The organism is Citrobacter sp. Cb080 (assembly GCF_030334745.1).
Classification (GTDB): Bacteria; Pseudomonadota; Gammaproteobacteria; order Enterobacterales; family Enterobacteriaceae; genus Citrobacter; species Citrobacter braakii.
Window position 1 is genome coordinate 173,015 of record NZ_JAOWDG010000077.1, and the last position, 56,474, is coordinate 229,488.

At 51.0% G+C, this 56,474-nt stretch carries 56 protein-coding genes, 5 tRNA genes and 2 pseudogenes (2 of these 63 running past the window's edge); 32 read left to right on the plus strand and 31 right to left on the minus strand.

Annotation, left to right across the window (positions count from 1 at the left end):
- Positions 1 to 1,136, minus strand: partial view of a type I restriction-modification system subunit M gene (locus tag OGV38_RS16525; RefSeq protein ID WP_286474067.1) — the 5' portion only. It extends 412 nt beyond the left edge of the window; 1,136 of the gene's 1,548 nt are visible here — the first part of the coding sequence; its start codon is at positions 1,134 to 1,136; its stop codon lies off the left edge, out of view.
- Positions 1,137 to 1,337: 201 nt separating this feature from the next.
- On the opposite strand from OGV38_RS16525, the pseudogene OGV38_RS16530 reads away from it, so the two are divergent.
- Together OGV38_RS16530 and OGV38_RS16535 are read left to right on the plus strand one after the other, a co-directional pair.
- Positions 1,338 to 1,613: pseudogene (locus tag OGV38_RS16530) on the plus strand (integrase core domain-containing protein); the annotation flags it as partial.
- 674 nt (positions 1,614 to 2,287) lie between these two features.
- Positions 2,288 to 2,647: a hypothetical protein gene (locus OGV38_RS16535; RefSeq protein WP_004114822.1), complete on the plus strand. Its 360-nt coding sequence runs from the start codon at positions 2,288 to 2,290 to the stop codon at positions 2,645 to 2,647.
- Positions 2,648 to 2,677: 30 nt separating this feature from the next.
- On the opposite strand, the gene OGV38_RS16540 is transcribed toward OGV38_RS16535, so the two are convergent.
- From OGV38_RS16540 to OGV38_RS16560, 5 genes are all read right to left on the minus strand, one after another.
- Positions 2,678 to 3,112 (minus strand): hypothetical protein, encoded by a 435-nt coding sequence (locus OGV38_RS16540; RefSeq protein ID WP_004114820.1) that lies wholly within the window; start codon positions 3,110 to 3,112, stop codon positions 2,678 to 2,680.
- Between the two features lie 898 nt (positions 3,113 to 4,010).
- Positions 4,011 to 4,493, minus strand: a complete 483-nt coding sequence (locus tag OGV38_RS16545; protein WP_031275127.1) for a Mov34/MPN/PAD-1 family protein — start codon at positions 4,491 to 4,493, stop codon at positions 4,011 to 4,013.
- Positions 4,486 to 6,360 (minus strand): ThiF family adenylyltransferase, encoded by a 1,875-nt coding sequence (locus OGV38_RS16550; protein WP_004114814.1) that lies wholly within the window; start codon positions 6,358 to 6,360, stop codon positions 4,486 to 4,488. Before OGV38_RS16550 ends, OGV38_RS16545 begins: the two co-directional genes overlap by 8 nt.
- Positions 6,353 to 7,507 (minus strand): anti-phage 6A-MBL system MBL-fold protein, encoded by a 1,155-nt coding sequence (mblB, locus tag OGV38_RS16555; protein WP_286474072.1) that lies wholly within the window; start codon positions 7,505 to 7,507, stop codon positions 6,353 to 6,355. Before mblB ends, OGV38_RS16550 begins: the two co-directional genes overlap by 8 nt.
- Before the next feature lie 16 nt (positions 7,508 to 7,523).
- On the minus strand, positions 7,524 to 7,898 hold the full coding sequence (locus OGV38_RS16560; RefSeq protein ID WP_123912595.1) for a hypothetical protein: 375 nt from the start codon (positions 7,896 to 7,898) through the stop codon (positions 7,524 to 7,526).
- Between the two features lie 151 nt (positions 7,899 to 8,049).
- On the opposite strand from OGV38_RS16560, the gene OGV38_RS24985 reads away from it, so the two are divergent.
- Positions 8,050 to 8,199: a YqaE/Pmp3 family membrane protein gene (locus OGV38_RS24985; RefSeq protein WP_353622395.1), complete on the plus strand. Its 150-nt coding sequence runs from the start codon at positions 8,050 to 8,052 to the stop codon at positions 8,197 to 8,199.
- A 133-nt stretch (positions 8,200 to 8,332) separates the two neighbouring features.
- On the opposite strand, the gene OGV38_RS16565 is transcribed toward OGV38_RS24985, so the two are convergent.
- Positions 8,333 to 8,845 carry a YqeJ family protein gene (locus OGV38_RS16565; RefSeq protein ID WP_016154204.1) on the minus strand — a complete coding sequence of 171 codons (513 nt, stop codon included), beginning with the start codon at positions 8,843 to 8,845 and terminating at the stop codon, positions 8,333 to 8,335.
- Positions 8,845 to 9,600 carry a winged helix-turn-helix domain-containing protein gene (locus OGV38_RS16570; protein ID WP_286474075.1) on the minus strand — a complete coding sequence of 252 codons (756 nt, stop codon included), beginning with the start codon at positions 9,598 to 9,600 and terminating at the stop codon, positions 8,845 to 8,847. The genes OGV38_RS16565 and OGV38_RS16570 overlap by 1 nt, the downstream gene beginning before the upstream one ends.
- Positions 9,601 to 10,087: 487 nt before the next feature.
- On the opposite strand from OGV38_RS16570, the gene OGV38_RS16575 reads away from it, so the two are divergent.
- Both OGV38_RS16575 and OGV38_RS16580 read left to right on the plus strand, forming a co-directional pair.
- Positions 10,088 to 10,690 carry a helix-turn-helix domain-containing protein gene (locus tag OGV38_RS16575; protein WP_016154202.1) on the plus strand — a complete coding sequence of 201 codons (603 nt, stop codon included), beginning with the start codon at positions 10,088 to 10,090 and terminating at the stop codon, positions 10,688 to 10,690.
- Positions 10,691 to 10,918: 228 nt separating this feature from the next.
- Complete coding sequence (locus OGV38_RS16580; RefSeq protein WP_019077553.1) at positions 10,919 to 11,716, plus strand: EAL domain-containing protein; 798 nt, start codon at positions 10,919 to 10,921, stop codon at positions 11,714 to 11,716.
- Positions 11,717 to 11,824: 108 nt separating this feature from the next.
- Here the strand turns inward: OGV38_RS16580 and sitD are convergent, their stop codons facing one another.
- From sitD to OGV38_RS16600, 4 genes are read right to left on the minus strand one after another with little or no spacing between them, the layout of a single operon-like run.
- Positions 11,825 to 12,676 (minus strand): iron/manganese ABC transporter permease subunit SitD, encoded by an 852-nt coding sequence (gene sitD, locus OGV38_RS16585; RefSeq protein WP_016154200.1) that lies wholly within the window; start codon positions 12,674 to 12,676, stop codon positions 11,825 to 11,827.
- Positions 12,673 to 13,530, minus strand: coding sequence for an iron/manganese ABC transporter permease subunit SitC (gene sitC / locus OGV38_RS16590; protein ID WP_016154199.1), 858 nt, complete (start codon positions 13,528 to 13,530; stop codon positions 12,673 to 12,675). Before sitC ends, sitD begins: the two co-directional genes overlap by 4 nt.
- A gap of 2 nt (positions 13,531 to 13,532) precedes the next feature.
- The gene (gene sitB, locus OGV38_RS16595; protein ID WP_286474078.1) at positions 13,533 to 14,348 is read right to left on the minus strand and encodes an iron/manganese ABC transporter ATP-binding protein SitB; all 816 of its coding nucleotides are present in this window, start codon (positions 14,346 to 14,348) and stop codon (positions 13,533 to 13,535) included.
- Positions 14,345 to 15,262 (minus strand): metal ABC transporter substrate-binding protein, encoded by a 918-nt coding sequence (locus OGV38_RS16600; protein WP_019077550.1) that lies wholly within the window; start codon positions 15,260 to 15,262, stop codon positions 14,345 to 14,347. Before OGV38_RS16600 ends, sitB begins: the two co-directional genes overlap by 4 nt.
- 188 nt (positions 15,263 to 15,450) lie before the next feature.
- On the opposite strand from OGV38_RS16600, the gene OGV38_RS16605 reads away from it, so the two are divergent.
- On the plus strand, positions 15,451 to 15,795 hold the full coding sequence (locus tag OGV38_RS16605) for a nitrous oxide-stimulated promoter family protein (protein ID WP_003825888.1): 345 nt from the start codon (positions 15,451 to 15,453) through the stop codon (positions 15,793 to 15,795).
- 106 nt (positions 15,796 to 15,901) lie between these two features.
- On the opposite strand, the gene flhA is transcribed toward OGV38_RS16605, so the two are convergent.
- The 6 genes from flhA to hypA all read right to left on the minus strand — a co-directional run bounded on the left by flhA (position 15,902) and on the right by hypA (position 21,875).
- Positions 15,902 to 17,980, minus strand: coding sequence for a formate hydrogenlyase transcriptional activator FlhA (flhA, locus tag OGV38_RS16610; protein ID WP_047357866.1), 2,079 nt, complete (start codon positions 17,978 to 17,980; stop codon positions 15,902 to 15,904).
- A gap of 206 nt (positions 17,981 to 18,186) precedes the next feature.
- Positions 18,187 to 19,197, minus strand: coding sequence for a hydrogenase maturation carbamoyl dehydratase HypE (gene hypE, locus OGV38_RS16615; protein WP_286474081.1), 1,011 nt, complete (start codon positions 19,195 to 19,197; stop codon positions 18,187 to 18,189).
- Positions 19,194 to 20,315, minus strand: coding sequence for a hydrogenase formation protein HypD (gene hypD / locus OGV38_RS16620; protein ID WP_016154193.1), 1,122 nt, complete (start codon positions 20,313 to 20,315; stop codon positions 19,194 to 19,196). The genes hypE and hypD overlap by 4 nt, the downstream gene beginning before the upstream one ends.
- A complete protein-coding gene (gene hypC, locus OGV38_RS16625) occupies positions 20,315 to 20,587 on the minus strand; it encodes a hydrogenase 3 maturation protein HypC (RefSeq protein ID WP_003037411.1) in 273 nt (90 codons plus the stop codon). Before hypC ends, hypD begins: the two co-directional genes overlap by 1 nt.
- The gene (hypB, locus tag OGV38_RS16630; RefSeq protein ID WP_016154192.1) at positions 20,578 to 21,450 is read right to left on the minus strand and encodes a hydrogenase nickel incorporation protein HypB; all 873 of its coding nucleotides are present in this window, start codon (positions 21,448 to 21,450) and stop codon (positions 20,578 to 20,580) included. Before hypB ends, hypC begins: the two co-directional genes overlap by 10 nt.
- A gap of 53 nt (positions 21,451 to 21,503) precedes the next feature.
- Positions 21,504 to 21,875 carry a hydrogenase maturation nickel metallochaperone HypA gene (gene hypA / locus OGV38_RS16635; protein WP_019077546.1) on the minus strand — a complete coding sequence of 124 codons (372 nt, stop codon included), beginning with the start codon at positions 21,873 to 21,875 and terminating at the stop codon, positions 21,504 to 21,506.
- 198 nt (positions 21,876 to 22,073) lie between these two features.
- On the opposite strand from hypA, the gene hycA reads away from it, so the two are divergent.
- The 9 genes from hycA to hycI all read left to right on the plus strand — a co-directional run bounded on the left by hycA (position 22,074) and on the right by hycI (position 29,950).
- Positions 22,074 to 22,532, plus strand: coding sequence for a formate hydrogenlyase regulator HycA (gene hycA, locus OGV38_RS16640; protein WP_016154190.1), 459 nt, complete (start codon positions 22,074 to 22,076; stop codon positions 22,530 to 22,532).
- A gap of 141 nt (positions 22,533 to 22,673) precedes the next feature.
- Entirely contained in the window at positions 22,674 to 23,285 is a 612-nt protein-coding gene (gene hycB, locus OGV38_RS16645) for a formate hydrogenlyase subunit HycB (RefSeq protein WP_016154189.1), read from the plus strand.
- Positions 23,282 to 25,108: a formate hydrogenlyase subunit 3 gene (gene hycC, locus OGV38_RS16650; RefSeq protein ID WP_286474085.1), complete on the plus strand. Its 1,827-nt coding sequence runs from the start codon at positions 23,282 to 23,284 to the stop codon at positions 25,106 to 25,108. Before hycB ends, hycC begins: the two co-directional genes overlap by 4 nt.
- Before the next feature lie 2 nt (positions 25,109 to 25,110).
- Complete coding sequence (locus OGV38_RS16655; protein ID WP_269517927.1) at positions 25,111 to 26,034, plus strand: respiratory chain complex I subunit 1 family protein; 924 nt, start codon at positions 25,111 to 25,113, stop codon at positions 26,032 to 26,034.
- 17 nt (positions 26,035 to 26,051) lie between these two features.
- On the plus strand, positions 26,052 to 27,761 hold the full coding sequence (hycE, locus tag OGV38_RS16660; RefSeq protein WP_016154186.1) for a formate hydrogenlyase subunit HycE: 1,710 nt from the start codon (positions 26,052 to 26,054) through the stop codon (positions 27,759 to 27,761).
- A gap of 9 nt (positions 27,762 to 27,770) precedes the next feature.
- On the plus strand, positions 27,771 to 28,313 hold the full coding sequence (gene hycF, locus OGV38_RS16665; RefSeq protein ID WP_016154185.1) for a formate hydrogenlyase subunit HycF: 543 nt from the start codon (positions 27,771 to 27,773) through the stop codon (positions 28,311 to 28,313).
- Complete coding sequence (gene hycG, locus OGV38_RS16670) at positions 28,313 to 29,080, plus strand: formate hydrogenlyase subunit HycG (RefSeq protein ID WP_003037388.1); 768 nt, start codon at positions 28,313 to 28,315, stop codon at positions 29,078 to 29,080. The genes hycF and hycG overlap by 1 nt, the downstream gene beginning before the upstream one ends.
- On the plus strand, positions 29,077 to 29,487 hold the full coding sequence (locus OGV38_RS16675; RefSeq protein WP_003037385.1) for a formate hydrogenlyase maturation HycH family protein: 411 nt from the start codon (positions 29,077 to 29,079) through the stop codon (positions 29,485 to 29,487). The genes hycG and OGV38_RS16675 overlap by 4 nt, the downstream gene beginning before the upstream one ends.
- Positions 29,480 to 29,950 carry a hydrogenase maturation peptidase HycI gene (gene hycI, locus OGV38_RS16680; RefSeq protein WP_016154183.1) on the plus strand — a complete coding sequence of 157 codons (471 nt, stop codon included), beginning with the start codon at positions 29,480 to 29,482 and terminating at the stop codon, positions 29,948 to 29,950. Before OGV38_RS16675 ends, hycI begins: the two co-directional genes overlap by 8 nt.
- 74 nt (positions 29,951 to 30,024) lie before the next feature.
- Here hycI and OGV38_RS16685 read toward each other — a convergent pair whose 3' ends face one another.
- A complete protein-coding gene (locus OGV38_RS16685; RefSeq protein WP_016154182.1) occupies positions 30,025 to 30,264 on the minus strand; it encodes a SymE family type I addiction module toxin in 240 nt (79 codons plus the stop codon).
- A 272-nt stretch (positions 30,265 to 30,536) separates the two neighbouring features.
- On the opposite strand from OGV38_RS16685, the gene OGV38_RS16690 reads away from it, so the two are divergent.
- The gene (locus OGV38_RS16690; protein WP_016157319.1) at positions 30,537 to 31,001 is read left to right on the plus strand and encodes an OB-fold putative lipoprotein; all 465 of its coding nucleotides are present in this window, start codon (positions 30,537 to 30,539) and stop codon (positions 30,999 to 31,001) included.
- Positions 31,002 to 31,084: 83 nt separating this feature from the next.
- Here the strand turns inward: OGV38_RS16690 and OGV38_RS16695 are convergent, their stop codons facing one another.
- Complete coding sequence (locus OGV38_RS16695; RefSeq protein ID WP_019077542.1) at positions 31,085 to 32,509, minus strand: 6-phospho-beta-glucosidase; 1,425 nt, start codon at positions 32,507 to 32,509, stop codon at positions 31,085 to 31,087.
- A gap of 22 nt (positions 32,510 to 32,531) precedes the next feature.
- Positions 32,532 to 33,986 carry a PTS cellobiose/arbutin/salicin transporter subunit IIBC gene (gene ascF, locus OGV38_RS16700; RefSeq protein WP_286474091.1) on the minus strand — a complete coding sequence of 485 codons (1,455 nt, stop codon included), beginning with the start codon at positions 33,984 to 33,986 and terminating at the stop codon, positions 32,532 to 32,534.
- A 264-nt stretch (positions 33,987 to 34,250) separates the two neighbouring features.
- On the opposite strand from ascF, the gene OGV38_RS16705 reads away from it, so the two are divergent.
- From OGV38_RS16705 to hypF, 3 genes and pseudogenes are all read left to right on the plus strand, one after another.
- Entirely contained in the window at positions 34,251 to 35,264 is a 1,014-nt protein-coding gene (locus OGV38_RS16705; protein ID WP_269517920.1) for a LacI family DNA-binding transcriptional regulator, read from the plus strand.
- Positions 35,265 to 35,409: 145 nt separating this feature from the next.
- Positions 35,410 to 35,955 (plus strand): electron transport protein HydN, encoded by a 546-nt coding sequence (hydN, locus tag OGV38_RS16710; RefSeq protein WP_003037366.1) that lies wholly within the window; start codon positions 35,410 to 35,412, stop codon positions 35,953 to 35,955.
- Positions 35,956 to 36,049: 94 nt separating this feature from the next.
- Positions 36,050 to 38,289, plus strand: a pseudogene (hypF, locus tag OGV38_RS16715) (carbamoyltransferase HypF).
- 109 nt (positions 38,290 to 38,398) lie between these two features.
- Here the strand turns inward: hypF and norW are convergent.
- Both norW and norV read right to left on the minus strand, forming a co-directional pair.
- A complete protein-coding gene (norW, locus tag OGV38_RS16720; RefSeq protein WP_155574316.1) occupies positions 38,399 to 39,532 on the minus strand; it encodes an NADH:flavorubredoxin reductase NorW in 1,134 nt (377 codons plus the stop codon).
- Positions 39,529 to 40,977 (minus strand): anaerobic nitric oxide reductase flavorubredoxin, encoded by a 1,449-nt coding sequence (gene norV, locus OGV38_RS16725; protein ID WP_016154175.1) that lies wholly within the window; start codon positions 40,975 to 40,977, stop codon positions 39,529 to 39,531. Before norV ends, norW begins: the two co-directional genes overlap by 4 nt.
- A gap of 190 nt (positions 40,978 to 41,167) precedes the next feature.
- Between norV and norR the strand changes: the two genes are divergently transcribed.
- Positions 41,168 to 42,685: a nitric oxide reductase transcriptional regulator NorR gene (gene norR, locus OGV38_RS16730; RefSeq protein WP_153646964.1), complete on the plus strand. Its 1,518-nt coding sequence runs from the start codon at positions 41,168 to 41,170 to the stop codon at positions 42,683 to 42,685.
- Here the strand turns inward: norR and gutQ are convergent.
- The 7 genes from gutQ to srlA form a co-directional block, all read right to left on the minus strand.
- Positions 42,682 to 43,647 (minus strand): arabinose-5-phosphate isomerase GutQ, encoded by a 966-nt coding sequence (gene gutQ / locus OGV38_RS16735; protein WP_016157311.1) that lies wholly within the window; start codon positions 43,645 to 43,647, stop codon positions 42,682 to 42,684. The genes norR and gutQ overlap by 4 nt on opposite strands.
- Positions 43,640 to 44,413 (minus strand): glucitol operon DNA-binding transcriptional repressor SrlR, encoded by a 774-nt coding sequence (gene srlR / locus OGV38_RS16740; protein ID WP_286474094.1) that lies wholly within the window; start codon positions 44,411 to 44,413, stop codon positions 43,640 to 43,642. The genes gutQ and srlR overlap by 8 nt, the downstream gene beginning before the upstream one ends.
- A gap of 70 nt (positions 44,414 to 44,483) precedes the next feature.
- Positions 44,484 to 44,843, minus strand: coding sequence for a transcriptional regulator GutM (gene gutM, locus OGV38_RS16745; RefSeq protein ID WP_286474097.1), 360 nt, complete (start codon positions 44,841 to 44,843; stop codon positions 44,484 to 44,486).
- A gap of 97 nt (positions 44,844 to 44,940) precedes the next feature.
- A complete protein-coding gene (gene srlD / locus OGV38_RS16750) occupies positions 44,941 to 45,720 on the minus strand; it encodes a sorbitol-6-phosphate dehydrogenase (RefSeq protein WP_003037345.1) in 780 nt (259 codons plus the stop codon).
- A gap of 17 nt (positions 45,721 to 45,737) precedes the next feature.
- Positions 45,738 to 46,100, minus strand: coding sequence for a PTS glucitol/sorbitol transporter subunit IIA (gene srlB / locus OGV38_RS16755; protein ID WP_286474100.1), 363 nt, complete (start codon positions 46,098 to 46,100; stop codon positions 45,738 to 45,740).
- 13 nt (positions 46,101 to 46,113) lie between these two features.
- Positions 46,114 to 47,085: a PTS glucitol/sorbitol transporter subunit IIB gene (gene srlE / locus OGV38_RS16760; protein ID WP_016157309.1), complete on the minus strand. Its 972-nt coding sequence runs from the start codon at positions 47,083 to 47,085 to the stop codon at positions 46,114 to 46,116.
- Positions 47,082 to 47,645, minus strand: coding sequence for a PTS glucitol/sorbitol transporter subunit IIC (srlA, locus tag OGV38_RS16765; RefSeq protein ID WP_016154169.1), 564 nt, complete (start codon positions 47,643 to 47,645; stop codon positions 47,082 to 47,084). Before srlA ends, srlE begins: the two co-directional genes overlap by 4 nt.
- A 264-nt stretch (positions 47,646 to 47,909) precedes the next feature.
- On the opposite strand from srlA, the gene mltB reads away from it, so the two are divergent.
- From mltB to csrA, 6 genes are all read left to right on the plus strand, one after another.
- Entirely contained in the window at positions 47,910 to 48,989 is a 1,080-nt protein-coding gene (mltB, locus tag OGV38_RS16770) for a lytic murein transglycosylase B (RefSeq protein ID WP_032947148.1), read from the plus strand.
- Positions 48,990 to 49,180: 191 nt separating this feature from the next.
- Positions 49,181 to 49,678, plus strand: a complete 498-nt coding sequence (pncC, locus tag OGV38_RS16775) for a nicotinamide-nucleotide amidase (RefSeq protein ID WP_016154167.1) — start codon at positions 49,181 to 49,183, stop codon at positions 49,676 to 49,678.
- A gap of 92 nt (positions 49,679 to 49,770) precedes the next feature.
- Complete coding sequence (recA, locus tag OGV38_RS16780; protein WP_016154166.1) at positions 49,771 to 50,835, plus strand: recombinase RecA; 1,065 nt, start codon at positions 49,771 to 49,773, stop codon at positions 50,833 to 50,835.
- Positions 50,836 to 50,904: 69 nt separating this feature from the next.
- The gene (gene recX / locus OGV38_RS16785) at positions 50,905 to 51,405 is read left to right on the plus strand and encodes a recombination regulator RecX (RefSeq protein WP_016154165.1); all 501 of its coding nucleotides are present in this window, start codon (positions 50,905 to 50,907) and stop codon (positions 51,403 to 51,405) included.
- 128 nt (positions 51,406 to 51,533) lie between these two features.
- The gene (gene alaS / locus OGV38_RS16790) at positions 51,534 to 54,161 is read left to right on the plus strand and encodes an alanine--tRNA ligase (protein ID WP_075847546.1); all 2,628 of its coding nucleotides are present in this window, start codon (positions 51,534 to 51,536) and stop codon (positions 54,159 to 54,161) included.
- Positions 54,162 to 54,399: 238 nt separating this feature from the next.
- The gene (gene csrA, locus OGV38_RS16795) at positions 54,400 to 54,585 is read left to right on the plus strand and encodes a carbon storage regulator CsrA (protein ID WP_000906486.1); all 186 of its coding nucleotides are present in this window, start codon (positions 54,400 to 54,402) and stop codon (positions 54,583 to 54,585) included.
- Between the two features lie 44 nt (positions 54,586 to 54,629).
- On the opposite strand, the gene OGV38_RS16800 is transcribed toward csrA, so the two are convergent.
- Positions 54,630 to 54,767, minus strand: coding sequence for a hypothetical protein (locus OGV38_RS16800; RefSeq protein WP_286474105.1), 138 nt, complete (start codon positions 54,765 to 54,767; stop codon positions 54,630 to 54,632).
- Positions 54,768 to 54,926: 159 nt separating this feature from the next.
- Between OGV38_RS16800 and OGV38_RS16805 the strand changes: the two genes are divergently transcribed.
- From OGV38_RS16805 to yqaB, 6 genes are all read left to right on the plus strand, one after another.
- Positions 54,927 to 55,019 (plus strand) — tRNA-Ser (locus OGV38_RS16805).
- A 3-nt stretch (positions 55,020 to 55,022) separates the two neighbouring features.
- A tRNA-Arg gene (locus OGV38_RS16810) sits at positions 55,023 to 55,099 on the plus strand.
- Positions 55,100 to 55,191: 92 nt separating this feature from the next.
- Positions 55,192 to 55,268 (plus strand) — tRNA-Arg (locus OGV38_RS16815).
- A gap of 192 nt (positions 55,269 to 55,460) precedes the next feature.
- Positions 55,461 to 55,537: transfer RNA gene (locus OGV38_RS16820), tRNA-Arg, on the plus strand.
- 193 nt (positions 55,538 to 55,730) lie between these two features.
- A tRNA-Arg gene (locus OGV38_RS16825) sits at positions 55,731 to 55,807 on the plus strand.
- A 250-nt stretch (positions 55,808 to 56,057) separates the two neighbouring features.
- A protein-coding gene (gene yqaB / locus OGV38_RS16830) for a fructose-1-phosphate/6-phosphogluconate phosphatase (RefSeq protein WP_047358813.1) crosses the window boundary here: on the plus strand, positions 56,058 to 56,474 show its 5' portion. It continues 150 nt past the right edge of the window; 417 of the gene's 567 nt are visible here — the first part of the coding sequence; it begins with the start codon at positions 56,058 to 56,060; its stop codon lies off the right edge, out of view.

Consider the following 56,474-nt stretch of genomic DNA (forward strand, 5'->3'; position numbering starts at 1 on the left):
GCTGGGATCTGAGTATTCAGGAACAGCTTTGCAGGTAAGTTAACGATACAGTCAATCACATTGGCATCTTTAACCAGCGCTGCACGGATATCACCTTCACCAGAATTTTTCGAAGTCAAAGCCCCTTTTGCCAGTACTACCCCTGCCTGACCTTTTGGCGAAAGGTGGTACAGGAAATGTTGCATCCAGGCAAAGTTAGCATTACCAGCAGGTGGGATACCGTATTGCCAACGGGCATCACCACGAAGCTGCTCACCGGACCAGTCGGAAACGTTAAACGGTGGGTTAGCAATGATATAATCAGATTTTAAATCTTTATGGGCATCATTCAGGGATGAGCCTTCACTGTTCCACCTGACGTGTTCAGAGTTTATGCCACGAATAGCAAGGTTCATCTTTGCCAGGCGCCATGTTGTTTGGTTGGATTCCTGACCATAGATAGAAATATCGTCGATATTACCCTGATGAGCTTGAACAAATTTTTCCGACTGGACGAACATACCCCCAGAGCCACAGCAGGGGTCAAAAACTCGGCCTTTGTAAGGTTCCAGCATGTTAACCAGTAGGCTTACGATGGATTTTGGCGTATAGAACTGACCGCCCTGTTTGCCTTCTGCCAGTGCAAATTCACCAAGGAAGTATTCGAATACGTGGCCTAATACATCAGCAGAACGAGCTTTGGCATCTCCCAGTGCAATGTTGCCAATCAGATCTATCAGTTCACCCAGCACAGTGGCGTCGAGGTTCTGGCGAGCGTAGACTTTCGGCAGCACACCTTTTAGCTGTGGGTTACCCGCTTCGATAAACTCCATAGCATCATCAACCAGCTTACCGATTTCGGGTAGCTTGGCCTTAGATATTAGATAGTTCCAGCGTGCAAGCTCAGGGACAAAGAAAATGTTGTAAGCGGTGTACTCGTCTTTATCTTCCGGGTCAGCGCCTGCGAACTCGCCTTCACCAGCCTTCAGCAACTCATAATGAGATTCAAAAGAATCAGAAATATACTTAAGGAAAATGAGGCCCAGCACGACATGCTTGTACTCGGCTGCATCAATGTTCTTACGTAGCTTGTCAGCCGCTTTCCACAGGATGACCTCTAACGGGTCTGTTTTGATTTCTTTAGGTTTTCTGGCCATTAGCGTAACTTTGTGAAGGGGGAAGATGGCTCTATTTTGCCTTAAAGTTCCGCTTGTTACGAGCTTATACAGCGATTAATTATTATCTGGTTTTAGTGTGTTCGTGTAGCTCAGCAAGTGCAATGACTCATGAATAAATGCTTTGTAGCGGGATTGTAGATGTCAGGTCATTGCCGTCAATGGAGCCACTATCATTGGCATAATTGCTGCACAGCCGATGCCACGCGCACATTCGCCAGTTCACTGGGGTTCATCGTGTGTACTACACCAGTACGCAGTCCGGAAAGTAACGGTATGGCAGAATCGCTTGTAAAGACGTTCAAGCGGGATTACGTGTATGTAAATGATCTGCCGGATGCAGTCTCAGTGATGGAAAAATGGCATAATGGATAGAGGATTATAATAATCTGCATCCACACAAGAGGTTGAACTGAATCGCCACGAGAATATCGTGATGCCATATTAGCAGTTAATTAGCCGTGTCCGTTTTAGCAGGGGCAACTCCAGTATTCAAAAAAGCTTTCTTAGTGCATATGCATGAGGTGAATAGATGTACAGGATATGACAAGCCATAGTTATAATTTTTAATATTTAAAATTCTCCGTTACAGCAAGACATTCCTTGCACATTAAATTCCATCTAAGGTTGAATTTTTAATTTAATAAGGTCGTAATTAAAATGATGTGTGTGGGGTTGTTTGTAAAATTATTTTTTTATTTTTGATAATGATAGTTAAGGGGGGAGGGGCTATTCAAAAATATAGATATTCAAGGTTGGTAGCGGTTTGGTTTCTTTTCTAACCGAAGGGCAGAAAAGCAAGGGGAACTCGAAGAAGCAAGCGCAGCGGCTTCGCAGAGTTAGCCCTTGCTTCATTTCGCTATAATAATAAAAAATCGCAGTGCCTGATATTTTATATAAAGATATACAGCTTAACTTGCATTTATTTTAAAGCTTCTCTTGCAGCACAGAAGATGCTATAAATTTCCGCTTCGGTTGAATAGATGACACTGTATGGTGCTTATAATTAAAAAATTATTCACTCAAGCAATTCTTTTTATAATAAATATTATTTATTTCACAAAAATGCTTGACATTCTTTCTTAAAGTGATTAATTGTAATGTTGTATAAATTTAAAACAAGAGGTTAAATAATGACTGAATATAATACGGCCTTCAATGAAGTAGACTTGCTTATGAATGAGATGCTTGAAAAATTAAATATATCATTAAATGAAACGAATTTATATCCAACTGATGATATGTTTCGGATAATTGTGCAAGAGATTGATGTTGAAAATTTAAAAATACTATCTTTTATTTATAACGAAGGATCTCAAGAGGTTATAGACAATATGACTCCCGTAATAAAAGAATTCATGTACTGGTGGGGAGATAATTTAGATTATGGTACTATTAATATCCAATCTCTAATTGCAAAAAAAGAAGAAAAAATAATTTCTTCAATCATATTAGAAAATTCAGATAAAGCTAAAAAAATAAAAAGAATTTGATGGTTAATTGCAATCCTGACAATCATGCTCTCATGACCATTTTTTAGAGGGATGAGGGGCTGTTGCATTCACTTCATAGGAATACCTACTCATAGAGGCTGTCTGGCACGAGCGAAGCTCTTTGATCTGTTTCTTGACTGCGAAGATCTCTGTTTTAGCTAACTCACTATTGCTACTTTTTGCATCAAGATGGCTTATAAGGCGGTTCAGCTTTTGGGATATGTTAGACTGTGATTTCCAAGCTTCAACATTGATAGCAGGAACGACAGGAGGAAGCCTATCAAGAGAAGTTAAACGAAGCCATTCGCCTTTGCTTTTGTCACCTCTGTTTTTATTGAGAATAGCCAATTCTTCTTTATTAAATCGAACACTGACACAATGTATTCGCAAAGATTGAGCAGGGGGGATATGATTATTGACTGGTTTAAAATCATTTGTATAGGATAAGGTTATTGTATTACTCATAGAAACTCCTTTTCATATGTGTATTCGCTTTATGGTGAGCAATCCTTGCACACCCATAATACAGTTATAATAGAAATGCAATTTATGTCAATTAGTTAGATAAGACTTTGACTTTCTTTCTTTTTCAACCGAAGGGCGAAAAACAAGGAGACTAAACGAAGCTCCGCTTCGTTTAGTCATACCTTGCATCTATATAGATGCTATTGACATACTCATATAATGTTGTATCAATGGATTATTGTTAAAATAGATGAGGCCTGATTATGATTAATAATAAAAAAATACTATATCTGTTGGCTTTTATGTTCCTGTTATCATTCATATACACTTTTTTCGTTAATGAACTATTAGCTAACAGCAATAGTCTTGGTGAAACATTTATAATTTTACTACCTATATATTATATTATTGTATTCCCTTTTGTTTTCTTTCCTGTAAAAAAGTGTAGCAACTGAAAATATTAACTACACTTTTAAGAATTGAAATATGATTAGTTTATGAATCTACTGACGAAAGCCGAAATTATTTTTGCGAACGACAATGCTGCAATTATTACGAGAAGTGCATAGCCTAACCCGCTTTGAAGGAATATAGGAAAAAGGTCATTTTGGACACCAGGTAAAGAATCAACGCATAAACTTATCGCAGCCGAAGCTGTCGCAAATGAAAATAGCCACTCAGCTTGTACTTCGTATCTTTTATAAAATACAGAAAAACCTAATGACAAAATTGCAGGGGGAATTAAGAGTATATATTTAGATAAGCTTTCATTAGAGTGATACTTATGATTAATTATTACCCCAAGAACAACGAAGCCAGCAAAAATAAATAACAGTATTAATATGATTAACCACCGTGGATATGATTTACTTGTGCTATTCATATAATTACAACCTTTTTATTTGTTTGGTTTTTGATATGTGAATTTATATAACATCTTCCCATCTGCTGCTGATAAATAACAGTGTGAAATATTTTCTTTGTTTGGGATTATTAGCATGAGAAAAAAAGGTCTTGTATGACCTGATTTGATAAATAAGTCTTGGATACTGCGGATATCTGTTCCTGATGGGCTTGCCATTCCTTCGTTATGTGTATGCCAATCACCTAAGTAGTGGAAACCCTGCTTGAATAACGATATGATATCTTCTTTGGCTTTTTTCTCATCTAACTTGAAATAATTTCTTTTCCTCAAGTCAGTAGAGCCTGGTGTAGTTATTTTATTGATTTCAATCTCAGAATCATTGAGATTATTGGAAAATAGCATACCTCCTGATTCTTTACTAAAACAGTGGGTTTGACGATGAGAAAATAATTCATCTACTATGCTTTGGCTGATGCATATTTTGAAATCTAATTCGGCACAATGAAATTTATGCATCACTTTTTTCCCAATTAGAATTTTCAAAAATCAAAGGTATAATACAATCACCCTTTCCTGGGTTTCCGAATTGTGCAATCCATTTATCATTCCAGTTACCACCAAGTTCTAAAAGCTCTGCTTCTCTTCCTATGTAACTATATGCAAAAGATTTATTTGAAAAACGATCCATGATTAGATCTATTACAGTTCTTGCCGTTAGAGCATGTAAATTAGTCAAAGGGATAGCTCCGTATGGTTGGAACTCTCCGGCACATGCTGCTATTCTTTTACGAGTATTTTCTTTCCAGTAAGTAGCAGGATATTTTAATGCACCTATATTTTTGCCTTCTGTAATATGCCAGCTATTAAAAGCATTAGAATCCACTTGGTTGACTATTACATGCCCCGCCATTGCATGAGCTTCAACAAATGCAAAGACAATAGCACCGAGAATGTCTTCCGACTGTCTTTTAATTAACTGCTGTTCAGTATTCCAATGTGCAGTGCAGCTTACTATAATATCGGCTTCTGCAATTTTTTTGTTATTCTTGGAATCTTCTGTCCAATCTTCATTAAAAGCTTCTATATAGACATTTGGAAACTCTTCCCGTAGCCTTGAGGCAAGAGCTAATGCTTTATTTTTATAAACAGAATCAAATCCTAATAGATGACGAGAGGAGTTTTCACTCTTCATTAAATCATCATCCCAAAGCATCATTTTTCTAATGCCTGATTGAAGTAACAGTCTTGATACCGAAGATCCTACTGAACCACATCCGACGATAGCTACTTTATGTTCAGAGATTTTCTTGTAAGTTTTGTTATGCTCACGACCCGTTAACCAAGAATCGTCAGAACGGTCTACTATAAGATTTTCTGTTTTAGTTTGGCCTATTCTATTTTTTAAAATCTTTCCATCAATGTAATTTCTATAACCATCTAATAAAGCTGTATTTCTGAATCGACCCCGACTAATACCTCTGGTATCAAAGCGGTCAGTGGCAAGATCACTAACTCCCTTAGGAATCTGTATTCCTATAATATTCATCCCAGAAGGCGTTGGGAATGAAACTAGAATTATGGGCTTGACATTGAACATATTAGCACAAGATCTTAAGATCAATTCAATAGTGCTTTCTGGATCTTCCTGTTGCTGATTTATGAGTTCAAAAAAATCCCTTGCAGTTTTGGGATACTGACTCGGATACCAGGCTTCATTGAAGAATATCAATGGAATTGAAACTACTTTAGAGAGTTGCTGTTGCCTTATTCGTTTATCTTTTGAATTACTTCCATCCGATTCTAATGGCAATATTTTTTGGTTTTCCAACCAGTTAATTAATTCTTTTTGTGTGTCAGAATATATTACTCCAAATTTCCGGGTCCGATAACCGAAAACCAACCTTGTGTTTTTATTTGTTAGATCACACTGGCTTATAAGTCGATCTATTTTATTACATTGATAAATCCAATAGTTCTGGAACTCATCAATAAAATCCTCATTTAAATCACCATTTATTCCTTTTCTTAGCATTAGTATAGCATCGTTTAGTAAATCGACTGCATAGGTCATATCATTATGATCGATGATATAACTGTCAGGCCAAACACATAACTTGCCATTTTTTTCCAAGTGTGGGAGTTGGCAAACATCAATTTTTGGTGAGGAAATAAACACATCTGGGATGTCAAATTGACTAAGAGTTTTGTATCTTAGTTGCAATACAATAGGTTCATTACTAAATTCTAAATCAGTTACTAATTCCCAAGCACAAACATATTTACCGTTGAATTTTGATAATTCATTCGTAGAAAGCTTCCTTGCACCATAAGGTGCAAGGATAGTGCTCAACTGATCTATCTTTTTATTAAGACAATCAGGCATAACCACCACCACCTTGTCTATTTACAGCGGCACTTGATGATTCGGCCATACCTAATGCAGATGCAGCAATTTTCTTAATACCGTTATCGGAAACTTCAATCTCTAACGGAATATTCTCTCCATTCTTTTTATGGTCTGACACACATAAAAACTGACCTTGCACATCATCTACTATTTTTTCATATTCTTCTTTGGCTCGGTATGCTGGAGGATCTTTTTCGTCATTTTCAATTGTTTTAGAGCTTGAAATTATAAATGCTTTTTCTTTTGCTCTATTAAAAACTTCCATAGCTTTCTCGGAAGTTTTAGCATCATCTCCTTTTTTGCTTAAACTATCATGAGATAGACTATGCCAAGAACAGTGATGTGGTGCTTGTAAAATGTCATAATCTAACCATGACATAGAATATTTATTGGTTAAACGATCTCTAACACCTTCCCAACAAACGACTTCTGCATCACCACCACTTAAAAAGTGTGCAGTTTTATTGTCACCTTTAATTTCAAAATTTATTATTACGCTGGAATGATTTTTACCTAATTTATCTTCCAACTCATCAAGATCTTTCTTGGGTGAAGGACCCAATAAATGAGCTTCAAAATATGAAGAATAACTTTGATTAATCCAGCGGGTTGTTTGGTCTAATTCTAATAGGATACCTGGTATGTCGTCTGTTTTCCCATCTTCGTCTTTTCCTAAGACCAGAACTTGGTTTCCAACTCCATCCAAATAATTTTTTTCTTTATAAAGATTAACTCTTCTCTTAACTTCTTTATTCAAAGCTATTGCATCATCGCATAACGGATGATTTTGTGCATGGTGTCGCCTGAATACAATTGGACTTGACCAAATCTCATTTATAAAAATTTTATCGTTCTTCTCACTCCAATCTTCTGGTTTTCCTAAATGAAAGTGGTCAGCCACCCCATCACAATGATCTGAATCAGGGTGAGTCCAAATAAAAAGATGGACAAACAAACGACCTTCGTTATTTCGAGGAAGCTTTTCTCTGAGTTGGGTGCGAACATCAGGATGTTCTTCACCATCCCTGATGCGACAATCTATTAAAATATTTTTATCATCTTCCGTTTGGATGAGGGTCATATCCCCATTCCCAACGGGAAAGAAGCATATCTTTGCAGACATATCATATCCTTTTTAATTATTTCTGATCGGAATTATCACCCGATCTTGCTGTGCGAGATTTTTCAATCCCAAAAATAGCCATACCAACATCTTCAATTTTGCCAACGAACTTATCGACATTCAACCCTGCAAAGAAGGCAAATGCCATATATCCGTAGTCACCACCACTGCCATTTTGTGATGCATCTAACACTATTAATCCAGCTTTAAGGAATAGATAAGCCACTACACCGCAGATGCCACTAACGATAGGTCTTAATACATACCAAACATGCCAACGGTCATCCCAACAATTCCTAACACATTTGTTTAGATATACTCCACGAATGCAGTAAAGAGTTCCACCAAGAACACCTATCAATCCACAACGAATCATGAGCTTCTTACTCATGATCCATTCAGGGAATACATCGCCCTTTACTAATCCTGCATACACAAGCACAACAAGTAAGAGTAATGTGAAGAGATAACCGATTATCCTTTTCATATGTAGCCTATAAGTAACTTTTGAAGAGGGTTTTTATATTTATTCATTTTAGATCATGACATTAGATTGTCTAGAGAAGTACTGCTGCATCATCGGCGTGTGGTTCGTGAAGTCCGTATCAAGTGACTCTTTCATATCGTTTTTGCTCTTTTTAATCTTTTGGGTACCTGGGTCGTCTCATGCGAGCCCCTGGAAACTCACATAAACCCACAAATTTGTCATTCGAAAGCCGCCTGAAGGGCAGTAACGACGAGCTTTGGCTCGGTCAGAATGGCCTATCTTATCACCGACAACGACTGAGATTCATCCGTAGGTTTTACCGCCAGAACGCTTATTGATTATTCATTTTCCGGCAACGCATAATTCTGGCAGTACAGATAGGGGATCCCCTCTTTGGTAATCAAATACGTCTCTCTATTCAGCGCAAAAAAATCGACGTTGGATACGCTGGTGTTGGTCAGGAAGAAGTCGGGGAGGAGTTCCTGAATGAGACTGGCGGGTGCTGTTTCGCGATTGGAGATTTGGATTTTCTGCGAAATCCAAACCGGGCTTGAGCCGTAGCTGGATTGTGTAAAAAGTACCATACGTTGCACGGTCTGCTCATTATTTTCGGCATCTTTGATAATGCCATCAATATTCACAATACCTTTGCTGCCGCCGGTTTTGATATCAATGATCCCTCGGAATGAGCTTGTATTGCGTACAATCTCGATGGCAGACCGACAGGTCAGATTATGTAACTGACCATTGTTTTTACTGTACCGGTAGACGGCGGTAACAATTAGCGCAGCAAAACAAAGCAACAGGATAATACCTGTCTGGATGCGGGGCGTTCGGGAATAAAAATTCATTAGCTATCATACCGTGGGTAATAAACCGACTGACAGGCGTTTTCCTGCCTGTTTTTCATCGGTGAGCGACATACAAGCACGGATAATTTTTTGGATTCAGGGTAGGTGGTGATATAGATAAATTTATGGCTCTGACACAGCCCAGGATTTTTGTTGATAAATGCCGTATGTCGGGAGAAATTACTGGCATCATTATTAAAATAATACTGACAGTCAGTAGGAGCTTTGTCTGCGGTGATATAGCCGGAGAAATAGTTATCACTGGTTTGCCACGGATACATTATAAGCACACAAATTATCAGGGTAATGGTGAGTATTACCATTTCAACAGTGGTTATCAAAGGTTGGCGCGCTGTGTCATCTGACCGTTCTTCTATGGCGACATCCGGCACTAAGGGTTCTGCTGTAAAAGATACGCTCTCCTTCGGAGTTTCAATCACCTGAATATTGAACTCTTCCTGGATGATCAGCCCTTTGCGGGGGATCGTGGTGATAAGCGGTTGCTCCAGTTCCAGCTGCAGCAAACTTTTGCGCAAAGAGAGAATGCTTTGATAAAAGGCGTTGAAGCTCACCTGGCGGTGATTTTTACCCCAGCCGAATTCCAGTAGTTCGTTTTGGGAAACCACTTGCCCACGATGTTGAATAAGTAATAAAAGACATAATGACGCCGAGTGTTTGAGTTTTATCCGCTGATTGGGTTGATCTATCCGCGCCAGCGATTGTGTAGCTGGCGTAAATATTATTATTTTTTTCAATCAGATAACTGACATTGCCAGTCTCAGACATGATGTTTCTACTCTTGCTGGTGCGCCAGGCGGTTGGCGAGTCATGATACCACTTAGCCCATAAAGACCACCAGTATGGACCCGACCCTGCAGCGAGAACCGCGAAGTGTTTCAATTTCGTATCATAATATAACAACAAGGATAACTTTTTAATGAAAATAAACCATATATAAATCAATGTATTGTGTCTTTTTGGCTACGTTGCAAAGAACAGAAAGATGAAATAACAACGACAAAGATGATTGCCATTAATTCTTTATGGACAGCGTCATATACTGCCTGGCGCCACCACGCGAAAACAGCATGAGTCTGAACGCGTCAACAGCACCAGGGAATGCCGGTGGTAGATGTAGATGGGAATAAATGTCAGCTTGTTGGTGAGCTGACATTTATTTTTCGTGTTGAGTAAAAATCCACCCTCGTTTTGACAAAGCCATAATTTGCGGTAGAGATTCCCATGTTCCAGAAAGATATTGAAAATGCTGTAGTGCTTGTTGGTGATGAAATGAAAAAGTCAGATAATGCCTGGCTGTCCTTACGCAAAAAACGCCAGCGTATTGATCTGAAGAGTGATGGAAATATCTTGTTTCTGGAGAAAGGGGCCGTCTCTGTTCATCGTGTGGAAAATGATTTAGTGATGGTAAGTATATCTGCACCGGCCATCCTCGGCTTGCCACAAATGCGTACGGAAGTTGCCGGACACTATTTACGTTGTGATACCGATTGTGAAATGTGGGCAATGAGTGCACCCAATGCCGAACTTTTGTTCACTGCAAAGAATCTTTGGAAACATGCATTTGATATTTTAACGCTACATCTGCAACGCTATTTTCAACGAGAAAAATTGCAATCGCATCGCACTATCCGTGAATTGATTATTGAACACCTGAAATATATTTGGTCGATGGAGCCTGAGATGCGTGAAAACACATCTGTGTATACATTCATTCTCGCTCGAAATCATATCTCACGCAGTGCTATCCACAAAGTATTGCAGGAGTTAGTGAGTGACGGAAAAATAATTATGAAGCGAGGGAAACTCTCTTTTTTTGTATGTTAAAGTTAACATTAAAAGCATCTGACGTGTTTTTTTGCACTCAGCTGGAATGATAATGAAAAAACTGGGTTTGTGATTTTTGTTGATTATCAGTATGTTGGTTTTTGTCTTTTTCTTCACCGCTGATGCCAGCTACGCGGAATGTCCATTTTTATCTATAAATTAGTATTTATTTATTAATTTGATATGAATATGATGTTCCCTCCAATAATAACAAAAGTCATATCGCCAATGACCAACGGCAGGCCGGAAAACCTTGAGGCACAGCATAGCCGACTGTTTGGCAACCCTACTACCGATACAACGGATGTTCGCGCTGCACTGCAAAACGCGTTGGATCACAATACCTTTGTCCTGCTGGCCCAGCCTATCGTCAGTACTCGTGGTGATGAATCCTATCATGAGATATTGATCCGCATGCTCAATGAGCACGGGGAATTTCTTTCCCCTGACCATTTTCTGTCGGTTGCACGCGACACAGGGTTAGCACCCGATATCGATCTTTGGGTTATTGAGAACACCCTGAAGTACATGCGCTACCATCCGCTGAGTTGTTTTTCCATTAACCTGGCGCCAGTGACGCTATGTCGTTCAGGTATCGTTGCAAAGATAACTGCGTTGTTGCAGGAATATGTGGTGATTCCGCAACGGATTATTTTTGAGATAACCGAGGCTGATACCCTGTCAGATAAAGAACACACGGCGGATACACTACGCTTACTACGTCAATTGGGATGTCGGATCGCGATTGATGACTTCGGTGCCGGGTTTGCAAGCTATGAACGCCTGATGAACATTGAAGCAGATATTTTGAAGATTGATGGGTCTTTCGTTCGTGGGATTATAAAATGTGAGGTTAGTCGCTATATCATCGAATCTTTCTGCCGGGTTGCGGCAATGAAAGGTATGCAGGTTGTCGCCGAGTTTGTTGAAAGTGCCGAAATCCAGATGCACCTGGAACACATGAATGTCGGGTGGTTACAGGGATACCACATTGGCAAGCCACAACCGTTGTTCACGTTAGAGTAATCTATAATCCGTTTATTTAAACGTATCATCACGATGCTGTAATCTGCCGATAATATAACCTCCTGGCGGAGGCTATATTAATATCAAGAACATTAGCTGACCAATAATTTACGGATCCTGCAGCTGAAGCTGATTCTCTAAACGCCTATCGCGCAGGGTTGCATAAATAAAGGTAATCACAAACAGCAGGGAAAATAGTACGACGATGGTGGGAGCCGGCGCGCTGTCGATGAAAAATGACAGGTACACGCCCATAAATGAGGTAATGACCGACATCGCCACCGCCAGCCATAAGGCGTGGGAAAATTTCCGCGTCATTAAAATCGCGATGGCGCCAGGTGCAATCAGTAATGAAATTGACAAAATAATCCCTACCGATTTTAGCGTGGCGACAATCGTCAGGGCGATCATGCACAACAGGCCGTAATGCAGCAGTGCGGTGTTAAGCCCACTGGCCTTTGCCTGATGTGGGTCGAACGCATGCAGCAGCAAATCTTTCCATTTTAGTCCGATGATAAGCGCGATCCCCAGAGTAATAACCGCGGTTTGCATGATATCGCTTAAAGATACGCCCAGCATGTCGCCGAACAGAATATGATCGAGATGGACTTCTGACTGGATAGAGACGTACAGCACCAGACCCGCACCAAACATCCCGGAGAAAACAATACCCATGATGGTGTCGCGCTTAATGCGGCTGTTATCGTCGAGGTATCCGGTCGCCACCGCGCAGAACAGACCGGCGATAAACGCGCCAATTGCCAGCGGAATGCCCGCAATCCACGCCAGTACAATCCCTGGGAAAACGGCATGACTCATGGCATCGCCCATCAACGCCCAGCCTTTGAGTACTAAAAATACCGACAGCAGCGCGCAAGGCACTGCGACGATGGTAGAGATGACCAGCGCATTAACCATAAAGCTAAACTGAAAAGGTTCCAGCAGCGTTGTTAAGATCATACTTGCTCCTTGTTCACCAGACGGGCGCGGCGGCGATTCGCCAGCAGACCGTGTTTTGGTGCGAAGACAAATGCCAGCAGGAACAGCAGCGTTTGCAGAACGACGATAATTCCGCCGGTTGCACCGTCCAGCCAGTAGCTTAGCCAGGCACCGAAAAAGCTGGTCAGGCTGCCGAGCGCCACGGCGATGGTGAGCAGGCGAGGAAAACGATCGGTCAGCAGCCAGGCCGTCGCACCGGGCGTAACCACCAGGCAAATCACCAGAAAGGCGCCGACGGTTTGCAGTGCGGCGATCGTGGAAACGGAGAGCAACGTAAAAAACAACAGCTTCAGCCGACCCGGATTCAGACCGATAGACCGCGCGTGGTTTTCATCAAAAAAGACCACCATCAGATCTTTCCACTTCAAAAACAGAATGGTCAGCGAAACCACGCCGATGATCGCCAGTTGCAGAATATCTTCCGGCGCAATCGCCAGGATGTTACCCAGAATAATGGTCTGGATGTTCACCGACATCGGATTAAGCGACACCATAAATAACCCGATACCGAAAAAGGACGAAAAAATCAGCCCGATAATGGCATCTTCCTTCAGGCGTGAACGCTGATTGAGAAACAGCATGCTGCCCGCCGCCAGTCCACCGGAAAGAAATGCGCCCAGCGCAAAGGGAAGCCCTAACATATAGGCTCCGGCTACGCCTGGAACGATCGAGTGCGACAGCGCATCGCCAATCAGCGACCAGCCTTTGAGCATCAGATAGCAGGAGAGAAATGCGCACAGGCCGCCGACCATCGCCGAAACCCACATGGCGTTGAGCATGTACTGGTAGCCAAACGGCTCCGTCAGCCAGTTCATGATTACTCCCCCTCGCTTGCCGCGCGTCGCGAAATAAACGGACGTTCATCATCGGTAATCACGTGTTGTTCACCGCCTCTCAGCGCGACGTGACGCAGAACGCCGCTGAATGCCAGCTCGAGATTCTCGTGGGTAAAGGTGGTTTCGGTTGGCCCACTTGCCAGCACCGTGCCCTTAATCATCACCGTGTAATCGCAAAATTCGGTGACGGATCCCAGATTATGGGTAGAGACCAGCATGGTCCGGCCTTCATCACGCAGTTCACGCAGCAGATCGATGATCCGGGCCTCGGTTTTCACATCCACGCCGGTGAAGGGTTCATCCAGTAAAATAACCTGCCCGTCCTGTGCGATGGCTCTTGCCAGAAAAACGCGTTTTTTCTGCCCGCCGGACAGTTCACCTATCTGGCGATGGCGATAGTCCAGCATATCTACCCGCGCCAGCGCCGCATCCACGCAGTCGTGGTCGATTTGTTTTGGTCGACGCAGCCACCCCATATGGCCAAAGCGGCCCATCATCACTACATCTTCCACCAGTACCGGAAACGACCAGTCCACCTCTTCTGACTGGGGGACATAGGCGATAAGATTCTGTTTGAGCGCCTTATTAACCGGTTGTTGCAGAATAGATATTTCCCCTTTCGCCAACCGGACAAAACCCATCAGCGCTTTAAAAAGCGTTGATTTTCCCGAACCGTTTACGCCGACCAGAGCGGCAATTGAGCCGCCCGGAACCTGAAAAGTGGCATCCCGCAGCGCGGTGTGGCCGTTGCGATACGTCACCGTAACCTGATTCACGGTAATCGCAGATTGACTCATTTTTGGCTCCTTAACCCGTCGTTGATGCCGCTGACGATGGTTTCTGTCGTCACGCGCAGTAAATCCAGATAGGTCGGTACCGGACCATCGGCAGCGCTGAGCGAATCGACATACAGCACGCCGCCGTAATACGCGCCAGACTCGCGGGCGACCTGACGCGCAGGTTTGTCGGACACGGTGCTTTCGCTAAATACGGTAGGGATTTGATGTTTTCTGATCGCATCGATCACTTTGCGTACCTGCTTGGGCGTGCCTTGCTGATCGGCATTGATCGGCCACAGATACAGCTCTTTCAGGCCGTTATCACGCGCGAGGTAAGAGAATGCGCCTTCGCTGGTGACCAGCCAGCGTTTATCAGCAGGGAGCTTCGCCAGTTCTGCATGCAGTGGCGCCAGAGTCTGCTGGATTTTCGCTTTATAATTCTCCGCATTTTTCTGGTAGGTTGCGGCATGGTCGGGATCGTATTTCATCAGCGCATCGCGAATGTTATCCACGTAGATAAGCGCGTTCTCCGCTGACATCCAGGCATGCGGATTCGGTTTGCCGTTGTATGGCCCTTCGCTGATACCCATTGGCTGCACGCCATTTGAGACCATGACCTCCGGTACGCCGGACAAATTTTGGTAGAAGCGGGCAAACCATAGTTCGAGATTAAGGCCGTTGGAGAGAATAAGCTGTGCGCCTTGCGCCCGTTTAATATCTCCCGGAGTGGGTTGATATTCGTGAATTTCTGCCCCGGGTTTGGTGATGGAACTGACGTCCGCCGCGTCACCTGCCACGTTGCTTGCCATATCGGCAATCACCGTAAAGGTGGTTATCACTTTGAACTTTTCTTTCGCCCAGGCAGGTGACAGCGTAAGCGCCGTTAACACGCTGGCAAGGAGAAATGACTTTAGATGGGGCAGATGCGGCATAGTATCCCTCACAACAAAGTGGTTAATTTATCATCGAATATAGCCTTTGCTATGTTATATAGCACATGGCATAAACAAATGAAAATAATTCTTATTTGCGTAGGGTGCTAAGGAATGTATCACCGCCAGGTAATAGTCCTGCGCTTAGTTAAGGTGTATTATTTATGCAACTTAATTGTGGAGGCATCATGTCCGGCAAACGTATTGCACGTGAGAAAATGACGATCCAGAGAATGATCTCGCTGTATGAGAGCCAGTGTCCGCAGGCTTCAGATGAACCGGGGCATTACGATGCGTTGTTTGCCTATGCGCAAAAGCGCCTGGATAAGTGCGTATTTGGTGAGGAAAAACCGGCCTGCAAACAGTGTCCGGTGCACTGTTACCAGCCCGCTAAACGCGAAGAGATGAAGCAAATTATGCGTTGGGCTGGACCCAGAATGCTCTGGCGTCATCCGATCCTGACCGTGCGTCATCTGATTGATGACAAACGTCCGGTGCCGGAGTTACCCGAGAAATACCAGCGGAAGAAGTGATTTAGCAATTCTATGCCGGATGGCGGCTGCGCCTTATCCGGCCGACAAAGACAAACGCACCAGTGGCGTAGGCCCGATAAGCGTAGCGCTATCGGGCAATAATCCGTTAAACCAGTGCGTCCTTATCAATGCCCAGGCGCTTCATGCGCGAGAGTAACGTTGTGCGTTTCAACCCCAGTCTTTGTGCCGCGCCTTTAGGACCGGCGACAACGCCATTGGTTTCTTTCAGAACGCGCATTATCAGCTGGTATTCATCTTCGCCATCCTGCGCGACTTCGGTCGCCACCGGCGGCGTAGACGGCGCCATAGCGATTACATCCGGCAAGGACAGTTGCAGCACGTTGCCCCGGGTGAGCAGAACCGCGCGTTCTACGACGTTTTCCAGCTCGCGCACGTTACCCGGCCATTCCATGTTGCTCAGCGTACGCAGGGCTTCGGCGGGAATGCTGTCGATATTGCGCCCCATCCGGCGGGCAATTTTGAAGGTGAAGGCTTTCACCAGCAGCGGAATATCTTCCGGGCGCTCGCGCAGCGGCGGCAGATGGATCGGGAAGACGTTCAGTCGATAGTAGAGATCGTTACGAAACTCGCGATCGGCGACCATCTTTTTCAGATCGCGGTTAGTGGCAGCGATCAAGCGAACGTCGGTCTGGATCAGCTTATTGCTGCCCAGACGTTCAAACTCCTGCTCCTGCAGAACGCGCAGCAGCTTGGGCTGAAGCTCCAGCGGCATGTCGCCAACTTCATCGAGAAATAACGAACTTTTGTCCGCCAGTTCAAAGCGTCCAATCCGCTGCGTGCTGGCCCCGGTAAATGCGCCACGCTCATGGCCAAACAGATCGCTTTCCAGCAATCCGGCAGGCATTGCCGCGCAGTTCATTTTCACCATCCGACGGGCGTTACGTCCGCTCAGGTTGTGAATTGCTCGTGCAATCAGCTCCTTACCCGTCCCGGTTTCACCAAGAATCAGGACAGTGCTGTCGCTTTGCGCCACCATTTCGACCTGTTTGAGTACGCTGTACATCGCTTCGCTGCGGCCAATGATTTCTCCGAACTCACTTTCTACGTTGTTGAGTTGTTCAGTCAGCGCCAGGTTTTCATCGACCAGCCGCTCCTTCAGGCGGTGGATTTCCTGGTAGGCGAGAGCGTTATCCACGGCGATCGCCACACGTTCTGCGATTTGGCGCAGCAGTTTGAGATTGGCGGTGGTGAATACTTTCTCTTCACATTGCGCCAGCTTAAGTACGCCGAGCATATTATTGCCGGACATCAGCGGCAGCAGGCACAGAGTCTGTAGCTGGTTGCCCCAGGTTTCGAACAACATTCTTTCGTAAGGGGCCAGGGTATCGCGTTCGCTCAGGTTAATCAGCAGCATCTCTTTACTTTTGAAGACCCGTTCAGAGAGCGTGCCGGCTTCGTCCACTTCACTTTGTTCGTGTGCCGGATGATGTTCATCCAGATAGTGAGTGGAATAAATGCTGAGCTTGTTTTTGCGATCGCTGCGTAACACGATGCTGATGGCATCAATGTCGAAGTAGTGATGGATCTCTTTGGCGACTTCGCTGACCAGCTCATCAATATCCAGGCGGGAGAGCACAGCATTGGTGATGGCGACCAGGATGCGAAAGTTATCACGCTCACGGCACAGGAGATCGTAATCGACATTGTTGCTGACCCGGCTTTGAATTTGTTCAGCAACGACGCCGACTATTTGGGTGAAGGTCTGCAGCCGGTTGTACTCTTTTTCACTCCACGGTTGGTCTTCGTTACGGATAAATTCGCAACCGCCAAAGATTCGCCCATCTGCTGCCAGCGGTAGCAGGCAATAGTGACCAAATTTAGAATACAGTCCGCCAGAGGCCAGCTGTGGCCAGGTTTCGCTAAACTCATGATAGTTGCAGTGCAGCGCATCGGGGCGAGACAAAATACGGCGTACCGGGCCATGCGCCAGTACCGTTTCGTCTTCATAATCGATGGGGTTACCATTTTCACGCGTCGCAAAATAACGCGCACGCTGCGTTTGTGCCTGCCATAAGACAATAGCCGCGCAGTCGGCCAGCGCTGAACGCTTGACCAGTTGCGAAAGCGCCTCGCTGAGAGACGGCAGGTCGGGCTGCTGTAATAATGTACGAGTAATATCGAACAGGCCTTGCTGTCCGAGGTCACTCATCGGTGTATACGACATATTGCTTTTCCAGGAAAAGCACCGCAGAACGGTGCGAAAACGGTAAATGAATTATAGGTATAAGTCGTAAATTATTGCCGGACTGGTCCAGCTACACGAACCGTAGACCCGATCGGCAAAACGCCATCAGGTGATATTGCAGCGTTAAGGCCGGATGTCGACGCAAATGCGTCTTACCCGGCCTACAGCTTGCTGCCAACCGGCTGTTAGCATATACGAGGTAATGGTTCGGCGTGTGGTAAATCGAGAGTGCGTTTCACGCCGTAGAGTCCGGCAAGACGCACACCTTTGCGCTCTACCACTTCACCAATCATTGCGGCATCGCGTCCTAACGGATGTGCGCGCAGCGCGGCAAGCACCGTTTCAGCAGCCTGACGCTCAACGGCAATCACCAGCTTGCCTTCGTTAGCAAAGTTAAGCGCATCCAGACCCAGCAGTTCGCAAACGCCACGCACCGCGGGCTTCATGGGCAGGGCCGCTTCAGACAGCTCAATACCAAACCCGCATGAGGCGGCAAACTCATGCGTTACCGCATTCACGCCGCCACGGGTCGCGTCACGCAGCGCCTTCACGCCGGGAATATCACGCAGCGTCTGGATAAGCGGTGTCAATACCGCGCAGTCGCTGACCAGTTCGCCATCAAGACCCAGCTGTTCGCGCAGGTTAAGGATAGTTGCGCCGTGATCGCCAAGCGTACCGCTGACCAGCAGCACATCGCCTGGGCCGAGGGTCTGTGCGCCCCAGTGAATGTTGGCGGGGATCGCCCCCATTCCGGCCGTGTTGATGAACAGCTTGTCTGCAGCGCCGCGCTGCACGACTTTGGTATCGCCGGTCACGATGGCGATGCCTGCTTCACGCGCGGTCGCCGCCATACTGTTGACGACGGTTTTCAACGTCTCCATCGGCAAACCCTCTTCGAGGATAAAACCGCAGGAGAGGTAGCGAGGGATCGCGCCGCTGACCGCCACGTCGTTAGCCGTACCGCAGATGGCCAGCTTGCCGATATTGCCACCCGGGAAGAACAACGGATCGATAACATAGCTGTCGGTTGAAAACGCCAGACGATCGCCTTCTGCAACCAGTTGTGCCAGGTCCAGACGGGCCTGATCTTCTTGTTCCGCCAGCCACGGATTAGCAAAAGCCTCCATAAACAGACTGTTGATCAACTGCTGCATAGCCTGACCGCCGCTACCGTGGGCGAGTTGTACGCTGTTCATGCTTCACACTCCTGCTGACGATACTGATACCAGGCGGCACATGCGCCTTCTGAGGAGACCATCAGGGCGCCAAACGCGGTCTCCGGGTTACAGGTTTTGCCAAATAGCGGGCACTGATGCGGTTTGCATCTGCCGGTCAATACCTCGCCGCAACGCGCGCGCGGATCGTCATACACCTGCTGCGGCGCTGGCTGGAAATGCGCTTCGGCATCAAAGCGCTGATAGTCTGGCGTCAGGTGAACGCCAGAGGATTCAATGACGCCCAGACCTCGCCATTCGCTATCGCCATTGACGCAGAACACTTCGGCGATGGCCTGTTGCGCTAGCAGGTTACCGGCGTCCGGCACCACGCGGCGATACTGGTTTTCAACCTGGCTATGCGCGGCAATCTTCTGTTCAATCAACATCACCACGCCCTGCAACAGATCGAGCGGTTCGAAACCGGCGACCACCAACGGACGATGGAAATCTGCAGCAATGAAATTATAGGCATCGGTGCCAATCACCATGCTGACATGGCCCGGGGCTAAGAAGGCGTCGATGCCGTTGTCCGGCTGTTCCAGCAGGCTGCGCAGCGTAGGGATAAGCGTGATGTGTTGGCAGAAAAAGTAAAAGTTCTGCACGTCACGCTGTTTTGCCTGCTGAAGAGTGATGGCGGTGGTTGGCATTGTGGTTTCAAAACCCAGGCCAAAGAACACAACCTTACGCGTTGGGTTTTCCTGCGCCAGCTTCAGCGCATCCATCGGTGAATAGACGATGCGGATATCCGCGCCGCGCGCTTTGGCTTGTAGCAAAGAACCTTGTTTACCCGGAACGCGCATCGCATCGCCAAAGGTGCAAAAAATCACTTCCGGATGGCTGGCGATTTCCACACAGCTGTCGATTCTGCCCATCGGCAGAACGCAAACCGGGCAGCCCGGGCCATGAATAAACTCGACGTTGTCGGGCAACAATTGGTCGAGACCGAACTTGAAGATAGCGTGGGTATGACCACCACACACTTCCATGATGCGCAGCGGACGTTCAGCAGTGTAGGGGAGGTGTGCGGCACGTTCACACAGGTGCTCTATCAACTGCATCACCTGTTCTGGTGCGCGGTATTCGTCAACAAAACGCATTATTTTTCCTCGCCATACAACAACGCGCCGACATCCGGCTCAACGTCAAACATGTTTTGTAGCGCGTCGAGCGTGTCGCGCGCTTCAGCTTCATTAATGATGCTCATGGCAAAGCCGACGTGGACCAGTACCCACTGGCCCAGACGGGGTTGACCGTGTTCATCGCAGCTTCCGACCAGCGTCAGGTCGACGTCGCGCTGAATACCGCAAACGTCGACTTTGGCCTGGTTGCCATCAATGGTGCGGATTTGACCCGGAACACCTATGCACATCGCTGCGTCTCCAGCCAGGAGAGCCATTGGTCCATGCCTTCGCCACTGGTGGCGGAAATCAGGATAATCTCAATTTCCGGGTTCACTTCCCGGGCGCTGGCGATGCACTTTTCTACGTCAAAATTGAGGTACGGCAGTAGGTCTACTTTGTTGAGCAGCATCAGCGACGCGGCGGCAAACATATGCGGGTATTTCAGCGGCTTGTCTTCGCCTTCGGTGACGGAAAGCACCGCCACTTTATGGCGTTCGCCGAGGTCGAAGCTAGCCGGGCAAACCAGGTTCCCGACGTTTTCAATGAACAGGATGCCGTTGTCTTCAAGCGGCAAACGTGGCGCGGCGTCAGCAATCATTTGTGCGTCAAGGTGGCAACCTTTACCGGTGTTGACCTGGATGGCGGGCGTACCTGTGGCGCGAATACGGGCGGCATCGTTAACCGTCTGCTGGTCGCCTTCAATGACGGCGCAAGGCACGCTGTCTTTGAGCTTCATCAGCGTTTCGGTCAGCAGCGTGGTTTTACCGGAGCCTGGGCTTGAGACAAGGTTTAATACCAGATGTTGACGGGCAGCAAAGCGTGCGCGGTTGCGCTCGGCCAGACGGTTGTTTTTATCCAGCACGTCAATTTCCACTTCCAGCATTCGGCGCTGACTCATGCCAGGCGCGTGGGTGCCTGCTTCACCGTGACCGTAATGCAAATCGCCTTCTTCGGTCTGGCTCGGTGTGAAACTGGAGGTCTTCACCCCGGTAATATTCAGCGCCGGACGAGCCGCTGGGGCAAATGGCGCGCTGCGAAACGCCGAGTGGGGATTATGCTCATCACCCTCTATATAAAGGTTGCCTTCAGCGCAACCACATGTCGTACACATCGCTCACTCCTGATCTTATTACTTGCGATACTTCAGTTGCCGGATGATGACGCTTAGGCGTCGGCATCCGACGCTGGAGTTTCATCTATTTCAATACGTCGAATCTGTAAGCCGTCATCGGCCACAATTCTCAGCATATCGCTGTTGCATTGCGGACATCTGCGCACGCGTTGCGTCAGTAAGGTGACGTATTGCTGACAAGATTCGCACCAACATTCGGCTTCTTGTTCTTCGAGGTGGAGTTTACAACCTTCTGCAAGGGTCCCGCGGCATACCAGATCAAAACAAAAGGCGAGAGCGCTGGTTTCTACGCAAGAAAATGCGCCAATTTTGAGCCAGACCCCAGTTACTCGTTGAGCACCGTATTGCGTGGCCTGTTGTTCAATCAATTCCAGTGCCCGTTGGCAGAGGGTTATTTCGTGCATACCGCCTCCTATGAAGTTGCCGTATTAAAAGCAATAAACATGCCAGCTTGAATTTTTTCGATCGTGACAATGACGACGATGACGAAATGACATGTCGTCACCGCTCTTTGATTTTTTATCTATATGAAAATTAAAGTTTTTAATTTTGGCATGAAATGTGCTTAAAGCTGTTCATCTCTGCTAAACGGGTAACCTGACATGACTATTTGGGAAATAAGCGAAAAAGCCGATTACATCGCTGAACGGCATCGTCGCCTACAGGACCAGTGGCGTATTTACTGCAACTCGCTGGTTCAGGGGATCACCCTGTCAAAAGCGCGTTTGCATCATGCAATGAGCTGCGCACCGGACAAGGATCTCTGCTTCGTCCTTTTTGAACACTTCACTATCTACGTCACGCTGGCGGACGGCTTTAACAGCCACACCATCGAGTACTACGTTGAAACGAAAGACGGTGATGATAAGCAACTGATTGCACAGGCTGAGTTGACCATCGACGGTAAGGTTGATGAGCGTATCAGCAACCGCGATCGCGAGCAGGTGCTGGAGCACTATCTCGAAAAAATCGCCACCGTCTACGACAGCCTCTATACCGCGGTTGAAAACAATATGCCGGTGAATTTAAGCCAGCTGATTGAGGGACATAGCCCGGCTTAAGCCTTGGGTGTGCCCACTTTTGTCATGATGCACTTTCATACTGCGTCACGACGTTTAGGGAATGGGCATGTCGAAAAATGTCGAAATGACATTTTCCAGACATGTTTTCGTCAAAAATGACTATCACCTGAGGAATGCCTGGTGAATCGTTTTGTAATTGCTGACTCCACTCTTTGCATCGGCTGCCACACCTGTGAAGCCGCCTGCTCAGAGACACATCGCCAGCATGGCCTGCAGTCAATGCCGCGCCTGAAAGTGATGTTAAATGAAAAAGAATCCGCCCCGCAGCTTTGCCATCATTGCGAAGATGCGCCTTGCGCCACCGTTTGTCCGGTTAATGCGATTAATCGCGTTGATGGTGCCGTGCAGCTGAATGAAAGCCTGTGTGTAAGCTGCAAACTGTGCGGGATCGCCTGTCCGTTTGGCGCGATTGAGTTTTCCGGTAGCCGTCCGCTGCATATCCCGGCAAACGCCAATACGCCAAAAGCGCCTCCGGCTCCGCCAGCGCCTGCCCGCGTGAGCACGTTGCTGGACTGGGTTCCGGGTATTCGTGCCATCGCGGTGAAATGCGATCTGTGCAGTTTTGACGAGCTTGGTCCGGCCTGCGTACGCATGTGCCCGACCAAAGCCCTGCACCTGGTGAGTAACGTGGATATTGCCCGCGCCAGCAAACGTAAGCGTGAGCTGACTTTTAATACCGACTTCGGCGATCTCACCTTGTTTCAGCAGGCTCAGAGTGGGGATGCAAAATGAGCGCAATTTCACTGATTAACAGCGGCGTAGCCTGGTTTACGGCGGCTGCGGTTCTGGCATTTCTGTTTTCATTTCACAAACCGCTGAGCGGCTGGATTGCCGGGGTTGGCGGTGCGGTTGGCAGCCTGTGTACGGCGGCTGCGGGTTTCACCGTACTGGTTAATGCACTGGCTTTAAGCGGTGTGATGCCGTTTATTGGTCACAGTGTGCAAATTACCCCGTTGAACGCTATCTGGCTGATTACGCTGGGCCTGTGCGGCCTGTTTGTCAGCCTGTACAACATTGACTGGCATCGTCATCCGCAGGTAAAAGCCAACGGGCTGCTGGTGAATCTGCTGATGGCCGCGGCGGTATGTGCGGTGGTTGCCAGCAACCTCGGAACGCTGGTGGTGATGGCGGAAATCATGGCGCTGTGTGCCGTGTTCCTCACCGGCTGCAGCAAAGAGGGCAAACTGTGGTTTGCGCTGGGCCGCGTCGGCACGCTGCTGCTGGCTATTGCCTGCTACCTGGTGTGGCAACGCTACGGCACCCTGGAGCTGCGCCTGCTTGACCTGCGCGCACAGGAGCTGCCGCTCGGGTCTGATATCTGGCTGCTGGGCGTGGCGGGTTTTGGCCTGCTGGCCGGGATTATTCCGCTGCACGGATGGGTGCCACAGGCACACGCCAACGCCAGCGCACCGGCTGCGGCTCTGTTCTCTACCGTCGTCATGAAGGTGGGGCTGCTGGGTATTCTCTCCCTGTCGCTGCTGGGCGGTAACGCGCCGCTGTGGTGGGGCATTACGCTGCTGGTGCTGGGAATGATCACCGCGTTTGTCGGCGGTCTGTATGCACTGATGGAACACAACATTCAGCGTCTGCTGGCATACCACACGCTGGAAAACATCGGCATTATTCTGCTGGGTCTGGGCGCTGGCGTAACCGGAATTTCCCTGAATCAACCTGCGCTGATTGCGCTGGGTTTGACCGGCGGTCTGTACCACCTGGTAAACCACAGCCTGTTCAAAAGCGTTCTGTTCCTGGGCGCAGGCAGCATCTGGTTCCGTACCGGTCATCGTGATATCGAAAAACTGGGCGGTATCGGTAAACGTATGCCGGTTATCTCTCTGGCGATGCTGGTTGGCCTGATGGCGATGGCCGCACTGCCGCCGCTGAACGGTTTTGCCGGTGAGTGGGTTATCTACCAGTCCTTCTTTAAGCTTGGCAACAGTGGTGCTTTTGTCGGTCGTCTGTTAGGACCGTTGCTGGCGGTGGGACTGGCGATTACCGGCGCGCTGGCGGTGATGTGTATGGCGAAAGTCTATGGCGTTACGTTCCTTGGCGCACCGCGCACGAAGGAAGCTGAAAATGCCTGCTGCGCGCCAATTCTGATGGGCGTTAGCGTAGTCGCGTTGGCTATCTGCTGCGTGATTGGGGGCGTTGCTGCGCCGTGGCTGCTGCCGATGATCTCCGCTGCCGTTCCGCTGCCGCTGGAAACCGCGAACACCACCGTTTCTCAGCCAATGACCACGCTGCTGCTGATCGCATGTCCGCTGTTGCCGTTCATCATCATGGCGATTTTCAAAGGCAACCGTCTGCCATCGCGTTCACGCGGTGCGGCATGGGTGTGTGGTTACGATCACGAGCAGTCAATGGTCATTACCGCACACGGTTTTGCCATGCCGGTGAAAGAAGCCTTTGCGCCGGTACTCAAACTGCGCAAATGGCTGAATCCGGTATCACTGGTTCCGGGCTGGCAGAATGCGGCTGCACCGGTGCTGTTCCGTCGCCTGGCGCTGATTGAGCTGGCGGTACTGGTGGTGATTGTGGTTTCACGAGGAGCCTGAGAATGAGTGTTTTATATCCGTTAATTCAGGCGCTGGTGCTGTTTGCCGTTGCGCCGCTTCTGTCCGGTATTACCCGCGTGGCACGTGCGCGTTTGCACAATCGCCGCGGTCCGGGCGTTTTGCAGGAATACCGCGACATCATCAAACTGCTGGGCCGTCAGAGCATTGCGCCTGCAGATTCCAGTTGGGTTTTCCGCCTGACGCCGTTTGTGATGGTGGGTGTGATGCTGACTATCGCCACCGCGTTGCCGATAGTGACCGTTGGCTCACCACTGCCGCAACTGGGCGATCTGATCACCTTAATTTACCTGTTCGCCATCGCCCGCTTCTTCTTCTCTATCGCGGGCCTGGATACCGGTAGCCCGTTTACCGCTATTGGCGCCAGCCGCGAAGCGATGCTCGGCGTGCTGGTTGAACCTATCCTGCTGCTGGGTCTGTGGGTTGCGGCGCAGGTTGCTGGCTCAACGCATATCAGCAATATCGCCGATACCATTTATCACTGGCCAGCTGCACGCAGCATTCCGTTGATTCTGGCGCTGTGCGCCTGTGCTTTCGCCACCTTTATCGAAATGGGCAAACTGCCGTTCGATCTGGCAGAGGCAGAGCAGGAGCTGCAGGAAGGTCCATTGACCGAATACAGCGGCAGCGGTTTTGCGGTGCTGAAATGGGGCATTAGCCTTAAGCAACTGGTCGTTCTGCAAATGTTCGTTGGCGTGTTCCTGCCGTGGGGACAGATGGAAACCTTCGCCTCGGGTGGGCTGCTGCTGGCGCTGGTGATTGCCGTCGTCAAACTGGTTCTCGGCGTGCTGGTCATCGCCCTGTTCGAAAACAGCATGGCGCGTCTGCGTTTTTGCGCCACTTCACGCGTGACCTGGGCCGGTTTTGGGTTTGCGTTTTTAGCGTTCGTCTCCTTGCTGGTGGCGTGATTTAAGAGAGTTTGAGCATGTCTGAAGAAAAATTAGGTCAACAATATCTCGCGGCGCTGCACCAGGCCTTCCCGGGCGTCGTGCTGGATGAAGCCTGGCAGACCAAAGATCAGCTGACGATCACCGTCAAGGTGAACTACCTGCCGGAAGTGGTGGAGTTCCTGTACTACAAACAGGGCGGCTGGTTGTCCGTGCTGTTTGGTAACGACGAACGTCAGCTGTGCGGTCATTATGCCGTTTACTACGTGCTGTCGATGGAGCAGGGAACCAAGTGCTGGATTACCGTGCGCGTTGAGGTCGATGCCAATAAGCTGGAGTTCCCGTCCGTCACGCCGCGCGTGCCTGCTGCGGTCTGGGGCGAGCGCGAAGTGCGCGATATGTACGGTTTGATCCCGGTTGGTTTGCCCGATGAGCGTCGTCTGGTACTGCCGGATGACTGGCCGGACGAACTCTACCCGCTGCGTAAAGACAGCATGGATTATCGCCAGCGCCCCGCGCCGACTACCGATGCTGAAACCTACGAGTTCATCAACGAACTGGGAGACAAGAAAAATAATGTAGTGCCGATTGGCCCACTGCACGTCACCTCTGATGAACCCGGTCACTTCCGTCTGTTTGTTGACGGCGAGAACATCATCGACGCCGACTACCGTCTGTTCTATGTCCACCGCGGCATGGAGAAGCTGGCGGAAACCCGCATGGGTTACAACGAAGTGACCTTCTTGTCCGACCGCGTGTGCGGCATTTGCGGCTTTGCGCACAGCACCGCCTATACCACCTCCGTCGAGAACGCGATGGGCATCGTCGTGCCGGAACGTGCGCAGATGATCCGCGCCATTCTGCTGGAAGTTGAACGCCTGCACTCGCACCTGCTGAACCTCGGCCTGGCCTGTCACTTTACCGGTTTTGACTCCGGCTTTATGCAGTTCTTCCGCGTGCGTGAAACCTCCATGAAGATGGCGGAGATCCTCACCGGGGCACGTAAAACTTACGGTCTGAACCTGATCGGCGGTATTCGTCGTGATCTGTTGAAAGAGGATATGATCCAGACCCGTCAACTGGCGCAGCAGATGCGTCGTGACGTGCAGGAACTGGTCGATATGCTGCTCAGCACGCCGAACATGGAACAGCGTACCGTAGGTATTGGTCGTCTGGATCCGGAGATTGCCCGTGACTTCAGTAACGTCGGCCCGATGGTACGCGCCAGCGGCCATGCGCGTGACACCCGCGCCGATCACCCGTTTGTGGGCTATGGTCTGCTGCCGATGGAAGTTCACAGTGAGCAGGGTTGCGACGTTATTTCTCGTCTGAAAGTCCGTATCAATGAAGTCTACACCGCACTGAATATGATCGACTTTGGTCTGGACAACCTGCCAGGCGGCCCGCTGGCTGTGGAAGGTTTTACCTACATTCCACACCGCTTTGCGCTGGGCTTTGCTGAAGCGCCGCGCGGGGATGACATCCACTGGAGTATGACTGGCGACAACCAGAAACTGTATCGCTGGCGCTGTCGCGCGGCGACTTACGCTAACTGGCCGACGCTGCGCTACATGCTGCGTGGCAACACCGTTTCCGATGCCCCGCTGATTATCGGTAGCCTCGATCCTTGCTACTCCTGTACCGACCGTATGACCGTGGTCGATGTGCGTAAGAAGAAGAGCAAAGTCGTGCCGTACAAAGAACTTGAGCGCTACAGCATCGAGCGTAAAAACTCGCCGCTGAAATAAGGAATCGCCATGTTTACCTTTATCAAAAAAGTCATCAAAACCGGGGCGCCGACATCGTCGTATCCGCTGGAGCCGATTGCGGTCGATAAAAACTTCCGTGGCAAACCGGAACACAATCCGCAGCAGTGCATTGGCTGTGCGGCCTGTGTGAATGCGTGCCCGTCGAACGCGCTGACGGTAGAAACCGATCTGGTCACCCATGAGCTGGCGTGGCAGTTCAATCTCGGTCGTTGCATCTTCTGCGCCCGCTGCGAAGAAGTCTGCCCGACGGCGGCAATCAAGCTGTCGCAGGAGTATGAACTGGCGGTGTGGAAGAAAGAGGATTTCCTGCAGCAGTCCCGCTTTGCGCTGTGTAATTGCCGCGTATGTAACCGCCCGTTTGCGGTACAAAAAGAGATCGATTACGCCATTGCGCTGCTTAAGCACAACGGTGACAGCCGTGCGGAAAACCACCGTGAAAGCTTTGAGACCTGCCCGGATTGTAAGCGCCAGAAATGCCTGGTGCCGTCTGACCGTATTGAACTGACTCGCCATATGAAAGAGGCCAGCTGATGAGCAATTTATTAGGCCCACGTGACGCCAACGGTATTCCGGTACCGATGACGGTGGATGAATCCATTGCCAGCATGAAAGCGTCGCTGCTTAAAAGCATCAAGCGTTCAGCGTACGTTTACCGTGTGGACTGCGGCGGCTGCAACGGCTGTGAAATCGAAATCTTCGCTACGCTTTCTCCGCTGTTTGATGCCGAACGTTTTGGTATCAAAGTTGTACCGTCACCGCGCCATGCGGATATCCTGCTGTTTACCGGCGCGGTAACGCGTGCCATGCGCTCTCCGGCGCTGCGCGCCTGGCAGTCTGCGCCAGATCCGAAAATTTGTATCTCTTACGGTGCCTGCGGTAACAGCGGCGGTATCTTCCACGACTTATACTGCGTATGGGGTGGCACGGATAAAATCGTACCGGTGGATGTGTATATTCCTGGCTGTCCGCCAACGCCTGCGGCTACGCTGTACGGTTTTGCAATGGCGCTGGGTCTGCTGGAACAAAAAATTCACGCGCGTGCGCCAGGTGAACTGGACGAACAACCGGCTGAAATTCTGCATCCGGACATGGTTCAGCCGCTGCGCGTGAAGGTGGATCGTGAAGCACGCCGTCTGGCGGGCTACCGCTACGGTCGCCAGATTGCTGATGACTATATGACGCAGTTAGGGCAGGGCGAGCATCAGGTGGCGCGCTGGCTGGAAGCGGAAAACGATCCGCGTCTGACCGAGATCGTCACGCATCTTAATCATGTTGTCGAAGAGGCGCGTATCCGATGAGTGAAACGGTGGTGTTCAGTCAACTGAGCCGTAAGTTTATTGATGAGAACGATGCAACGCCCGCTGAGGCGCAGCAGGTTGTCTATTACAGCCTGGCGATTGGTCACCACCTTGGGATCATCGATTGCCTGGAAGCGGCGTTAACCTGCCCGTGGGATGAATATCTGGCGTGGATTGCCACGCTTGCCGAAGGCAGTGAAGCCCGCCGGAAAATGGAAGGCGTGCCGAAGTACGGCGAGATCGTCATCGATTTCAACCATGTGCAGATGCTGGCGCGCGCGTTCGATGATGCTCGTGCCGTGCAGACCCCGCAGCAGCAGGAGTGGAGCAAGCTGATGCTTAGCATGCTTCACGATATCCACCAGGAAAGCGCCATCTATCTGATGGTGAGGAGACATCGTGACTGACGTTTTATTATGTGTGGGTAACAGCATGATGGGCGATGACGGCGCGGGGCCGCTGTTGGCCGAAATGTGTGCTGCAAATCCTCAAGGACAATGGGTTGTCATCGACGGCGGTAGCGCGCCGGAAAACGACATCGTCGCCATCCGCGAGTTGCGCCCGCAGCGTCTGTTGATTGTGGATGCCACCGATATGGGGCTAAATCCTGGTGAAATCCGCATTATCGATCCTGATGATATTGCCGAGATGTTCATGATGACCACCCACAACATGCCGCTGAACTACCTGGTCGATCAGCTGAAAGACGACGTTGGCGAGGTGATTTTCCTTGGTATCCAGCCGGATATTGTCGGTTTTTACTACCCGATGACACAGCCGATCAAAGATGCGGTAGATACCGTCTATCAGCGATTAGCCGGGTGGGAAGGACACGGTGGGTTCGCTGAATTAGAGGCACCGGAAGCCTGAGCCTGAGGGCACTGAATACCGGATGGTGTGTCGCATTACCACCATCCGGATAACGTCGACACCCTCGAAACAGACTATTCACCCGCTTGTTCAATAATTAATTTCCCCTGCGTAACCGATACTTTTACTGACGTGCCCGTTGGGAACCCCGCCTGTTCCAGCCAGTCTCCGTTCATCGTGAGTGAAGCATGGCGGCTTATACGTCGTGTAAAACCGGTTTTGCGATCTTCATGCCGTACTCTGACATAGCTGACTTTAAAATGACGTAATGGCTTGTTGATAACCGCTTCGGCATTACCATTTTTACCAGACATAAACACTCCCTTGTTACGAATAAAACGATGGAAAACTACTGAATAAAATGCCAGTAAAAAGGCGGGAGGGCAAACCCGAAACTGGAAGGCAGATCCATAAAATAGAATGCAAATAATGAAAAAGATGAGAAGTTGATAATAGCTGGGGGGAGAATATTCTCTTCTTTTACTAATACGGGAGATATATTATATTTCGGCGTTGTTCAGGGAGGTTATATACTCGAATTATTTAGAATTTGAATATATGGGAAATTAATATACAGGAGTTATTTATGCGTTCAGGTATTCGTTTGGTAAATTTAATTATTATTTCCTCTCTTCTTAGCGGGTGCGAGACGGCGGCTGACGCGTTCTTCTCTGCGGGAGACCGATTATTTCAACCGGGGGAGTCATCAGCTGCGTCAATGCCAACCTTGTCCGTCGCTGATTTTGTCGCGCCCTATACCTTAAATCCTGTTAAAGCCAATAAGGACTATCTTGGTGAATGGGTGAAGCTGCGGGGCGTGGTCATTGATATTCGTAAGGTTAATGGTATTTCCAATGCTTATTCTTATCTTGTCAGCCTAAAAGACGAAAATAATAAAACGAACAACGTGATTCAGTTCCAGTTTGGCTCCCATAATAGTACGAATGTTGAGTCATTACAGATTGGCCGGAGCGCGACAATTATTGGTCAGGTCCACGCATTGGGCGAAGCGCCTTTGCCGCTGCTGCAAAATCCTAAAGTTGTACAATAAAAATGATAACAGACAGCGGGTATATATATTCTGAATAATACGTGTTGCCGGATGGCGGCGTCATCCGTTATCCGGCAACATTGTTATTCCAGATCGGTCCCGTTGCTCGCAATCACTTTCTTATACCACCAGAACGATTTTTTGCGTTTACGCGCTAACGTGCCGTTGCCCGCGTCATCGCGGTCCACATACACAAAACCGTAGCGTTTGCTCATCTCACCGGTTGAGGCTGAAACCAGATCGATACAGCCCCAGGTGGTGTAGCCCAGCAGCGGCACGCCATCCTCAATAGCATCTGCCATGGCGCGAATGTGCTCGCGTAAATAGCTAATGCGATAGTCGTCATTGATTTCGCCGTTAGCATCGATCTCATCTTTCGCCCCCAGCCCGTTTTCCACCAGAAACAACGGCTTCTGGTAGCGGTCATACATCATATTCATGGTGATGCGCAGACCGAGTGGGTCGATGCCCCAGCCCCATTCGCTGGCGGCAATGTACGGATTACGCAGCGACTTCACCACGTTAGCGGCGCTGGTATTGCCAGTATTCATTTCAGCGGAGGCGCAGCGCGATGCGTAATAGCTAAACGAGACGAAATCGACGGTGTTTTTCAGGATATCGTCATCTTCCGCCGCTTTTTCTATCACCACGCCTTTTTCGCGAAACACACGGGCAGAGTAAGCGGGGTAAGCCCCGCGCGCCTGCACATCAATAAAGAACAGGTTTTCGCGGTCTTTTTCCAGCGCGGTCCACACATCTTCCGGTTTACAGGAATAAGGATAAAAATTACCGCCCGCCAGCATACAGCCGACCTGGTTTTGCGGATTAATTTCATGGGCAATTTTAGTTGCCAGGGCGCTGGCAATCAGTTCGTGGTGGGCGGACTGATATTTCACCTGATCCTGATTCTCACCTTCTTCAAATACCAGTCCGGCGCCAGAAAAAGGGCTGTGCAGCATAATGTTGATTTCGTTGAACGTTAGCCAGTACTTCACCAGACCGTCAAAGGCCTCGAAGCAGGTACGGGCGTAGCGGGTAAAGAACTCCACCATTTTGCGGTTACGCCAGGAGCCATACTCGCTGACCAGATGCATCGGCACATCGAAGTGACACAGCGTAACTAACGGCTCAATACCGTATTTTTTACACTCGGCAAACACGGCCCGGTAAAACGCGATACCCTCTTCATTTGGCGTTAGCTCGTCACCGTTAGGGTAGAGACGGCTCCAGGCAATGGAAGTACGAAAAACCGTAAACCCCATTTCCGCCATCAGCGCGATATCTTCTTTATAGCGATGATAAAAGTCGATTGCCTGATGGCTGGGATAAAATTCGTCATCCCGCAGCGTAAAGCGTTTTTCCTGACCCAGTTTGACGGCCATGCGGTTTGTGCCGTGGGGGATCATATCGACGGTGGTCAGCCCTTTGCCGTCTTCCCGGTATGCCCCTTCAGACTGGTTGGCGGCCAGTGCGCCGCCCCATAAAAATCCTTGCGGAAAAGCAGACATAGTTAACCTCAGTTCATACCAGTCAAATGCTGGCTCTATTGATATTGCCTGGTTGCGCGGCCTGGTTTTTTCTGGCCTGCGCGGCTGCATCTTCGACAGGAATATCTTCAAAGCCGAGGAGCAGTGTTAATACAAAGGAAAGCACGACCGCCAGTGCCATCACGCCAAACACCCAAACGATGGTCATCGGATTAGCTGGATCGAAAAACTGTACGCTGGTGAACAAGCCTGGAGCCGCCATGGAGTGGCTCGCCAGTCCGGCCATTCCGGCAACGGCACCGCAGATAAAGCCGCTGATAAGACTCGCAATCAGTGGGCGTTTCAGGCGGATCGCCACGCCATACAGCGCGGGTTCGGAAATGCCTGCCATGATGGCCGAGGCGGCTGCCGCTAACGCCGTCTGACGCAGTTCCGGGTTTTTGGTTTTCCATGCCACTGCCAGCGATGAACCGCCCAGCGACAAATTGGCACCGATTTCCGACGGCATCACCATGCCTTCTTTTCCGGTTTCGGCAATGGTCTGAATAATGGTTGGCGTGAAGACGCGGTGCATACCGGTCATCACCAGCAGCGGCCACAATGCGCCCACAATGGCCACCGACAGCCAGCCGAGATAGCCGTGAATGGTATAAACCAACGCAGAAATTGCACTACCGATCCAGATGCCGATCGGGCCAATGATGACGATGGCGAGTGGGGCGGCGATCAGCACGATTAGCATCGGTTTAAGGAAGTTTTTGGTTACCGCCGGAGTGATGCGATCGACCCAGCGTTCGATGTAGGACAGACACCAGGTCATGACCAGCGCCGGGATCACCGTGTAGGTGTATTTCACCGCCGTCACCGGGATCAGGGCAAACTCAACGTGCTCACCCTGCGCGGCCTTCGCCATCAGTTCGATGAAGCTGGGATGCACCAGTACGCCAGCGATGGCGATTGCCAGCGACATGTTGGTTTTGAATTTTATGGCTGCTGAGGCGGCGACCATCAATGGCAGGAAGAAGAAGGCGCCGTCGCCGATTACGGTCAGAATGGTGAGTGTGGACGATCCTTTCACCAGCACGCCGGTCATTTCGAGGATCATTGCCAGCAGCTTGAGCATTGATCCGCCAATAATGGCCGGGATCAACGGGGACATTGTGCCGATCAGCGCGTCGAGGATCCCCGCGCCAATCCGTTTCAGCGTCAGCCGAGGTTTGGTTTGCGGCTCTGCAGGTTGCATATTGGCAGGTAACAGGCTGACTACCTCGCGATACGCCTGCGAAACGGTGTTGCCGATGATCACCTGGCACTGGTTATCGCTGCGCACCACGCCGAGCACGCCAGGGAGCGTCTTCAGCGTCGTGCTGTCGACCTGCGAGTCATCTTTGATAACGAAACGCAAACGGGTCATACAGTGGGTCACTGCTGTGATGTTGTCCACGCCTCCCAGAGCCGTCACAACCGAGCGCGCCAGCGCTGCATAATTTTTGGACATCGGATTTAATCCTGTTTTATCAGTAGAGTACGTTATGTTTTATCCGTTCACGTTGGTCGCTTTTCTGGGTTGATGAAACGCAGATAGGAAACCGGTTCCACAAAATCATGTTTAAATTACACGTAATGGGCAAGGTTTAATTTTGATCGTTTTTTATAATTGTGACTCCGATCACCATATGTCAGCGTTTGCAATTGAGCAGCAAGGACAGCGGCGAAACGGTGCAGTACACTGCGTCACATTGAGAGAAAAGGGATGAGTAATATGACCACGATGCTGGAGGTGGCGAAGCGTGCCGGGGTGTCAAAAGCGACGGTTTCCCGGGTGCTTTCCGGGAATGGCTATGTCAGCCAGGAAACCAAAGACCGCGTGTTTCAGGCCATTGAAGAGAGTGGTTACCGCCCTAACTTGCTGGCACGCAGTCTGGCAGCGAAAACTACGCAGACGCTGGGTCTGGTGGTAACTAACACCCTTTATCACGGCGTCTATTTCAGCGAACTGCTGTTTCATACCGCGCGGATGGCGGAAGATAAGGGACGCCAGTTGTTGCTGGCTGACGGTAAGCACAGCGCAGAGGAAGAGCGTCAGGCGATCCAGTACCTGCTCGACCTGCGCTGTGACGCGATTATGATCTATCCGCGTTTTCTTAGTGTGGATGAGATAGACGATATCATCGACGCCCACGCCCAGCCGATTATGGTGCTTAATCGGCGGCTGCGGAAAAATACCAGCCACTGCGTGTGGTGCGATCAAAAGCAAACCAGTTTTAACGCCGTTACTCAGCTCATTGCCACCGGGCACAAAGAGATTGGCTTTATTACTGGCTCGATGGATTCGCCTACCGGCGTGGAGCGACTTTCAGGCTATAAAGACGCGCTGGCACATCATGGCATTCCGCTTAATAATGATTTGATTGTTAAAGGGAAATGGACGCCAGCCTGCGGCGCGGCGGGAGTCGATACTTTGCTTTCGCATAAGGTCAATTTTACCGCGCTGGTGGCCAGCAATGATGATATGGCGATCGGTGCGATAAAGCAGTTGCACGCGCATGGCGTGAGCGTCCCTGCTCAGGTGTCGGTGATTGGCTTCGACGATATCGCCATCGCGCCATACACTATTCCGGCGCTTTCCAGCGTCAAAATCCCGGTAACGGAAATGATCCAGGAAACGATAGGCCGCCTGATCTTTATGCTGGATGACGGGGCGTTTACGCCGCCAAAAACCTTCACCGGTGAACTCATTCAACGCGACTCTGTTGCGCCGCTCGTTTTGCGCTGACGGCTGTCATTTGTCATCGTCACTAGTGACGATGACACGGCTTCTCTGCATTCATCAAAATAAAAAACCTTTAATAACAGTCAATTAAATTCTGGCACGATTTATGAATGCTTCGGCAGATAATCTGTCATTGCTGGAGAAATTGATGAACCGTTTCATCATTGCAGACGCCAATAAATGCATTGGTTGCCGTACCTGTGAAGTGGCCTGCGTGGTATCCCATCAGGATAACCAGGACTGCGCATCGCTGACCCCTGAAACCTTTTTACCCCGCATTCACGTCATCAAAGGCGTTAATGTCTCCACGGCGACGCTGTGCCGCCAGTGTGAAGACGCGCCGTGCGCTAACGTCTGTCCGAACGGTGCAATCAGCCGTGATAAAGGCTTTGTCCACGTGATGCAGGAGCGCTGCATTGGGTGTAAAACCTGCGTTGTGGCTTGCCCTTATGGCGCAATGGAAGTGGTCGTGCGTCCGGTTGTTCGTAACAGCGGGGCAGGTCTGAACGTCCGGGCAGAAAAAGCCGAAGCCAATAAGTGCGACCTGTGCCACCATCGTGAGGCCGGCCCTGCCTGTATGGAAGTCTGCCCGACTCACGCGCTGATTTATGTGGATCGCAATAAGCTTGAGCAACTGAGCGCTGAAAAACGCCGTCGCGCGGCGCTGGATTCCACTGCATCTTTGCTGTTCTGATATCTGAAAATCCGCGTAAAATACGTGCCGGATAAGGCGAAGCCGCCATCCGGCAAACGGACATTTCAGGGATACAATACCGCGGGAATTCATCATGACAATAAACAACCACTCCGGCGTACAGCTGCGTATTCGCGGTAAGGTACAGGGCGTCGGATTTCGCCCCTACGTCTGGCAACTGGCGCAGCGGTTACAGCTACATGGCGATGTGTGTAACGACGGTGACGGTGTGGTTGTGCGTATACAGGAAGATCCGGCAGAGTTTATTGCGCAGTTGCATCAACACTGCCCGCCGCTGGCGCGCATTGACAGCGTTGAGAGCGAACCGTTCGCCTGGACGCAGCCGCCTGCCGATTTCTCGATTCGGCAAAGTGCTGGCGGCACGATGAATACGCAAATCGTTCCGGATGCCGCGACCTGTCCCGAATGTCTGGTTGAAATGAACACCCCCGGTGAACGCCGCTATCGTTATCCCTTTATCAACTGCACCCACTGTGGCCCGTGCTTTACGATTATCCGCGCCATGCCCTACGATCGCCCGTTTACCGTGATGGCGTCATTCCCACTCTGTGCGCAATGCGATAAAGAGTATCGTGATCCATACGACCGTCGCTTCCATGCCCAGCCCGTTGCCTGTCCGGCATGCGGTCCCCACCTCGAATGGTTTAGCGCGGGTGAGCGGGCGGAGAAAGAAGAGGCGTTGCAGGCGGCAGTATCGCGCCTGAAAGCAGGCGGTATTGTGGCCGTTAAAGGGATTGGTGGGTTTCATCTGGTGTGCGATGCACAAAATGATGACGCCGTAGCGCTGCTCAGGCTGCGCAAACACCGTCCGGCAAAACCTCTGGCAGTGATGCTGCCCGGTGATGACGGACTGCCTGAACCCGCTCATCGTTTGCTGACAACCCCAGCCGCGCCGATCGTGTTGGTGCAGAAACGCTATATCGCAGCATTGAGCGAGGGCATTGCGCCAGGGTTAACGGAAGTGGGCGTCATGCTGCCAGCGAATCCGTTGCAGCATTTGCTCTTACAAGAGATGAAGTGTCCGTTGGTAATGACCTCCGGCAATCTCAGCGGCAGACCGCCCGCTATTACCAACGCGCAGGCGCTGGAAGATTTACACGAAATTGCCGATGGTTTCCTGTTGCATAACCGCGAAATTGTGCAGCGGATGGATGACTCTGTGGTACGCGACAGTGGGGAGATGCTGCGTCGTTCACGGGGTTACGTGCCGGATGCGGTGGCGCTGCCGCCAGGATTTCACGACGTGCCGCCGATGCTTTGCCTGGGCGCAGATCTGAAAAATACCTTCTGCCTGGTGCGTGGTGAACAGGCGGTTATCAGCCAGCATTTGGGCGATCTCAGCGATGACGGCATTCAGCAGCAGTGGCGTGATGCGCTGCGCCTGATCCAGAACATTTATGACTTTACGCCGCAGCGTATCGTGCATGATGCACACCCTGGTTATGTTTCCAGCCAGTGGGCCAGCGAAATGAATCTGCCAACCGAAACGGTGCTGCATCACCATGCGCATGCCGCTGCGTGTCTGGCCGAGCACGGCTGGTCGCTCGACGGTGGCGACGTGATTGCCCTGACGTTAGACGGTATCGGCATGGGGGAAAACGGCGCGCTGTGGGGGGGGAGTGTTTGCGGGTCAACTATCGTGAATGCGAACACCTTGGCGGCTTACCGGCGGTAGCGCTGGCGGGGGGCGATCTGGCGGCAAAACAGCCGTGGCGCAATTTGCTCGCGCAGTGCCTGCGTTTTGTTACTGACTGGCAGCGCTACCCGGAAACATCGGTGCTGCAACATCAAAACTGGAACGTGCTGGCGCGCGCCATTGAGCGGGGGATTAACGCACCGCTGGCGTCATCGTGCGGACGGCTGTTTGATGCCGTTGCCGCCGCGCTTCAATGTGCGCCGGAATCGCTGAGTTATGAAGGTGAGGCGGCCTGCGCGCTGGAGGCGATGGCATCGCAATGTGCTGGCGTTGAGCACCCTGTCACGGTGCCGCTTGAAGGCAATCAGCTGAACTTAGCGGTTTTTTGGCAGCAATGGCTGACCTGGCAGGCCAAACCAGCCGAAAGAGCGTGGGCGTTTCACGACGCGCTGGCGCGTGGGTTTGCCACCCTGATGCGTTTGCAGGCCGAAGAGCGGAGGATTAAGACGCTGGTATTCAGCGGAGGTGTGATGCATAACCGCTTATTGTCAGCCCGGCTGGCGTTTTATCTGCATGATTTTACCTTACTGTTCCCGCAGCGTTTACCGGCGGGCGACGGCGGGTTGTCGTTGGGGCAGGGCGTGATTGCCGCGGCGCGGGCGTTGGCGCAAAAATAAAAAAGCCCCGGGACTGGCGGGGCAAGAACAACAGGTCGGGGCATACCGACAAGTGGCAACGCACATCCATGTGCGTGAGGTTAATAAATCAAGCAACGGTATCCTGTACTTAAACGGGCAGCGTTTTCAGCAGCGCAAAGGCCTCTTTCATGCGGTCTTCGCTGACGACAAAGGCACATAGCTGGCCTGCGTCGTTCATCCCTCTGGCCACCATCCCTTGCGCTTCGGCGGCAATATGCCAGTTCAGATCGCGGCGCTGGGTATCCCCAGCCAGATGCAAGGGTAATTCCGGCGTTTTGACTTTTACCAGCATGGCAGGCAACTTCAATGGTGCATTGCCGCCGAGCAGGTTTTTCGCCAGATACATGGCGCTCAGCTGAATCGGTTGCAGGAACGGGAGTACCTGACCGTTAATTTCTGCACAGTCGCCGAGGGCATAAATGTCCGGGTGGCTGGTTTGCAGGTAGCTGTCGACGCAGACGCCACGATTGATGTTCAATCCGGCGCGACGCGCCAGCGCGGTTTCAGGGCGCAGACCCGTAGCGGCGATCACCGCATCGACTACTACGCTGCGGCTACGATCGAGCGTGGCGCGAATCCCCGACTCTGTTTTCTCCAGCCCCTGAAGCTGCGATTTCAGCAGCAGGTGTACGCCCATATCGGTCAGACGATGCTGTAAGCGACTGCTTACTTCTGGCGGCATCAGCGAAGCCAGAATGCTGGCGGCGTTGTCGATAAGCGTCACCGCTTTACCAGCACGACAAAAATCCATCGCCAGTTCGCTGCCAATCAAGCCGCCGCCGACAATCAGCACCCGTTGGGCGTCACGCAGTTGTGTTTCACAGGCGCGATACTCTTGTTGGCTGTTCAATGTGAGCATTAACTCACGTCCGGTAATCGGCGGTACGAAGGCAGATGCTCCTGTAGCCAGCACCAGTTTGTCGTATGGCCACTGTTGCTCCTGGCTTTTCACTACGTGAGCATCGGCATCGATGTCGGTTACCCAGGTGTGCGGGAACAGGCGCAAATTAAACTGTTCGGCAAACTCCCCCGCCGACTGGCGGGTGAGGTCGTCTGCACGTTGCGACTGACTGATAACATGGCTGAGATCAGGCTTGTTGTACTCATCCATACTGTCCGCAGCAATCAGGGTCAGCGGGACATTTGCATCCTGCTTACGGATATTTTTGACTAACTGGCGGGCGGCGAAGCCCGAACCAATAATGACAATTCCGCGGCTCATTTTGCCTCCGTTGCCAGTACGTCAAAGACGTCTTTACCTAATGAACATTCCGGGCACAGGAAGTTATCCGGCACGTCGCTCCACGGTGTTCCCGGCGCGACATCCTGCAGCGGTTCACCTTTTGCCGGGTCGTAAATCCACTGGCATACGCTGCACTGCATGCTTGGACCAAGATCAGCGGCAGCCGCAGCGGCACAGGCGCACTCTTCCTCTTTGGTTGCCGTTTTGACGATTGTTTCCGGCAGCGGAGCAAGCGCCCACTGACGTGCGATTTCACGGCCATGCTGGCGACACAGTTCCAGCGCGTCCAGATCCGGACGCCATTTCGCTTTCAGACTCAGCGACATCTCGAAACCGGCATCCTGCAAGCGTGTGGACAAACGGTCTACCGCACCGCCGCTCCAGCCGTGTGAACCAAAGGCGCTGGCGCGTTTGTTACGAAAACGCAGGCCGGTCATCTCTTCTACCAGACCGGCGATTTTTGGCATCATTACGTTATTCATCGTTGAAGTACCAACCAGCACGCCTTTAGAGCGGAAGACGTTAGTCAGGACTTCGTTTTTGTCGCTACGGGCGACGTTAAAGATTTTCACCGCCACGTTCGGGTCAACTTCGTTGATGCCCTGGGCAATGGCGTCCGCCATCATGCGGGTGTTGTTGGACATGGTGTCGTAGAAAATGGTGATACGGTCTTCCTGATAGTCAGCCGCCCATTTCAGATACATTTCAACGATTTGTGTCGGGTTGTCGCGCCATACCACGCCGTGGGAAGTGGCAATCATATCCACCGGCAGGTTGAAGCCGAGAATCTCAGTGATTTTCGGTGTAACCAGACGGCTGAACGGCGTCAGGATGTTGGCGTAGTAACGCTGGCACTGTTCGAACAGTTCGGTCTGGTCAACTTCGTCGTTAAACAGACGTTCATCACAGTAGTGCTGGCCGAAGGCGTCGTTACTGAACAGCACCGCATCGCCGGTCATGTAGGTCATCATGCTGTCAGGCCAGTGCAGCATCGGCGTTTCAACGAAGATCAGCTGCTTACCGTTGCCAATGTCCAGCGAGTCGCCGGTTTTCACCACGTTGAAGTTCCACTCCGGGTGGTGGTGGTGTCCGTTGATAGAGTCAATAGCGTTGGCTGTGCAGTAAATTGGGGTGTCAGGGATGCAGGACATCAGCTCAGTCAGCGCACCGGCATGGTCCTCTTCCGCGTGGTTAATGATGATGTAGTCGATATCTGCCAGGTCAATTTCACTGCGCAGGTTCTGCACGAATTCACGGCTAAACTTGTGGTCTACTGTATCGATCAGGACATTTTTTTCTTCACGGATGAGATAGCTGTTGTAGCTGCTACCGCGCAGCGTTTTATATTCAGTCCCGTGGAAATCACGAACTTCCCAGTCACGTTGGCCAACCCAATGAATGTTATTTTTAACCAGAATAGACATAGCAACCTCAGTAATTAATTCAGCGTTTTTCTAAAAAAGATGTTTTGCTTATTGCAGGTTGCGTGCCAACTTTTTATTTGTTGATTTTAAAGGGTTTGTTTTTTAATGCCTATAAGGTGGTAGTCAAAATGACTATTCATTTTATTGTCAATATGACAATATGAATTGTCAAAATGACAATGAGGTCGTCATGAGTTTTTCCGTAGACGTGCTGGCGGGTATCGCCATTGAATTACAAAGCGGTATTGGACATCAGGACCGTTTTCAACGCCTGATAACCACCTTGCGTCAGGTGCTGGAGTGCGACGCGTCGGCATTGCTGCGCTATGAGTCGCGACAGTTTATTCCGCTGGCGATCGATGGGCTGGCGCAGGACGTTCTCGGCAGGCGCTTTACCCTGGAAGGGCATCCTCGTCTGGAGGCGATTGCCCGCGCCGGGGACGTGGTTCGTTTCCCAGCTGACAGCGATTTGCCAGACCCTTACGATGGGCTGATTCCGGGCCAGGAGAGCCTGAAGGTACACGCCTGCATTGGCTTACCGCTGTTCGCCGGTCAAAATCTGATTGGCGCGTTAACGCTGGATTGCATGGAGCCCGATCAATTCGATGTTTTCAGCGATGAAGAACTTAGGCTGATTGCCGCGCTGGCGGCGGGCGCGCTGAGCAATGCGCTGCTGATTGAACAACTGGAAAGCCAGAATATGTTGCCGGGCCCGTCGACGGCCTTCGAGCAGGTGACTGAAACCCAAATGATTGGCCTGTCGCCCAATATGCTGCAGTTGAAAAAAGAGATTGAGATTGTGGCGGGATCCGATCTCAACGTACTGATTAGCGGCGAAACGGGGACCGGGAAGGAGCTGGTAGCTAAGGCTATCCATGAAGGTTCGCCGCGCGCGGTGAATCCGCTGGTGTATCTGAACTGCGCGGCGTTGCCGGAAACCGTAGCGGAAAGTGAGCTGTTTGGTCACGTAAAAGGCGCCTTTACCGGGGCTATCAGCAATCGTAGCGGTAAGTTTGAAATGGCTGACAATGGGACGCTGTTTCTCGATGAGATTGGCGAACTCTCGCTGGCGTTACAGGCTAAGTTGCTACGTGTGTTGCAGTACGGCGATATTCAGCGTGTGGGTGACGATCGCAGCCTGCGCGTGGATGTTCGGGTGCTGGCGGCAACGAACCGTGATTTACGGGAAGAGGTGCTGGCCGGGAATTTCCGTGCGGATTTGTTCCACCGTCTGAGCGTCTTTCCCCTTTCCGTACCGCCCCTTCGTGAACGCGGCGAAGATGTGGTGCTGCTGGCCGGTTATTTTTGCGAACAATGTCGGCTGCGGCTGGGACTTTCCCGCGTGGTGTTAAGTCCCGGCGCACGTAGCCATCTGTTGAATTATGGCTGGCCCGGGAACGTGCGCGAGCTGGAACATGCTATTCACCGGGCGGTTGTTCTGGCAAGGGCCACCAGGGCAGGGGATGAAGTGGTGCTTGAGGCGCAGCATTTTGCCCTGCAGGATGAAAACCCGGCTCCCCAGGCGGAGGTTGTTGCGGAGATCCCGCAGCATCGCAACCTGCGTGAGGCAACGGAGTCATTCCAGCGGGAGATGATCCGCCGGGCGTTGGCGCAAAATAATCACAGTTGGGCGGCAAGTGCGCGGGCGCTGGAAACAGACGTCGCCAACCTGCACCGGCTGGCGAAACGTCTGGGGCTGAAGGATTAGATAATACCTGCCTGATAGAAATCCTGCAGGTTGATAGCACCGGTGAGTTTACCGTTTTCATCAACCACCGGTGCGGCAGTGATTTTGCGCTTCATCAGGATCTCTTTGGCGTCAATGGCGCGGCTCTGGGCCTGCAGCGTAATGCCATTATGGGTCATTGCTTCGCTAACCTGAGTGGTGAGCGCTCCGCCGCCAACCAGCCAGCGGCGCAGGTCACCGTCGGTAAAGACGCCTTTCACCAGCGACTCGTCGTCGCAGACTGCCACCAGGCCAAGACCCGTACGGCTTAGTTCCAGCATCGCGTCCATGACGCTGGTGGTGAGCGTCACCTGCGGAATGGCATCGTCACGGCGCATCAGATGATGCACTTTATTTAACAGACGAGCGCCCAGCGCACCCGCCGGATGCGAGCGGGCAAAATCTTCTTCGTTAAAGCCGCGCGCCTGCATCACGGCGATTGCCAACGCGTCGCCCATCATCAGAGTGTTCACGGTACTAGAAGTCGGTGCCAGGCGCATCGGACAGGCTTCGCGCTCAACGGAAATATCCAGCACGGCTTTGGCTGCCAGACCCAGCGGTGAGGTCGGTTTTCCGGTCATTGCCAGCAGAGCGACGGACTTGTCTTCCAGGCGCGGAATGATGAGATCCAGTTCTTTTGCGCCGCCGGAGTAGGAAATAAACAGCATGACATCACGGCTTTCAATCATCCCTAAGTCGCCGTGCAGCGCTTCAGCCGGATGCACAAAAAAGGCGGGCGTGCCGGTACTGGCGAGGGTCGCGGCTATTTTTTTGCCAATATGGCCTGATTTGCCAATCCCGGAGACAATCACTTTGCCTTCGCAGTGGATGATAGTATTGGCGGCGCGGACAAAATCATCGCCCAGTCGTTCAGGCAGTCGGCTGGCTTCCTGTAGCTCCAGCATTAACGTCTGACGGCCCGCATTCAGTAGTGCATCACTCATTGGTTTCTCCGGTTATGATCACTTCAATCCCTTTTGCTTCCAGCGCCTGACGAAACGCTGGGTCGATACCCGCATCGGTAATCAGCTTGTCGACGCTTTCCAGACTGCACACAACATTGGGGCTTTTGCGCCCAAATTTTGACGAGTCAGCCATCAGAATCACTTCGCGAGCGGCATTGTACATCGCTTTACTGACGCTAAACACCTCATTAAAGGTGGTCACGCCGGCATTGAGGTCAATGCCGTCGGTGCCCATGAAGAGTTTATCAAAGCTGAACTGCTCAAAGGCGTTTTCTGCCAGCTGACCGTGAAATGACGCAGATTTTTTGCGAAAGGTCCCGCCGGGCATCAGGATAGTTTGCTCGTTGTCCAGCTCTGAAAGGGCGTTAACAATGTGCAGACTGTTGGTCATGACGGTGATGTTGCTAAAGCGGGTGAGCATCGGCACCATCTGCAATACGGTGCTGCCCGCATCCAGAATAATCGAGTCGCCATCGTGAATAAAACGGACGGCGGCTTCGGCAATCTGCTCTTTTTTATGCGTATTGATTAGCGTTTTGTGATCGATTGGCGGGTCGGATTCGTCTTTATTTAATACCACGCCGCCATAGGTACGAATGACGGTTCCGGCATTCTCCAGAATGACCAGGTCTTTGCGAATGGTCGTGCCGGTTGTGTCAAAGTAGTGGGCCAGTTCTTCAACCGAGCATTTTCCCTGCTTTTGCAGATGCTCCAATATGGCTGCCTGTCGCTGACGAGGTTTCATAGGCGTGATTACCCTGACTTATTAGGTTGCAAAATGATAATTTCGCAAGCTATTAGCATTCACAACGAAATTACCCATGTTTCAGTTTAAGCGCCAATGATGGTGCATTCTGCGCTAACGGATCATGGGGAAAGATCACATCAGGCTGTAAATCATCAAGATGTTTGCCCATTATCGTGGCAATTTTACCGGGCCTGGCAAATACAGTAAGACCTTTCATAAATAACGAATCGGTAACCCGCTGCTGCTCATCCAGCGCGATGGCGACCACCACGCGGGGTTTAAACCGTCCACCGGAACGACCTACGCCAACCCGACCCCGCTGGCAGAGTTGATCAAACGCCCGGTTAAAGCGGGATATTTGCCAGCCACCGAGCGCCAGTTGCAGGCACCAGGCGATAGCGGCGACGGTAATCAGTGCGGAAACCATAATGTGCTCCTTTGATTTTGCCGGATGGCGGCTGTGCCTTATCCGACCAGGTGTGTGTAGGCCCGGTAAGCGCAGCGCCACCGGGCAATCATGTTTCTTAGAACATCACCTGACCACCGGTCACGTTAATGGACTGACCGGTGCAGTAAGAGGCTTTCGGGCTGGCGTAAAACAGCAGCATGTTCAGCACGTCCTGATAATCGCAGCCGCGCTTAAGCGGAACCTTATCAATGTAGTACTGCTCGACTTCGTCTGGCTTAAGGCCAAGCTTGGTCGCATATTGCGGTAATAATGACTGGAACATCGGTGATTTCAGCAGATTGCCGAGCATCAGTGAATGCACGGTGATCCCGTACTCTGCCAGATCCAGCGCCAGCGACTGGGTTAAACCTACGCCGCCAAATTTTGCCGCGCTATAGCCTGAGTTGTGTTTACTGCCCACTTTCCCTGATTTGGAGTTGATCTGGATAATGCGTCCCTGGACGCCATCGCGGATCATCAGGCGTGAAAATTCACGTGCGCAGAGGAAGTAGCCGACCAGATTCACCTGCAGCGAGCGGTCGAAATCCCCAAGCTGAAAGTCGCTGATAAACGCGGCTTTTGCGATACCCGCGCTGTAAACCAGCAGATCGACGCGGCCAAATATTTCATCCACTCCGCGCGACAGCGCCAGCACACTCTGTTCGCTGGTGGCATCAGCGCCAAAACCGTAGGCGGTGCCTTCGCCAAACTCGGCGTTAATTTCCTGCGCGACGTTGGCGGCTTTATCGCTTTGGATATCCACCACCGCGACACGGTACCCTTCTGTCGCAAGCCCACGGCAAAGGAATGCCCCCAGGGTCTGGCCTCCACCAATGACAACGGCAACCTGATTCATCTTTATCTCCTTCAATCTTAAGCAATAAACTTCAAAATACAGCCCGGTGCGATACCGTCCGGTACGGGGTCCGCAACGTGTACGGTGCCGGGAAATTCCGCTTCACTCAGTCCGTCAAAACGCAGAGTGATATGCCCCAGTTCACGTAAGTTTTGTTCCGCCACGCTGCCAACGGCTGTGACCGGGTAGTGATGCTGGCCTAGCTCAAATTGGATCCCTGCCTGCAAAGAGCCGTTCAGCTCCCCATGGCAATGGATGAAGCAAAATTCTTCGATATCCGCAGGCGCGCCTTCACGAAAGGTAATTAGCATCTGGTCGCAGAGTGCATCCGGGGCGCTCTGGCCGATGCGGGTGATGGTTGTTTCATAAATCACGGTCATTTTTGAGTGCCTCTTATTGGTAAATAAAGCCGGAAACAAACCAGGCGATGAGAACGGTCGGTGCGCCGGTCAGAAAACGACTCACCAGTACGGATGGCACACCGACGCGGACCGTGTCCTGGCGCGCTTCGGCTAGCGACAATCCGACTGGAATAAAGTCGCATGCCGCCTGAGCGTTAATGGCGAACAAGGCAGGTAGCGCCAGATGCGGAGGAATGTTCCCCAAACCAATCTGTACGCCGATCAGGACGCCGATAACCTGGGCGATGACCGCACCAGGGCCGAGGAAAGGGGACAGCAGCGGGAAAGAGCAGATCAGCGCCAGGGTTACCAGCCCCAGCGGATGGCTGGCCAGCGGTGCGAGTCCATGGGCAATCCAGTCCCCCAGGCCAGACGCCATAATGATGCCGATCAGCGCCGAGACGAACGCCATAAACGGCAGAATGGTTTTCAGGACGGTATCGATAGTGTCTCGCCCAGCCTGAAACAGAACCGCAACGGCTGAACCCATTCCCATGCCGACTTTTGCCAGCAGACCGTCGCTTTGTTCGGTAATTTTCTTGCTGGTGTCGTACTCGCGACCCATCGTGCTGTTTGCTGGCGTTGGCGCAGCGGATGCTTCACCGACGACGGTAATGTTTTCTTCTTTCACGCCAGAGACATAGATATCTTCGATAATATATTGGGCCAGCGGACCGGATTTACCCGTCGCGTGAATATTCACTGTTGGTATACGGCGTTTTGGATAGATCCCGCAGCGCAGCGTGCCGCCGCAGTCGATGATCGCCACGCCAATTTCGTTCTCTGGCGGCTCGCCTTCTTTGAAGCCATCAACGGCCTGCCAACCTGTCAGGCTGGCTATCCTGTCGACTATTGCGGGGCGAGTCCCTGCGGTGATATAGACAATTTTCTTGCCTGGCACGGCATCCAGTTCAAGCGGGCCGCCCCAGCCGCCGGTGCCTTTTTCAATACGAATACGCGTCATGATGCTGCTCCCGCCAGATGTACTTTCTGCTCAAGTTGAATGCCCATTTTTTTCTCAAAGATGGTGGTGGTGAAATCGGTCACCCAGCCGCGGAAGAAGTTAGTCACCAGGCCGACCAGCAAATAGCTCACCGCCAGCGGGCCGAGCGGAAGACCCAGCGTGGTCAGACCGCTGGCGATCCCCAGATAGACGAACAGCTCACCGGGGTTGATATGGGGAAATAAGCCGTTCATTGAATGGCAGCTGTAAGAGGCGGCTGCGTAGTAGCTGGGCTTGAACTTTTCCGGCATAAAGCGGCCCAGGCTCAGCGTCATAGGATTACAAAACACAAATGTGCCGATGCACGGCAGCAGTAGATAGCGGGACAGCGGGTTTCCGGCGCAGCGCTGGGCAAAACGTTCAATACGTTGCTGACCGATAAAATTAATCAGCGCATTCATGATGACCAGCAGACTGATCAGCAGAGGCAGAATACCGGTCACCATGCCGGTAAACACCTCTCCGCCTTTCTGGAACAATCCGATAAACCACTCAGCACCGAGTGTGATGGTGTCGATCATTATTCTCTCCTGTAGGGGTTTTAGTTATCTTGCCAAACGGTAACTAATTTTAATCAGATCGAAAGATTTAAAATTGTTATTTTGATCGCAAAATGAAAGATAAATATTTTAATTTGAAAGATTGTGCGTGAGAACGCGCAAATGTGCCGGTCAGGAGTGCAAGAGGGGGGAAATTCTGTGAAGGAGAGCGACTACTGCTTCCTTGTGTGGCGGAGGATGCTTTACCATACTTCTCCCAGGCTGAATTTGTTTAATGGATGTCTCATGTTCAAGCGTCGTTATGTAGCGTTACTTCCCCTTTTCGTATTGCTTGCTGCTTGTAGCAGCAAACCTAAACCTTCAGAGACTCAAACGACTACGGGTACGCCATCCGGCGGCTTCCTGCTTGAGCCACAGCACAATGTCATGCAAACGGGCGGCGATTTTGCCAATAATCCGAACGCGCAGCAGTTCATCGAGAAAATGGTGAACAAGCACGGCTTTGACCGCCAGCAGTTGCAGGAGATCCTGTCGCAGGCCAAGCGTCTGGACTCGGTATTGCGTTTGATGGACCGCCAGGCGCCGACGACTCAACCGCCAGCCGGACCTAACGGTGCATGGCTGCGGTATCGTAAACAGTTCATCACTCCGGATAACGTACAAAACGGTGTGGCCTTCTGGAACCAATATGAAGATGCGCTGAACCGTGCATGGCAGGTCTACGGCGTACCGCCGGAAATTATCGTTGGCATTATTGGCGTAGAGACTCGCTGGGGCCGTGTGATGGGTAAAACGCGGATTCTGGATGCGCTGGCGACGTTGTCGTTTAACTATCCTCGTCGTGCGGAATATTTCTCTGGTGAACTGGAAACCTTTCTGCTGATGGCGCGAGATGAAAGCGACGATCCGCTCGATTTGAAAGGTTCTTTCGCAGGGGCGATGGGCTACGGCCAATTTATGCCATCTTCCTATAAACAATATGCCGTTGATTTCAATGGCGATGGTCACATTAACCTGTGGGATCCGGTTGATGCTATCGGTAGCGTGGCGAACTATTTCAAAGGCCACGGCTGGGTGAAAGGCGATACGGTCGCGGTTCCGGCGAATGGCCAGGCGCCTGGGCTGGCGAACGGCTTTAAAACCCAGTACAGCATTTCTCAGCTTGCCGCCGCAGGCCTGACGCCGCAGCAGTCTCTGGGTAATCATCAGCAGGCCAGCCTGCTGCGACTGGATATCGGTACCGGTTATCAGTATTGGTATGGACTGCCAAACTTCTACACCATCACCCGCTATAACCACAGTACCCACTATGCAATGGCCGTGTGGCAATTGGGTCAGGCGGTCGCGCTGGCGCGCGTGCAGTAATCATTTGTTATCGGTCTACAGGGGCAATTCCTTGTAGACCGAATACGCTATCCTGGTGCGTTATCCGGTACTCTTTTGAATGCGGTTTATCTATTTTCTGAATGCCCCTCGTAAAATTGTCTCCTCATCCCCATCTTGGTTATGAAAGTGCTATCTTGTCCGGCATATTTTTTTAACTGACAGAGGCTGAAATGACCGACAGTGAACTGATGCAGTTAAGCGAGCAGGTTGGCCTGGCGTTGAAAGCGCGCGGGGCAACCGTGACGACGGCGGAATCCTGCACCGGCGGCTGGGTAGCCAAAGCAATTACGGATATTGCCGGCAGCTCCGCCTGGTTTGAGCGCGGGTTTGTGACCTACAGCAATGAAGCCAAAGCGCAGATGATTGGCGTGCGCGAAGAGACGCTGGTCCAGCATGGGGCGGTGAGCGAACCTGTGGTGGTGGAGATGGCGATTGGCGCGCTAAAAGCGGCCCGCGCGCATTTCGCTGTTTCGATTAGCGGTATTGCGGGGCCAGATGGCGGCAGTGAAGAAAAGCCCGTGGGGACGGTATGGTTCGCTTTTGCCAGCGCGAGCGGCGAGGGGATTACTCGCCGGGAATGCTTCAGCGGCGATCGCGATGCGGTGCGTCGACAGGCGACCGCCTACGCGTTACAAACCCTGTGGCAACAATTTCTACAAAATACTTGATACTGTATGAGCATACAGTATAATTGCCCCAACAGAACATTATCTATCACGTTTCGCGGTTTAACCCGAAAGCGGCATGACAGGAGTAATTAATGGCTATCGACGAAAACAAACAGAAAGCGTTGGCGGCAGCGCTGGGTCAGATCGAAAAGCAATTCGGTAAAGGCTCCATCATGCGCCTGGGTGAAGACCGTTCCATGGATGTGGAAACCATCTCCACCGGTTCGCTTTCTCTGGATATCGCATTGGGCGCGGGCGGTTTGCCAATGGGCCGTATCGTTGAAATCTACGGGCCTGAATCTTCCGGTAAAACGACGCTGACCCTGCAGGTTATTGCTGCCGCACAGCGCGAAGGTAAAACCTGTGCGTTCATCGATGCGGAACACGCACTGGATCCCGTCTATGCGCGCAAGCTTGGCGTTGATATCGACAACCTGCTGTGCTCTCAGCCGGATACCGGTGAACAAGCGCTGGAAATCTGTGATGCGCTGGCGCGTTCCGGTGCGGTTGACGTTATCGTTGTCGACTCCGTTGCCGCATTGACGCCGAAGGCAGAAATCGAAGGCGAGATTGGTGACTCTCACATGGGCCTTGCGGCACGTATGATGAGCCAGGCCATGCGTAAGCTGGCCGGTAACCTGAAGCAGTCCAACACGCTACTGATTTTCATCAACCAGATCCGTATGAAGATTGGTGTTATGTTCGGTAACCCGGAAACCACCACCGGTGGTAACGCCCTGAAATTCTATGCTTCTGTTCGCCTGGATATCCGTCGTATTGGCGCGGTGAAAGAAGGCGACAACGTGGTTGGTAGCGAAACCCGTGTTAAGGTCGTGAAAAACAAAATTGCCGCGCCGTTCAAACAGGCTGAATTCCAGATTCTTTACGGTGAAGGTATCAACTTCTACGGCGAACTGGTCGATTTGGGCGTGAAAGAGAAGCTGATTGAAAAAGCCGGTGCATGGTACAGCTACAACGGTGAGAAAATTGGTCAGGGTAAAGCGAATGCCACTAACTGGCTGAAGGAAAACCCGGCAACGGCGAAGGAAATTGAGAAGAAAGTACGCGAGTTACTGCTCAATAACCCGGATTCAAAACCAGACTTCTCTGTTGATGACAGCGGTGAAGATGTAAAAGAAACGAACGAAGATTTCTGATAATCTGACGTTATCGCACATAGAAGGGCTGCATACGATGCAGCCCTTTTCCATTTCTGAAGGCTCACTATGACAGAAGCAACTTCCCGCCGCTCCGCTTATTCCCGACTTCTTGACCGCGCTGTACGTATACTGGCGATGCGCGATCACAGCGAGCAGGAACTGCGGCGTAAGCTGGCCGCTCCGGTGATGGGAAAAAATGGACCGGAAGACATTGATGCAACGCCGGAGGATTACGACAAGGTCATCGCCTGGTGTATTGAAAGTCGTTATCTGGATGATGACCGCTTTGTTCAGCAGTTTATCTCCAGCCGTAGCCGTAAAGGTTATGGACCCGCGCGTGTGCGTCAGGAATTAAACCAAAAAGGGATTTCGCGGGAAGCCGTTGAACGAGCCATGCGCGAGTGTGAAATTGACTGGGCAGCACTTGCGCGCGCACAGGCCATTCGTAAATACGGAGAACCTTTACCTGTAGATTTTTCAGATAAGGTAAAGGTCCAGCGCTTTTTGCTCTACCGTGGCTATCTGATGGAAGATATTCAGGCAATATGGCGAAATTTTGACGATTGAGCGCATACGGGATTTTACTTCCCAGTAAAGAAAACTTATCTTATTCCCACTTTTCGATTGCCAGAGGCGCAGTTTACGTGCCGATGCTGGTAATGACATTTCGTTAGCTTGATTTCTTCAGGATAATTATGAGCAAGAGCACCGCTGAGATCCGTCAGGCGTTTCTCGATTTTTTCCATAGTAAAGGACATCAGGTAGTTGCCAGCAGCTCCCTGGTACCGAACAATGACCCTACTTTGTTGTTTACCAACGCCGGGATGAACCAGTTCAAGGATGTGTTCCTTGGCCTCGACAAGCGTAATTATTCCCGCGCAACCACCTCGCAGCGTTGCGTGCGTGCGGGCGGTAAGCACAACGACCTGGAAAACGTCGGTTACACTGCACGTCACCATACTTTCTTCGAAATGCTGGGCAACTTCAGCTTCGGCGATTATTTCAAACATGATGCTATTCAATACGCATGGGAACTGCTGACCGGTGAAAACTGGTTTGCCCTGCCAAAAGAGCGTCTGTGGGTCACCGTCTATGAAACTGACGATGAAGCCTATGAAATCTGGGAAAAAGAAGTTGGCATTCCGCGCGAACGTATCATCCGTATCGGTGATAACAAAGGCGCGGCTTATGCTTCCGACAACTTCTGGCAGATGGGTGATACCGGCCCTTGCGGTCCGTGCACCGAAATTTTCTACGACCACGGCGACCACATTTGGGGTGGCCCTCCGGGAAGCGCAGAAGAAGATGGCGATCGCTACATTGAGATCTGGAACATCGTCTTCATGCAGTTCAACCGTCAGGCTGACGGCACCATGGAACCGCTGCCGAAGCCGTCCGTGGATACTGGTATGGGCCTTGAGCGTATTGCGGCCGTGCTGCAACACGTTAACTCCAATTATGAAATCGACCTGTTCCGTTCACTGATTGAGTCCGTGGCGAAAGTCACCGGCGCGACCGATCTGAGCAACAAGTCGCTGCGCGTTATCGCTGACCATATCCGCTCCTGTGCATTCCTGATTGCCGATGGCGTTGTCCCGTCGAATGAAAACCGTGGTTATGTGCTGCGTCGTATCATTCGTCGCGCGGTACGTCATGGCAACATGCTGGGCGCGAAGGATACCTTCTTCTACAAGCTGGTTGGTCCGCTGGTGGACGTCATGGGCTCCGCAGGTGAAGAACTGAAGCGTCAGCAGGCTATGGTTGAGCAGGTTCTGAAAACCGAAGAAGAGCAGTTTGCGCGTACACTGGAGCGTGGTCTGGCGCTGCTGGATGAAGAACTGGCAAAACTGTCCGGTGATACACTGGATGGCGAAACCGCATTCCGTCTGTATGACACCTACGGTTTCCCGGTTGACCTGACGGCGGACGTTTGCCGCGAGCGCAACATTAAGGTTGACGAAGCGGGCTTTGAAGCTGCAATGGAAGAACAGCGCCGTCGCGCACGTGAAGCCAGCGGCTTTGGCGCAGACTACAATGCGATGATTCGTGTTGATGGCGCCTCTGAATTTAAAGGCTACGAACACCTGGAACTTAACGGCAAAGTGACCGCGCTGTTTGTTGATGGTAAAGCGGTAGACGCAATTAACGCAGGTCAGGACGCAGTTGTCGTACTGGATCAGACTCCGTTCTATGCGGAATCTGGTGGTCAGGTTGGCGACAAGGGTGAACTGAAAGGCGCAGGCTTCGCGTTTGCCGTGAGCGACACGCAGAAATATGGCCAGGCCATTGGTCACATCGGTAAGCTGTCTGCGGGTTCTCTGAAAATTGGCGATGCAGTACAGGCTGATGTTGATGAAACTCGTCGTGCGCGCATTCGCTTGAACCACTCCGCAACGCACCTGATGCACGCGGCGCTGCGCCAGGTACTGGGCACGCATGTGGCACAGAAAGGCTCGTTGGTTAACGATAAAGTGCTGCGCTTCGACTTCTCTCATACTGAAGCTATGAAGCCTGCTGAAATCCGTGCCGTTGAAGATCTGGTGAATGCGCAAATTCGTCGCAATCTGCCGATTGAAACGAACATCATGGATCTCGAAGCGGCGAAAGCCAAAGGCGCAATGGCGCTGTTTGGCGAGAAATATGACGACCACGTGCGTGTTCTGAGCATGGGTGATTTCTCTACCGAACTGTGTGGTGGTACTCATGCCAGCCGTACGGGTGATATCGGTCTGTTCCGTATTGTGTCTGAGTCAGGCACTGCGGCGGGCGTTCGTCGTATCGAAGCTGTGACCGGTGAAGGCGCTATCCAAACCGTGCATGCTGAGAGCGATCGCTTAAGCGATATTGCGCAGCTGCTGAAAGGCGATAGCCAGAATATTGGTGACAAAGTTCGTTCCGTGCTGGAGCGTACGCGTCAACTCGAAAAAGAATTGCAGCAATTGAAGGAACAGGCTGCGGCGCAGGAGAGTGCAAATCTCTCCAGCAAAGCGGTTGATATCAATGGCGTGAAGCTGCTGGTCAGCGAACTCGCGGACGTTGAGCCGAAAATGTTGCGTACCATGGTTGATGATCTGAAAAATCAACTGGGGTCTACCATTATCGTTCTGGCAACGGTAGTGGAAGGTAAGGTTTCTCTGATTGCGGGTGTGTCTAAGGACGTGACAGATCGCGTGAAAGCAGGGGAGCTGGTTGGAATGGTCGCTCAGCAGGTAGGCGGTAAGGGTGGTGGTCGTCCGGACATGGCGCAAGCCGGTGGTACGGATGCTGCGGCTCTGCCAGCAGCGTTAGCCAGTGTGAAAGGCTGGGTCAGCGCAAAACTGTAATAATTATAAGCGTAAGTCGACGCTGCGGACTTCAATCCGTAGCGTTTGTATCAACGCTATCGACAACGATAAAGTCAGGTTGAAGTTGTGTATATCGGCTAAACTTAGGTTTAACAGAATGTGATGCCGTGACTGCTTACACTTAGGTGTTTGTCATCGCTTACTTTTTGGCGTTATATGATGGATAATGCCGGGATACAGAGAGACCCGACTCTTTTAATCTTTCAAGGAGCAAAGAATGCTGATTCTGACTCGTCGAGTTGGTGAGACCCTCATGATAGGCGATGAGGTCACCGTGACAGTTTTAGGGGTGAAGGGCAACCAGGTGCGTATTGGCGTAAACGCCCCGAAAGAAGTTTCTGTCCATCGTGAAGAGATCTACCAGCGTATCCAGGCTGAAAAATCCCAGCAGTCCAGTTACTAAGGTTTTCGCGTCTCACCTTTCTGGTGAGGCGCAACCTGATTGAATTATCCCTTTTCTTCTCTTCTCTTTTCTTCTTCGTCTTCCTCATTTTTTCGATTCTCATCCGCGCATTGCCTTTCCCTGCGATTTTTCCGTTTGTTCATTGCCTCAGGAAATTGCCAATTTATCTGTTGATAAAACACTCTTTTTGCCGTTTTTGCAGACTAATTGCGCGTGAAATGTGCAAACGATAAAAGCGCTGGAAAAATTGTTTGACTTATAAGTCCCAGAAAGTAATATGTGCGCCACGCAGCGACGATGAGCAGAAACAAGTTCTTCGAAGCACTCGCAAGAGGCGTGTTGGTGAGGTGGCCGAGAGGCTGAAGGCGCTCCCCTGCTAAGGGAGTATGCGGTCAAAAGCTGCATCCGGGGTTCGAATCCCCGCCTCACCGCCATTTGCATCCGTAGCTCAGCTGGATAGAGTACTCGGCTACGAACCGAGCGGTCGGAGGTTCGAATCCTCCCGGATGCACCATCTTCTCTGCAATAGCGCATTAGCGATTGTTACAGAAAATCGATATCACTTTAGCAGCGATATCAAATCTGCAGTAAGTAAGTTTCCCTGATGCATCCGTAGCTCAGCTGGATAGAGTACTCGGCTACGAACCGAGCGGTCGGAGGTTCGAATCCTCCCGGATGCACCATCTTCTCCGAGATAACAGCAACACTGTTGTTTCATGGTCTGCGAGATAATCGTGAGCTCCAGGGAGGATAACGTTGCTTCAGCAACGGCCCACAGGGCGAGGCGCAGCCGAGTAATCCTCCCGGATGCACCATCTCTTACTTGATATCGCTCATTACGATATCAATATCGGCAGTAAAGCAAGTTTCCCGATGCATCCGTAGCTCAGCTGGATAGAGTACTCGGCTACGAACCGAGCGGTCGGAGGTTCGAATCCTCCCGGATGCACCATCTTCTCCGAGATAACAGTAAAACTGTTGTTTCATGGTCTGCGAGATAATCGCGAGCACCAGGGAGGATAACGTTGCTTCAGCAACGGCCCGCAGGGGCGAGGCGCAGCCGAGTAATCCTCCCGGATGCACCATCTTACTTGATAGCGCTTTAGCAGCGACATCAAGTCTGCAGTAAAGCAAGTTTCCCTGATGCATCCGTAGCTCAGCTGGATAGAGTACTCGGCTACGAACCGAGCGGTCGGAGGTTCGAATCCTCCCGGATGCACCATCTTCTCCGAGATAACAGCAATACTGTTGTTTCATGGTCTGCGAGATAATCGCGAGCACCAGGGAGGATAACGTTGCTTCAGCAACGACCCGCAGGGCGAGGCGCAGCCGAGTAATCCTCCCGGATGCACCATCTTCTCTCCTTTGAATCATTTCCACATACTCCCGGAACACCCCTTAATTCGCTGTCAGCGACAAAATCAATCAATTACGATAAAATAACGTCTGGTCATTCGGCTTGTGAGAAGACGATGTACGAACGTTATGCGGGTTTGATTTTTGATATGGATGGCACCATCCTGGATACCGAGCCAACGCACCGTAAGGCGTGGCATGAGGTATTGGGGCATTATGGGTTACGTTTTGATGAACAAGCCATGGTCGCCCTCAATGGCTCCCCAACGTGGCGTATTGCCCAGTCGGTAATTGAATTGAATCATGCCGATCTTGACCCTCATGCATTGGCGCGTGAAAAAACCGACAAGGTGAGAAGCATGCTGCTGGATAGCGTCCAGCCTTTGCCATTGGTTGATGTCGTGAAAGCCTGGCATGGTCGTCGTCCTATGTCGGTAGGTACGGGGAGTGAAAGCGCGATTGCGGAAGCTCTGCTCGCACACCTTGGGCTGCGTCGCTATTTTGATGCTGTAGTCGCAGCCGATCACGTACAA

Bases quoted from the DNA above. Each gene is read 5' to 3' on its own strand.
- OGV38_RS16535 (WP_004114822.1), top strand. From the start codon at position 2,288: ATGACTGAATATAATACGGCCTTCAATGAAGTAGACTTGCTTATGAAT.
- OGV38_RS16540 (WP_004114820.1), bottom strand. From the start codon at position 3,112: ATGAGTAATACAATAACCTTATCCTATACAAATGATTTTAAACCAGTC.
- OGV38_RS16545 (WP_031275127.1), bottom strand. From the start codon at position 4,493: ATGCATAAATTTCATTGTGCCGAATTAGATTTCAAAATATGCATCAGC.
- OGV38_RS16550 (WP_004114814.1), bottom strand. From the start codon at position 6,360: ATGCCTGATTGTCTTAATAAAAAGATAGATCAGTTGAGCACTATCCTT.
- mblB (WP_286474072.1), bottom strand. From the start codon at position 7,507: ATGTCTGCAAAGATATGCTTCTTTCCCGTTGGGAATGGGGATATGACC.
- OGV38_RS16560 (WP_123912595.1), bottom strand. From the start codon at position 7,898: ATGAGTAAGAAGCTCATGATTCGTTGTGGATTGATAGGTGTTCTTGGT.
- OGV38_RS24985 (WP_353622395.1), top strand. From the start codon at position 8,050: ATGACATTAGATTGTCTAGAGAAGTACTGCTGCATCATCGGCGTGTGG.
- OGV38_RS16565 (WP_016154204.1), bottom strand. From the start codon at position 8,845: ATGAATTTTTATTCCCGAACGCCCCGCATCCAGACAGGTATTATCCTG.
- OGV38_RS16575 (WP_016154202.1), top strand. From the start codon at position 10,088: ATGTTCCAGAAAGATATTGAAAATGCTGTAGTGCTTGTTGGTGATGAA.
- OGV38_RS16580 (WP_019077553.1), top strand. From the start codon at position 10,919: ATGACCAACGGCAGGCCGGAAAACCTTGAGGCACAGCATAGCCGACTG.
- sitD (WP_016154200.1), bottom strand. From the start codon at position 12,676: ATGATCTTAACAACGCTGCTGGAACCTTTTCAGTTTAGCTTTATGGTT.
- sitC (WP_016154199.1), bottom strand. From the start codon at position 13,530: ATGAACTGGCTGACGGAGCCGTTTGGCTACCAGTACATGCTCAACGCC.
- sitB (WP_286474078.1), bottom strand. From the start codon at position 14,348: ATGAGTCAATCTGCGATTACCGTGAATCAGGTTACGGTGACGTATCGC.
- OGV38_RS16600 (WP_019077550.1), bottom strand. From the start codon at position 15,262: ATGCCGCATCTGCCCCATCTAAAGTCATTTCTCCTTGCCAGCGTGTTA.
- OGV38_RS16605 (WP_003825888.1), top strand. From the start codon at position 15,451: ATGTCCGGCAAACGTATTGCACGTGAGAAAATGACGATCCAGAGAATG.
- flhA (WP_047357866.1), bottom strand. From the start codon at position 17,980: ATGTCGTATACACCGATGAGTGACCTCGGACAGCAAGGCCTGTTCGAT.
- hypE (WP_286474081.1), bottom strand. From the start codon at position 19,197: ATGAACAGCGTACAACTCGCCCACGGTAGCGGCGGTCAGGCTATGCAG.
- hypD (WP_016154193.1), bottom strand. From the start codon at position 20,315: ATGCGTTTTGTTGACGAATACCGCGCACCAGAACAGGTGATGCAGTTG.
- hypC (WP_003037411.1), bottom strand. From the start codon at position 20,587: ATGTGCATAGGTGTTCCGGGTCAAATCCGCACCATTGATGGCAACCAG.
- hypB (WP_016154192.1), bottom strand. From the start codon at position 21,450: ATGTGTACGACATGTGGTTGCGCTGAAGGCAACCTTTATATAGAGGGT.
- hypA (WP_019077546.1), bottom strand. From the start codon at position 21,875: ATGCACGAAATAACCCTCTGCCAACGGGCACTGGAATTGATTGAACAA.
- hycA (WP_016154190.1), top strand. From the start codon at position 22,074: ATGACTATTTGGGAAATAAGCGAAAAAGCCGATTACATCGCTGAACGG.
- hycC (WP_286474085.1), top strand. From the start codon at position 23,282: ATGAGCGCAATTTCACTGATTAACAGCGGCGTAGCCTGGTTTACGGCG.
- OGV38_RS16655 (WP_269517927.1), top strand. From the start codon at position 25,111: ATGAGTGTTTTATATCCGTTAATTCAGGCGCTGGTGCTGTTTGCCGTT.
- hycE (WP_016154186.1), top strand. From the start codon at position 26,052: ATGTCTGAAGAAAAATTAGGTCAACAATATCTCGCGGCGCTGCACCAG.
- hycF (WP_016154185.1), top strand. From the start codon at position 27,771: ATGTTTACCTTTATCAAAAAAGTCATCAAAACCGGGGCGCCGACATCG.
- hycG (WP_003037388.1), top strand. From the start codon at position 28,313: ATGAGCAATTTATTAGGCCCACGTGACGCCAACGGTATTCCGGTACCG.
- OGV38_RS16675 (WP_003037385.1), top strand. From the start codon at position 29,077: ATGAGTGAAACGGTGGTGTTCAGTCAACTGAGCCGTAAGTTTATTGAT.
- OGV38_RS16685 (WP_016154182.1), bottom strand. From the start codon at position 30,264: ATGTCTGGTAAAAATGGTAATGCCGAAGCGGTTATCAACAAGCCATTA.
- OGV38_RS16690 (WP_016157319.1), top strand. From the start codon at position 30,537: ATGCGTTCAGGTATTCGTTTGGTAAATTTAATTATTATTTCCTCTCTT.
- OGV38_RS16695 (WP_019077542.1), bottom strand. From the start codon at position 32,509: ATGTCTGCTTTTCCGCAAGGATTTTTATGGGGCGGCGCACTGGCCGCC.
- ascF (WP_286474091.1), bottom strand. From the start codon at position 33,986: ATGTCCAAAAATTATGCAGCGCTGGCGCGCTCGGTTGTGACGGCTCTG.
- OGV38_RS16705 (WP_269517920.1), top strand. From the start codon at position 34,251: ATGACCACGATGCTGGAGGTGGCGAAGCGTGCCGGGGTGTCAAAAGCG.
- hydN (WP_003037366.1), top strand. From the start codon at position 35,410: ATGAACCGTTTCATCATTGCAGACGCCAATAAATGCATTGGTTGCCGT.
- norW (WP_155574316.1), bottom strand. From the start codon at position 39,532: ATGAGCCGCGGAATTGTCATTATTGGTTCGGGCTTCGCCGCCCGCCAG.
- norV (WP_016154175.1), bottom strand. From the start codon at position 40,977: ATGTCTATTCTGGTTAAAAATAACATTCATTGGGTTGGCCAACGTGAC.
- norR (WP_153646964.1), top strand. From the start codon at position 41,168: ATGAGTTTTTCCGTAGACGTGCTGGCGGGTATCGCCATTGAATTACAA.
- gutQ (WP_016157311.1), bottom strand. From the start codon at position 43,647: ATGAGTGATGCACTACTGAATGCGGGCCGTCAGACGTTAATGCTGGAG.
- srlR (WP_286474094.1), bottom strand. From the start codon at position 44,413: ATGAAACCTCGTCAGCGACAGGCAGCCATATTGGAGCATCTGCAAAAG.
- gutM (WP_286474097.1), bottom strand. From the start codon at position 44,843: ATGGTTTCCGCACTGATTACCGTCGCCGCTATCGCCTGGTGCCTGCAA.
- srlD (WP_003037345.1), bottom strand. From the start codon at position 45,720: ATGAATCAGGTTGCCGTTGTCATTGGTGGAGGCCAGACCCTGGGGGCA.
- srlB (WP_286474100.1), bottom strand. From the start codon at position 46,100: ATGACCGTGATTTATGAAACAACCATCACCCGCATCGGCCAGAGCGCC.
- srlE (WP_016157309.1), bottom strand. From the start codon at position 47,085: ATGACGCGTATTCGTATTGAAAAAGGCACCGGCGGCTGGGGCGGCCCG.
- srlA (WP_016154169.1), bottom strand. From the start codon at position 47,645: ATGATCGACACCATCACACTCGGTGCTGAGTGGTTTATCGGATTGTTC.
- mltB (WP_032947148.1), top strand. From the start codon at position 47,910: ATGTTCAAGCGTCGTTATGTAGCGTTACTTCCCCTTTTCGTATTGCTT.
- pncC (WP_016154167.1), top strand. From the start codon at position 49,181: ATGACCGACAGTGAACTGATGCAGTTAAGCGAGCAGGTTGGCCTGGCG.
- recA (WP_016154166.1), top strand. From the start codon at position 49,771: ATGGCTATCGACGAAAACAAACAGAAAGCGTTGGCGGCAGCGCTGGGT.
- recX (WP_016154165.1), top strand. From the start codon at position 50,905: ATGACAGAAGCAACTTCCCGCCGCTCCGCTTATTCCCGACTTCTTGAC.
- alaS (WP_075847546.1), top strand. From the start codon at position 51,534: ATGAGCAAGAGCACCGCTGAGATCCGTCAGGCGTTTCTCGATTTTTTC.
- csrA (WP_000906486.1), top strand. From the start codon at position 54,400: ATGCTGATTCTGACTCGTCGAGTTGGTGAGACCCTCATGATAGGCGAT.